We start from the raw sequence: 57671 nt of genomic DNA, 5'->3' as shown, positions 1-57671 counted from the left end.
TTTGTACCAAGTACATTGACGTGCGGAATGTTGCGAGCAGCTAAGTATAAGTTTTCGTCAACTTCTTTGGTGACGATCAATGCACGTGGTGCATCAAGCTCATTTAGCTTTGCAATCAGTTCTTTAGTTTTCGGCCCAGAAACGCTCAACTCTTCTACCAAAATCAGACGCTCTTGACGAATCAATTCTGCTAGGATGCACTGCATCGCACCGCGATACATTTTACGGTTTACTTTCTGTGACCAATCTTGTGGTTTTGCAGCGAATGCACGACCACCTGAACGCCAGATTGGGCTACGAATAGAGCCCGCACGAGCGCGACCAGTACCTTTTTGGCGCCATGGCTTGATACCACCGCCAGAAACTTCGGCACGGGTTTTTTGAGCGCGTGTACCTTGGCGAGCACCAGCTAGATAAGCGGTGACGACTTGGTGCACTAATGCTTCATTGAATTCACGACCAAAAGCCGTATCAGAAAGCTCAACCGCTGCACCTGTAACTGTTTTTAAATCCACGTTAATCCCCTTGCTTAGGCTTTGACTGACGGACGTACGATAACATCGCCACCGGTGGCACCTGGGATAGCACCCTTGATGACAAGTAACCCTTTTTCGGCATCAACCGAAATCACTTCTAGGCCTTGAACAGTAACACGCTTGTTACCCATCTGACCCGCCATCTTTTTGCCTTTGAATACTCTACCTGGTGACTGGTTTTGACCAGTTGAACCATGTGCACGATGAGACACTGAGTTACCATGAGTAGCATCTTGCATACTAAAGTTGTGACGTTTGATTGGACCTTGGAAGCCTTTACCTTTGCTTTGTCCTGTCACATCAACCATCTGACCTTGTTCAAACAAGTCAGCTAGAATCTCACCGCCAACCTCACGACCTTCAAGATCGCTATCGTTGACACGAAATTCCCAAACACCACGACCAGCTTTAACGCCAGCTTTCGCGAAGTGACCTTTTTGTGCAGCAGTTACGCGGCTGTCACGACGGGTACCTGTGGTGACTTGGATGGCTTGGTAACCATCTACATCAGTATTTTTTACTTGAGTAATGCGGTTTGCATCGACCTCAACCACTGTTACAGGAATAGATGCGCCTGTTTCAGTGAAGACACGGGTCATGCCGCATTTTTTACCGACTAAACCGATCGCCATTTTAGACCTCTTTATATCTTATATTAATGGGTTGGGTGTGTAATGTGCATTAACCCAAAGCAATTTGGACGTCAACACCCGCCGCTAAATCTAATTTCATTAGCGCATCCACAGTTTTGTCAGTAGGCTGAACGATATCAACCATACGCTTGTGAGTACGGATTTCGTACTGGTCACGCGCGTCTTTGTTAACGTGTGGTGAGGTTAGAACGTTGAAGCGCTCAATGCGAGTCGGCAACGGTACAGGACCACAAACTTGCGCACCGGTGCGCTTTGCAGTATCAACAATCTCTTGTGCAGATTGATCAATCAGACGATGATCAAAAGACTTAAGACGGATACGGATTCTCTGGTTAGCCATGCCAGCAAGCTCCTAATATGTGCTTTCGTCATTCTTGGTTTGCAAGACTATGATCAAAAGCAGTTTGGTTAAATATTCACTTAAAGCGGCCTTCTGTTCTTAACCAGAATGAGTTCTTTATCCGAACTTATAGCGTGCCAAAAGCAAAATAGTTTAAAGCCCCGCCAACTCTCCTATAATGGATGTCAGCAAAGGCATAATGAAATAGTGCCAGAAACGATGCTCCAGCTGTCATAGCGTCAGCTTTTTTAGTCAGCTGCGCATATATAATTCAGTGGTGTGTATTATACAGAGTATTTTAGGTATTGCAAGGGCAATATCTGACGTAATTAAAGACCTCAATTTTCAGAAAACTGTTTTGTTGGTCAAGATACTTGTAACAAGTCTCTGGCAGTAGGCTCAGTAATCTCAGTCCAAAACAATATCATACTGCTCTTGGGTATATAGATTTTCTACGTCAAATGTAATCACTCGACCCAGTAGATACTCTAAATCTGCTACTGTATCTGACTCTGATGTCAGCAATAAATCAATGACTGCCGCATGAGCCACTACTGTGAATTTCTTAGGAGAATTATAAGTACGGGCGCAGCGCATGATCTCACGGAAAATCTCAAAGCAAACGGTCTCTGCGGTTTTAACGAACCCACGACCTTGGCAAGTTGAGCACGGCTCACAAAGCTGCTGACCCAAGGATTCACGCGTGCGCTTGCGCGTCATCTCCACTAAGCCAAGTTCACTAACCTGCGTAATTTTGGTTTTGGCATAGTCTTGGGTTAGCTGCGCCTGTAAGCTCTCTAGTACATCATCCTTATGCTGCTGCTCTAGCATATCGATAAAATCTAGAATAATAATGCCGCCTAGATTACGCAGGCGCAGCTGACGTGCGATGGCATGTGTGGCTTCTAGATTAGTCTTATAAACGGTGTCTTCTAATGAGCGACCGCCTACAAAAGAGCCTGTATTAACATCAATCGTCGTCATTGCTTCTGTTTGGTCAATAATCAGATAGCCACCAGACTTCAAGTCAACACGACGTTTCAATGCGTCACGTAAATCATCTTCAACCCGATGCACGTCAAACAGTGACTGCTCTGCCGTATAATGCACGATTTTATCGTAAATGAACGGTACAAACTCTTTGGCAAAGTATCTGACTTGTTCATAAACTTGCGTATTATCGATGATGACTTTTTCGGTATCAGCATGTACCAAGTCACGAATAGAGCGCAGTGGTAGCGATAGTTCTTGATAAATCAGCTCTGAGCTTTGGTGATGATTGATCTCTTGGCGACGAGCACAGATGGTACGCCACAGCTGCAACAGGTAATAAATATCCTCTTCTAGCTTGTTTACAGGAACACGCTCGGCGGCAGTACGAGCGATGAGTCCACCTTTTAGATTGACCGTTTGCATTAAGCTACTAAGCTCAGTTTTCAGACGCGTGCGCTCTTCTTCACCATCAATACGCTGTGATATACCGATATGATCGCTTGATGGTAGATAAACCAGATAGCGAGATGGCAACGATATATTGGTCGTTAAGCGAGCACCCTTACTGCCTAATTGGTCTTTGGTGACTTGTACCAAGATACGCTGGCTTTCGTGTAATCGATGCTGAATCAAGGTCTTAGAAACAGGCACGACCTCCGTACTTTGAGCACTGACAACAGGTGGCGTGACTGCTAAGCCATCCGTGGATGTTTCTAAGATGGCGCTATTGTCACTATTATCTTTTTTGTCATTTGTAGCGGCTTTGCTTTTGTCTTCTGCAACTGGGCGAGGCTCACGCTGCATATCATTGACATGTAAAAACGCTGTCCGCGATTGACCGATATCAACGAAGGCTGCCTGCATGCCTGGAAGGACACGTACGACTGTGCCCAGATAAATATTGCCGACCAAACCCAGTTTGTGATGTCGCTCAATATAAATCTCACCCAAGATGCCATTATCTAAAACCGCAACACGGGATTCCATTGGACTAATATTAATCAGCAGCTCTTCGGACATAGTTTTTTCTCTTATCTCTCAGCTTTCTTATCAGACGGTCATCGTCTATTAGATTGACAGTGTAACAAATGCGCCTTGCTCTTGCCCATTGCCCTACCGTGTCATTATGTGCATATATAATTATAACGGGTCAACGATATCCTCACTGCCTTCTGTCATGTCTTTGATTAAGGCCAGCGTTTGCGCCAGTGGCAATCCAACGACATTGGTGTAACTGCCGTTAATACGGCTGACCCAAGCAGCACCTAAACCTTGAATACCATAGCCACCCGCTTTATCAGCAGGCTCTCCACTGTCCCAATAATTGCTCATCATCTCTGTAGTCAATGGTATAAAGGTTACTGCTGTACGCTCAGTAATTTGCTGCTGGTCGATAATTTGAAATGCCTGAGTGCGCTTTGATGCATTGTGTTCTGTTCCTTTAGGTAGCCGCTGTATTTTGGTGGCTTGTACGGCAGTCCATACTTCATGGATATTATCTGACATCTGCTGCCACATGCTATAAGCATGCTCACGATCGGTCGGTTTGACCAGTACTGTCTTGCCATCTGGTAACACTCCGATGGTATCAGAGGTCAAAATGATAATTAATTCGTTGGTACCGTTCTCATCGATTTCTAATGTGCCGTTTAGTTGCTCTATGGCAGCCATGGCTTTGGTAGCGACCATACGCTCAATATAGTCTTTGGGTAATTCATCATCTTGCGGCGTTTCGTCAATATCTACACTCAATACTCTAAAATCTAACTGTGCTCTTGCTAGTAGCTCTCGACGGCGCGGCGAACCAGACGCTAAAATGATATCCATCGCTCTTCTCTTTATTTACAGATTTATGAGGTATGTATTTTTTAGATATTTTGCATATAAGTTAATAAATACCATTAACGCGCAAACTTGCGTAGAGCCAGTAAGACAAGTGGCCAGCTGATGATACTCATCATAAGCGACAAAGCAGATTTTGCGATAAAGGTATTTTGGATAAACATCTGCAGCATCCATAAATTTAGCTGAAAAACAATTAATCCTAAACTGGCTATCAACCATGCGCTGATGGTATTTAGTTGTCTAACATAGATACTAGTAATTTTGATCACTAGTGCCACCACGACAGCGGCAAAGGCTTGCTGTCCTAGATGGGTGTCCATCAGCAAATCTGTAATAAGCCCAATAGTAAATGCGGTAAAGATACCCACATAGCGCGGCTGGAACAGTAGCCAATATATCAGCACCATAATCATAATCATGGGCCGTAATGTTGCCATACTTGGGCTTAACGGATAGACATTGAGCGATGAAGCAATGATAAAGCTTAGAACAATGACCACAATCAACAGTGCCGTTGAATTCTCAGAATCAGGATACGACATGAGTATTTACCTTCGATTGTGTAGCGACCGCTGTTATAGGATGCATTGGGTAATAATGAGATAGTACGATAGGCAAAATTTTGATAAAAAAGGCAGCTGGCATTATTGGTTAAAACGTTATGACATCAGAATTCATTGACTACTGCTCTTACTCTTAGTGAGTATCTTGTCTTGTAATATCAAGACATAAGCGTTGTCAATAAAGTTTGCAGAAGGCGTGACCTCAATGATTCTAAAGTTATCCGCTTGCCCATCTTTGATGTGAGCAATACGGCCAACACGATAGCCCGCTGGAATTCGCCCACCCAAACCAGATGATACCAACTCATCACCCACGCGCACGTCTGAAGTCTTAAAAACATAGTTTAGGCTCAGTGCAGATGGGATACCTTGGCCTGTCACAATAGCCCGCTGACCAGTACGTTTGACAGTGACAGCCACTGACTGCTGGTCATCTGTAATCAATAACAAACGGCTCGTATTAGGATAGACGTTAATGATCTGTCCTAAAATACCATCTTCATCGATAACCGTTTGTCCGACTTGTACACCATCTTGCTTGCCTTTATTGAGCACAACAATCTGTCTGAGTAAGTTGGTATCTGTACCAATGACTTGAGCTAAGTTGAGATCAAACTGCTCAGGCTTCGTGGTGGATAAAATCCCCTGCAAGCGTGCGTTTTGCGCCAAGATATAATCTTGTTGCTGCAGTTTGGCATGTGCATGAATGAGTTGCGATTTTAGCTGCATGTTTTCGCGGCGCAGCGCTTCTTTTGACTGCAAACTACCACTCGCCCAATGCTTGGCATAGCTCGGTAATAAAGACATCTCATAAATAGGCTGCATGGCAGCATGACTGGTACTACGTACTGGATTGAACCATTCCGAATTTTTGCTATCAAACCACATCAGAATTAAGGCTGCTATCAATACAATGGCAGTCTTACGAAGTGATAACGCTTGGCGCGCAAAGATACTTGTAGTCATAAGTCGTCTGATTTAAGAATTCTAAAATGAGCAATAGCACTTATTTAGAGCATAAATGTTTATCGGTGATATTGGGTTCTAGCATGGATTAATGCAATTAAAGGCAGCGCAGTCGGCTACCTTTAATGTTATTTACTTATCATCGCATCGGCTACATCAATGATTGATGCATAAACCATGAGGCATTATAGGTATCCTAACAAGGAAATCATGCTCATGAGCAAAAGCTGTTTAGACAAAAATCATATTCAAGCTTTTGTTATTGATGAAATCAAGGGCGATACCACCACCACGGCTAACGCAGGTTAATGGGTCTTCTGCTACCGTCACTGGTAAGCCCGTCTCTTGTGAGATAAGCTTATCTAAATCGCGTAGCAATGCGCCACCACCCGTCAATACGATACCGCGCTCTGCGATGTCTGATGACAACTCTGGCGGTGTCTGCTCAAGAGCGACTTTGACTGCACTGACAATACCGCTTAGTGGGTCAGTCAATGCTTTTTGTACTTCTTCTGAATTGACGATAAAGGTTTTTGGTACGCCTTCTGCCATACTACGACCACGAACCTCTACTTCTAGCTGGCTATTTTCATTCAATGCAGAGCCAACTTCTTTTTTGATGCGCTCAGCGGTCGTCTCACCGATCACACAACCATGCGTACGGCGCACATGTGTAATAATCGCCTCATCAAACATATCGCCACCGATACGGATAGACTCAGCATAGACGCAGCCAGATAGCGCGATAACAGCAATCTCAGTGGTGCCACCACCGATATCGACGACCATAGAACCACTGGCTTCATGAACAGGCATGCCAGCACCGATAGCCGCAGCCATTGGCTCCTCTAGCAATAATACTTTGCTCGCGCCTGCTGATGATACTGCCTCACGAATCGCCTTACGCTCAACCAAGGTGGACTTACATGGTACACAAACCACCACGTTAGGCTGTGCCATAAAACGCTTGGCTTTTACCTTAGTGATGAAGTGTTTTAGCATTTTTTGCGTCACTTCAAAATCAGCAATCACACCGTCTTTTAGCGGGCGAATCGCTGTGATATTGGCAGGCGTACGACCCAGCATTTGCTTGGCATCGATACCCACAGCAGCGACGGTCGGGTTTTGAGTACGATTGCTTCGTAATGCGACCACCGTAGGCTCGTCAAGTACGACGCCTTTATTAGGAATAAAAATAAGGGTGTTCGCAGTACCGAGGTCGATAGCGATATTATTTGATAAAAATCCAAACAGGTTCATGACTAATATATCCAGCGTCTTACGAATGAGGCGAATGAGATTGACTGAGGTGTTACTCGTCAGTGTTGAGCAGGTCGTCGTTAGACATTAACGGGAGCGAAAGTAAATCATCGCAACCAGTCAAACCTAAGCAATAATGATGAAATGAAAAACTGAGCTAAATTATACCGATTTAGCTCAAAAAAAACATAGGTATTTGCATCAGTAAGCAAGGATTTTTGTCTGAGACGCTAAAAGTTGTTACAAAGTTTGAAATAGTAGTGACTATCATTCAACTCAATGAAACTGCTTTTAATGTGATAACTAACAAGGTTCTACAGGCACATAATTGTTTTGCTTAGTAGTAGGTGCATACTGTAACGTATTTTAGAACCTAATTGGGAAGCAATTGAAAATCAATCATGAATTATGCGGTCAGTTTTGCAAGTATTTGCGTATTGCTATGCCGGCACTCTGCCCTGATTGATACGGATGTTGATTGATATTGTGCATCAATCAAGCCTCATACTCTGTAAACTTGGGTCAGATGCTTTATAATAAGCCAACTTTATAGCCAATTACATTTGAGCGCTTATATATTTGCCTTATCCCTACTCTAACAAAAACTGTCCTTAACTGGAGAAACTATGTCTCAGCAATCAGCAACGTCTGACAACACTGTCAGCCGTGAAGAAATCCTAGAAGTTGCCAACCTTGCACGCTTGGGTGTCGATGAAAGCACGGCCGATAGCTATGCCGCCGATATCAGTAAAGTATTAAAATTGATGCATACCTTATCTAACGTTGATACAACAGACATCAAACCACTAGCCAATATCCATGAGGCTTGCCAAGAGTTACGTGCTGACGTAGCCAAACACGATATCAATCGCGAGCGCAATCAGTCAGTCGCGCCTGCCGTTGAAGATGGCTTATACCTTGTACCTCAGGTGATTGAATAATAGTGGCTGAATAATACAACCACGCATTTGCCATTATCCTATTTTATTTTATGCTATTCACATTTTGACGGAAGACACCTTATGTCTGAACTTCATTTATTAAGTACCGAGCAGCTAATTACTGGCTTGCAAGACAAACAATTTAGCAGCGCAGAATTAACCGAGCATTACATCAAGCGTATCGATGCGCTAGATGGCAAAATCAATAGTTTTATCACGCATACTTCTGAGACAGCACGTGCACAAGCAAAAGCCGCTGACGAGATGCGTGCACAAGGCGATCAGCGTCCACTACTTGGCGTACCGATGGCGCACAAAGATATCTTTTGTACCCAAGGCGTATTAACGACTTGTGGCTCTAAGATGCTGCATAACTTTGTCTCACCATATGACGCGACTATCGTCTCTAACATCGACAAAGCTGGCATGATTAGCTTAGGTAAGCTCAATATGGATGAGTTTGCGATGGGCTCAGACAACAGTAGCTCATACTACGGCACCGTACACAATCCTTGGAACCTAGAGCGCGTCCCTGGTGGCTCATCAGGTGGTAGTGCCGCTGCCGTTGCCGCAGGTTTTGTCCCTGTTGCTACCGGTAGTGACACGGGTGGCTCTATTCGTCAGCCAGCTTCATTCTGTGGCCTAACCGGTATCAAACCGACTTATGGCCGTGTGTCACGCTTTGGTATGATTGCCTATGCCTCAAGCTTGGATCAAGCTGGTAGCATGGGACGCAGCGCTAAAGATTGTGCTTATTTGCTACAGCCAATGATTGGGCACGATCCACGCGATGCCACTTCTATCAAATACGACATACCTAACTACGTACAAGACATCAATGATGCAGAGGCTGCGGCTGGTGATAAGCCATTTGACGGTTTGCGTATTGGTGTGGCTAAAGAATATTTCAGTACAGGGCTTAATAGCGAAGTCGAACAAGCAGCACGTGCCGCTTTAAAGAAATACGAAGAGCTGGGCGCAACGATTGTAGAAGTAAACATCACTGACCCTGAGATCACGCTCGCCACCTATTATATGCTAGCACCTGCCGAAGCGTCTTCGAACCTATCACGCTTCGATGGCGTACGTTTTGGCTATCGCTGTGAAAACCCAACGGATCTGATCGATCTATACACGCGCTCACGTTCTGAAGGCTTTGGCCCTGAAGTACAGCGCCGTATTTTGACGGGGACTTATGCGCTATCTGCTGGCTACTTCGATGCTTACTATACTAAAGCACAAAAAATCCGCCGCTTAATTGTCAAAGACTTTGATGATGCTTTTGCCAATTGTGACGTCATCGCCAGTCCCACCGCGCCGACCGCAGCTTATAAGCTGGCAGAAGACCTCGACCCTGCGACCATGTACTTAGGTGATGTCTATACCATCGCGGTCAACCTAGCGGGTCTACCTGCGCTCAGTCAGCCAGTAGGTTTGACGACAGAAGGCCTACCTATTGGCTTGCAATTAATCGGTAAGCACTGGCAAGAGAGTCAATTGCTTACGACTGCGCATTTGTTCCAGCAGCATACCGACCATCATCTACAACACTCTACCATCGCAAAGGAGACGGTATAATGAGTACAGCTACTACTGATAACAGTGCCGTCCGCGAGCACGCCGTGCGTAAAGAGCTACTTGTCGATGGCTATGAAGTGGTCATCGGTATCGAGATTCACTGCCAGTTGAATACAGAAAGTAAAATATTCTCAAGTGCGCCAACTGACTTCGGTCATGAGCCAAACAGCCAAGCAAGTATCGTTGACTTAGGCTTACCTGGTGTATTGCCAGTATTAAATGCTGGCGTGGTCGATCGCGCGCTAAAATTTGGTATCGGTGTCAATGCTGAGCTGGGTCTGTTTAATACATTTGATCGTAAAAACTACTTCTACCCTGACTTGCCTAAAGGCTATCAAATCACTCAGATGGCCAATCCTATCGTAGGTGAAGGATACATCGATGTTGTGGTCAACGAAGGCGAGAAAAACGAATATCCAAAACGTATGGGTATTACCCGCGCCCATCTAGAAGAAGATGCGGGTAAATCTGTCCATGATGCCGTCGATGGTATGACGGGTGTGGATTTGAACCGTGCGGGCACGCCACTAATAGAAATCGTCTCTGAGCCAGACATGCGCTCTGCTCACGAAGCGCTTGCCTACATCAAAGCCATCCATCAGCTAGTCACTTGGCTAGGTATTTCAGACGCAGTAATGGCTGAAGGCTCATTCCGCTGTGACTGCAACGTCTCTGTACGCAAGCCAGGCGCTGAGCTTGGTACACGTACTGAGCTTAAAAACCTAAACTCGTTCCGCTTTATCGAACGTGCTATCAATCGTGAAATCGAGCGTCAAATCGACATCCTAGAAGATGGCGGCAAAGTCGTACAAGCAACCATGCTATATGATCCAGAGCGTGACGAAACGCGTACCATGCGTACCAAAGAAGACGCCAACGACTATCGCTACTTCCCTGATCCTGACTTGCTACCTGTCCGAATTGAGCAGCATACCGTTGACGCGATCAAAGCAGCCATGCCAGAGCTACCCGTCGCTCGCCGTGCACGCTTTGAAGAAGCGCTTGGTCTGTCAGAATATGATGCTCGTATCTTGACTGGTAGTCGTCAGATTGCTGATTACTTTGAAGCTGTGGTCGCAGAAGTTGGGCAAGCAGATGCCAAAATGGCTGGCAACTGGGTCATGGGCGACTTACTCGGCGCACTGAACAAAGACGATAAAGACATCACCCACTCCCCTATCAGCGCCAAGCAGTTGGCTGGTATGCTTAAGCGTATCAAAGATGACACGCTATCTGGCAAATTGGCTAAGAAAGTCTTTAGTGCGCTATACGAGCGCGAAGGCGGCGACGGCGATGACGCCGCAGACAAAATCATCAAAGACAAAGGCCTCAAGCAAGAGACTGACACGGGCGCTATCAAAGCCATGGTCGAAGACGTCATTGCAAAAAATGAAGCGATGGTCGAAGAATATCGCGGCGGTAAAGAAAAAGCCTTTAACGGTTTGGTCGGTCAAGTCATGAAAGCCAGTCGCGGTAGTGCGAACCCGCAGCAAGTGAACCAAATTCTAAAAGAATTGTTAGGTTAACACGAGCAGCGTAGCAATTAGACTGACTATGCTAGGCAGAATGGTATTGTAGATTTTGACTAATATAAATAGCCCTTGCAATATACATAATTTTGCGTAAAATAGTCAGTCATTCGGGGCGTAGCGCAGTCTGGTAGCGCACCACACTGGGGGTGTGGTGGTCGCAGGTTCAAATCCTGCCGTTCCGACCAAACACAATATTAGGGCATACCGTCATAGACCGTATGCCCTTTACTTTGGGCGTTTTTTGGGTTTTCACTGTCTTATAGGTGTATGGCGTTCCATATAGAATGTTGGTATTATTGTTGGTATTGAGCAGTACCAACATGGACAATACCAACAAAGGATAAACCCATGCCCCTAACCCATACCAGTATCAACAAGCTATCACCTAGCCCCACCTCGATTGATACAAAACGACCTGATAAACACAGTGACGGTAACGGGCTGCAATTATGGGTTCGTTATACGGGTGTGAAGTCATGGATCAGCGCGTACCGCTGGCAAGGTAAGCAACAAACCCTCACTATTGGTACTTACCCAGTCATGAGCCTACAAGATGCACGCAAGCGCAATATTGAGATCAAAAGACTCATAGCTGATGGTATCAACCCAAAAGACGATAAGAAAAAGACACAAGCCGACAATGACGGATCAAGGGCGTTCGATACCATAGCCCAGCGTTGGCATGATGACCGCAAAGCACACATAGCCCCTACCACCTATAGCCGTGATTACTCACAGTACCAGCGCGATATTAAGCCCGTCATTGGTCACATGAACATAGAGGACATAACCGCGCCTGATGTTTTGGCTATCGGTAAAGCTATCGAAGCGAGGGGCGCTAGTGACATGGCAAGGCGTGCAATGCGTCAAACAGGGCAGATATTCAAACAAGCCATACGTGAGGGCTTAACCAACCTCAACCCAGCCACCGACCTAACCGAAGCATTAAAACCGCATAAGGTGAAGCACCACAGCCGTGTGACCAGCCAGCAATTACCAAAGCTACTACAAGATATTAACGCCTACGAGGGTGACCTACTGGTGAAGCTAGGCTTGTGGTTTATGTGCTATACGTTTGTACGTACTCAAGAATTGCGTCTTATGGAGTGGTCAGAAATAGACTACCAAGCCAAAATATGGCGCATACCAGCCGACAAGATGAAAATGGATAGACCACACCTAGTACCACTAGCACCGCAAGTCATGACGATACTGGAGCAGATCAAGGCGCTAGGTTTTTCGGATCAGTACGTTTTCTTTAATCCATCAACCCGTAAGCCATACAGTACAAACGCTTTTATCACTGCCCTATGGCGCATGGGTTATAAAGGACGTATGACGGGGCACGGCTTCCGTGGACTTGCCAGCACTACCCTACATGAACAGGAATACATGCACGAAGCAATAGAGCTACAGCTAGCACATGAAAAAGAAAACAAGATCAGCAAGGCATACAACGGAGCACAGCACCTACCGTACAGAATAGACATGATGAACCAGTGGGCAAACTTCATTGATGATGCCTATGCTGGCAAACTAGATAATGTGATCCGTGCAGACTTTAAAGGACAGAAACAAAAGCTAGGCTAAATAACCGTTGTTAGTATCACTATATGATACTATAATGACCGTAGAGCTAAGGACATAACATGCAGCGCAAGCACCTAAAAACACTTAATATCATCTTTACTAAGCCTATATCAGCAAATATAAAGTGGGCAGACATTGAAGCCTTATTTATAGCATTAGGTGCAGAGGTCAACGAACGGGCAGGATCAAGAATAGCTGTAGTGTTAGATGGTGAGGTACAAGTTTATCACCGACCACACCCCCAACCGACAACAGATAAGGGCGCAGTCGCTAGCGTTCGTAAATGGCTAGATAGTTTAGGGTATAGCCCTATTGATGAAGCCAAAGACACCGCCCCCGTAACTAATAATGAGGAATAATCATGCAAAACATTATGATGATTAATGACCATAAAGCACTTATTCAATATGACCCTGAACTAGGGTTATTCCGTGGAGAATTTGTAGGGCTAAATGGTGGGGCAGACTTTTATGGTGACAGCATTGCCGATTTAGAAAATGAGGGTAAGCAGTCATTGCAAACCTTTTTGGACGTTTGCCAAGAACAAGGCATTGAGCCTTACAAATCCTTTTCAGGTAAGTTTGTAACCCGTGTGCCAAGTGAGCTACACGAGCAAGTAACAACTATTGCCACCAGCCACGGTATGAGCCTTAACCAATGGGTCACTAATACACTTGCCAATGCCATCAAAACCGAAGGCATGGCATAACGACTATGCAAGGCTAGGACTAATTACCCGAACGACAGCTATTTACACACCCTTATGCTGTCACTGCCTTGCACCTACTTTAATTTAAGGGTGTAGGGGTGTGAAATATGGACACAAGCACGGCTATCAGCGTTTACGAGCATTTTTTATATATTGATGAAAGTCTTCAGCTTTCAGTTAATGACTATCCCGATATAGCTACAATATGGCGTAGCGCAGACGATCAAACTGAGTTTACATACTATGACTTTGTGTTTAGAGACCATCTAAATATTAGAACAATTTTAGCTGAAAGCAATATTACTAATCTTGATGCTCACTATATATTAAAAAAGTTTATTGAAACGTTGATTAATTCTAAAAGTGAACGATCAAAAAGTAGGCTCTCAAAACCTTTCACTTACGATGATTATTTATTTCTTGCAGATGAAGAAGAAGATATAGACGGTCATTCTTCATACTTAATTGATATTATTATTAATATTATCGAAGAACCTCAATATTTATTTGAGTTCATAGCTGAGTTTGGCACTTTTAATATTACTCCAAAGTATGCGCCATACCCCTATAAGCATATAGAAAATCATGGAAAGATACCTTATGTACTCGCCGCATATATAAGCCATTTACCATTTAAGATATGGTCGCATAAAATTGATTACGACATTAGACCTCTTGCAAAAGTAGCAGAGGGAATTAAAATAAGAAGAACATTCATCGTTGTCTAAGAACCATGCCAAACATAGATAAGCTACTCAAACAAAGTGACGCTGGTTTTAAACGCTACACTGGCATTCATAAAGCCACCTTTTATGACATGCTTGAGGCCATGCAAGAGCATGAAGCATCTAAGACCAAATCAGGCAGACCAAGTGTGCTCAGTCTTAAGGAGCAGATACTACTAGCCCTGACTTATTGGCGTGAATACCGCACGCTTTATCATATCAGTATGGACTTTGGTATTCATGAGTCTTCTGCTAGCCGTATCATTCGTAAAGTAGAAGACACACTGATTGACTCTGGCAAGTTTGAATTGCCTAAAAAGCTGCCTAGTCGTGTCGATGAGGACATCAATTGGAGCGTCGTCATTGTCGATGCCACCGAAACCCCAATTGAGCGTCCAAAAAAAACCAAAGAGACTACTACAGCGGTAAGAAAAAACAACACACCTTAAAAGCGCAGGTTATCGTTCATTGGCAAACCGGTTTGATACTTGATGTGCAAACCTGTAAAGGGTCAATCCACGATTTTAAGCTGTATAAAGATACTTGTCCTGATTGGTTACCTGAGAACACTAACTATCTAGCAGACAGTGGTTATCAAGGGTTAGCAAAGCTACATAACCAAACTTTCACACCATTTAAGAAACCTCGTGGTGGTCAGTTATTGGAGATATGCAAACAGGCCAATCACTATCTGGCAAAGTTCCGTATTGTGGTTGAGCACAAAATAGGCTTAATCAAGTTGTTTAAAATCGTGGCTCATAAATATCGCAACCGTCGTCAGCGCTATGATCTTAGAATGAAGCTGTTTGCTGGTATCATTAATTCCGAGCTTAAATTATGACTTTTGCAAGAGGTCTAATAAGTAGAAACGAAAATATAACTATATTTCATATTGATAACAGTAAGCAGGTTTTTTCATCTATTGACAGATTTCAAGGATATGACAAAAGCAGTACTTCCCCTGTAGAAAACATTGTTATTACTTTCAATGTGCTTCTGGGTCTTTCTAATGTTGAGAAACCTCAGCCTTATAAAATTTTAATAAATATAACTTCTAAAATTGCTGCTAAACATAAAGCCAAATCGAATAATTCCACAAGGTTGTTATATCGATTATTTAAAGGACAAATCATAACTATTCAAATTGAGCATATAGATTCTATAGTTGCTAAAAACATGCTACTTACAGTAGATAGTTGGATATCCGAGATTGAGCTCAATAAGAAAAATAAATTTATAGTGCTGCTACAAAGTAAATCACACTGGTTTCCAATATTTACAAGCATAGCGATGTTTCTTATATCGGCTTACACTTGCTATTATCTAATTGAAGTAATCAATTTAGATTTCACTGTTAATGTGAACAACCTGAAATACTTGGTATCAACCATTGGTATTATTGGTATGTTCTATTTTTCAGGAGGAATTCTGGGGAAATTTTTAGAAAATTCGATTGATAGAATAGATGAATTAAGTTATATACATTTAAACAATGGTGATAAAAAAATTCTAGCTAAAGCTAAGTCTAAACTAAATTGGAACTACGCTAAATCTATAGCTTGGTTTGCAATACTTACTCTTCAAGCTATTTTCGCATCTACTATTGCGACTTGGATTTTATCTTAGAATCACTCTTAACAAGATTTTTCCCTAAATCCTTATATTACGATATTATCTTATAGGTTGGTTAGCTCGCAGATTAGGTTAACCAGAGAAACCCAACTGTCTCATATTCATCAAAACCATCTCGTTGGGTCTCATCCTTCGACACCAACCTACAATCTAAATACGAAATCACCTACAATCCGTAGGTTGGCGTGGAGCTTGCGACCCCCAACATCATAACTTAAGATAAATCATCAACCCTAACTTGCAGACCGATATTCAATATCGAAGACACTACTAGCAAGGATTGCACTAAATTTTAATCATTTTTCGTTTCTGTTTTTAAATAGTAATGTCCATTAATCATTATTAGTACATTGCCCAATACCATGACAGCATGACTGCCTACCCACAGCCAATATCCTAGAGCATATCTTGTAGTCATACTGCTATGTCCCGCCTCAGTAACAACTACCTCATCAAACATTAAGAATGACACTGCAATTAAAGTAGATAATAAGCTCAATAAAAAAGATGTTTTACGATACTTAATAAGTAACCATGCCAGAATTAATAACGGATTAGCAAACCAAGTAAGTGTTTCATTACCCCCAATGAACATCCCAAATATGCCAAAAATAAAAGCCATCATTGAATGCATGCAACCTTCGGCGGTACAGTATGCTTCTTGAGTTAACGCCAAAAGCATAAGACCAATAGATACACCTAGAGTGATTTTTATCAAAGTTAGAACTTTCATTAAATATTCCGTTAAACACCCTAAGAAAAATCAGACCACACTTAAGCTATAACTTACGATAATAGAAAATATAATAAAATCGCTTTGATTAAATAAACTCTCTCTCAACATTCATCACCCGCGCATCTACCGTCCGTTCTATCTTTTCCTCAATCTGACTACATTGCGACTCCACCTCACGTTTAGACAGCCCAACGATCACAAACGTCCATTCGCTGGCGTTATGCTGATCACGCGCGCCGCTCTCACAGACCGCAACGCTTGGCGTATTGCCAAAACGCGCGTGCAGGCCGCCCATACGTTGGCGCTTTTCTTTGAGTGAGCTACAGCCAGGTAGCGCAAAAGTCAGCGTTAAGATAGCGATATGCATTTTATTCTCCTTGTGACAGTGGTTTACGCTTTATAATAGTAGCAAATAAGCAAGGCAAGTTATGCTATCTTTACCTCTATCCATATCGATATCGCAGCCAATATGCATATTCCTCCAATGACTTCTATCAGCTACGTACAGCAGCAACGCATCACTCGATTATGCGTGCGCTGCGGCTTACTCCTTATGCAGTATGGCGCTGAGTCTGCCGTGGTAGTGGACTTATCGAAGCGTTTGGGGTTTGCATTGGGAATGAGTAGCGTCGAGTGTTCGCTAAATTTCAATGCGATCACTTTGACGACTATCTGTAATGAGCGCTGTATCACCACCACCCGAGACACCATCAACCAAAGCATCAATGTCAATTTATTGGTGCAAATCCAGCAAATCGTCAATAAAACCGAAGCCACTATCAATAATAATGATTTGATTGACCGCACAACCCTTGCGTTTGATGAGTTGGATAAAACCGTGTATCCGACATGGCTAGTCAGTATATTTGTCGGCGCTTCTTGTGCGGCGTTTGCTTATTTGAATGGCGGCAGCTGGTCGATTACGGCGGTGACCTTCATCGCGGGTATGGTAGCGATGTTTACCCGTATTTATCTATCCAAGCACCACTTTAACCCTTTTATCACCGTCATTGCTACCGCTTTTATCGCCTCCTTGATCGGGGCGACGACCTATTACTTTGATATTGGCAATAACGCCGATATCGCCGTTGCCTCTAGCGTGCTGCTGCTGATTCCAAGCTTTCCGCTGATCAACTCCTTATCCGATATCTTAAAGGGCTATGTCAATATCGGCGTTGGGCGGGCGGTGTTTACTTATATGCTCACTTTGTCCGCCTGTGTGGGCATCGTGATGGCGCTGGTGTTACTACGCATACAGCACTGGGGGTTTTAGATGTGGTTTATTGAGACCGTTGTGCTGTCTTGCATCATTACCCTTGGCTGGACGCTGATGTTTAGCGTGCCCAAACGCTATATTTTGCCGTGTTTGCTGATGACCGCTCTGGGATTCGGACTTAAAACAGCGCTTGTCTATCAGCATATACATCTGGTGGTGGCCAGCTTTTTTGGCGCGATGCTCGCCAGCTTTTTGGGGGTGTATTTTTCTAAAAAATACACCCTACCGCCCAAAGCGTTAATCTCCCCAAGTGTCATCTGTATGATGCCAGGTATCGCCGCTTATAAGGCAATGGTCAGTATGGTGCAGATTGGTTACTTTGGCTTTTCAGACGAGTTATTTAGCCAAATGATGGTGTATTTATTCGAAGCCTTGTTTGTGACCTCAGGATTGGTACTGGGCTTGTCCATTCCTGGGCTGTTATTTTATAGACGGCGTGCCATAGTCTAGGCAGGTTTAAGTGGGTTTAAATGAGATTATTATGTGTTAGGCTATTTTTGTTTAAATACTTTTATAAACTGATGCTAGCTGGCACACCCTTATGATAAAAAACTTGTAAGATGGATTATCCATACCCATTACAATAGAGTTCAAAACTGTACCGAAACTTAATGAAGAGACATAACAATGACAAAGCATTATGATTATATTTCCATTGGCGGCGGTAGCGGCGGTATTGCCTCCATTAACCGTGCAGCAAGCTATGGCAAAAAGTGCGCGATTATCGAAGCGGAGCAATTAGGCGGCACTTGCGTCAATTGGGGCTGCGTACCCAAAAAGGTGATGTGGTACGGCGCGCAAGTCGCTGAGGCGATTGAGAAGTACGCGCCAGACTACGGATTCGAGGTTGAGTTAAAGAATTTCGATTTTCAAAAACTCATTCAAAGCCGTCAGCAGTACATCGAGAATATTCATCGCGCTTATGACAATAACTTAGCCAAAAATGGCGTGGAAGTGATTAAAGGCTTTGCTAAATTCATCGATACCAATACGGTTGAGGTCAATGGCGAGCAAATCACTGCTGACCATATTTTGATTGCGACGGGCGGTCATCCTATCAAGCCTAATATCAAAGGCGCAGAGCACGGCATCGATTCTGATGGTTTTTTTAAATTGACTCATTTGCCCAAACGCGTCGCTATCGCAGGCGCAGGCTATATTGCTGTTGAAATCGCAGGCGTGCTGAACAGCTTAGGCGCTGAGGTGCATCTATACGTGCGTCAGCATTCGCCGCTACGCTCGTTTGATCACACTATCGTTGAGACCTTGCTCATAGAGATGGAGCAAGACGGTATTCATCTGCATACCAACACCACCCTTACCGAAGTCAATAAAAACGAAGATGGCTGTTTAGAGCTATGTACTAAAGATGGCACGCTTGATACGGTCGATTGCTTGATTTGGGCAATTGGGCGCGCGCCGTCTACTGACAACATCAACCTACAAGTAACAGGCGTAGAAACCACCGAGTTTGGCAAAATCAAAGTCGATAAATTCCAAAATACCAATGTCGATGGTATTTACGCGGTCGGTGATATTATCGAAAACAGCATTGATCTGACACCAGTTGCCATCGCCGCTGGTAGGCGTCTGTCTGAGCGCTTGTTTAACAACAAGACCGATGAGCATTTGATTTATGATTTGATACCAACGGTTATATTTACTCATCCCGCTATCGGTACTATTGGTTTATCTGAGATTGACGCGGTGAAGCTACATGGCAAAGACAACATTAAGTGCTACACCTCGACCTTTACCTCGATGTATAGCGCGGTGACGCAGCATCGCCAAAAATGCGTGATGAAGCTGGTGTGCTTAGGTGAGGAAGAAAAAATCATCGGCTTACATGGCATCGGTTACGGTGTCGATGAGATGCTGCAAGGGTTTGCCGTAGCAGTGAAGATGGGCGCGACCAAAGCAGACTTTGATAATACCGTTGCTATTCATCCAACCGGTGCAGAAGAGTTTGTGACGATGCGTTAGACAGACTGAATCAGAAGAAAGGCTATTTTTAACAAATGGCCTTTTTTATTGTCTATTTTTGCTTTAGTGTAAAACCACATACAGACAGCACAATCCCGATACTGCTATGATGCGTTTAATAATGACCGTTGCGAGATGACTGTGTGGCAGATTTACCTTTTTATATTACCCGTGGGCTTAGGCATCATGACCTTGGCAGGAAGTTTGCTATTTTTATTCGCTTTTCTCATGTCTGATGATAATGCCACGCGCGTGCCCGCTTTTAACTGGTTCAAGCGCTTAATTATCGTGGCATTTATCTTGCTCAGCATTGGGCTGTTTATGACTTTTGGTCACTTTTGGGGCGCATAAAGTCCGCTATTATGCGTTAACGATTTTCTCAAGCTCCAATAGCACTAAGTCATCGCGCTTAGGCTCGCCATTATTGCCATCATTTGGGAACGGTATTTTATTACCATTTAACTGATAGCCACGGCGCTGATAGTAAGCCAAAAGCTCAGGGCGGTGGCTCAAGATTGACATGGTTAAGCGTGCAGGCTGTTTATCAGTGCCATTTTCAGTTGATAACAGATGTCGTGTGGCAAACGTCTCTGCCGCTTGTAATATCTCATTGCCAACGCCCTGCCCTTGCAGTTCAGGATGCACGGCAAACATACCGATATAGGCTTTTTTGTTTGAGTTGGCATCAGTTTTTATATCGACAGCGATACAACCAAGTATTTCACCTGTCTCTTTTGCATCACGCTCACCTGTCGTGGTTTTTGGATAGACAAACAGATAGTGTGCGGGATTATTAATCGTACTCGCCAGCTCCTCTGGCGTGATACGGATACCGCCGACTAAGTCAGCCTCATTGGTCCAGCCCGCTGTCTCTCGATAGCAGCAGTTCAATAACCGCTCAAGTGCGTCAATATCACTCGCGTCAGCCTGACGTAAAAATACGGCATCTTTGCTCAAATTACTTTTATTCATATTATAGTGTTCCTTTTTTATTTATAAAAAAACTGGCCTAGTTTCCTAAGCCAGCTTAAATACTAATACTTATCTGTCTATAGTACTAGCGCGATAATGCATGCGCCTGATCAACCATATCAAACCCTGCGTTAAGCTGTGCGCGCGTTGGTGCATGACCTCGGCGTAATAGTTCAGAGAAAGCAACCAGCTCTTTATCACGTCCAAGCGTACTTGCCGCACTCGCACGTGTATCCGCGCCTTCGTCATCAAAATAATATTCGATATAGTCGAGCGTATCTGGTGTTCCAAATAGGATATTGTGATCGGGCGTTGGCGCATGACCGCTATAGCGTAGGCTTTTGCCATATTGCATGGTCCAAAAGAAGGGAATGCGCGCCTCTAGCGAATCGACATTGTCATCGTTTAGGATTGCAGCGGCTGTGACCATGCCATGCTGCAACGCCACGCGCCAATGTTCGATACGCATACGACCCATTTGGTTAGTAGGTTTAGCAATATCACCGAGCGCATAGATACCATCGCGCAGTTGTAGATGAGCGTCAACTTGCACACCATCTGGATCATTGACCTCATGCAATATCTCTGTACGTGGTGACACACCTGTACCTAAGACTACAATATCAGCATCAATATGCTCGCCATTCGCCAACGTCACACCGCCTACATTTGAGAAAGCCTGATTATTGCTATCTCCATCCTTGTCCACTTGACGCTCAATCTTAGTGATTTCACTGACGGTTGCATCGAACACAAAGTTAATACCCTTCTCTTCATGTAGCTTAATTAAGGCGTTACTCACCGTTTCTGAGACGATATTGCTCATCACACGGCTGCCTTGTCCAATCACGGTAATAGAAGCAGTCGTGCCTGCTTGTGCCAATGCCGAAGCGGTCTCCATACCGATAAAACCTGTACCAATAATTACCACGCGCTGGTCATGACTAGCCGCTTTGATCAATTTGGCATCTGCCATGCTACGCAAGGTATAGACGCCGTCTATATCTGCTCCTTTGATAGGCGGAGTGATCGGCAACGCCCCTGTTGCCACCACTAAGAAGTCCGCTGTTTGCCGCGTGCTGTCGCCGTTTTCATTTTTTATGACAATGGTCGCCTCATTGGGCAATACTTCGCTGACCGTTTGATTCAGGTGCAGATCAATATCGTTGCTACTCGCCCAATCTGATTCGCCCAATAATAGCTTATCTTCATCCATGCTCCCTGCCAAAAATGCTTTCGATAATAATGGACGGTTATAAGGAGCTTTGTCATCTTTGCTAATCATGGTGATTTTGCCGCCATAGCCACCTTGGCGCAACTGATGCGCGGTCATAAACCCAGCACCGCCGCCACCTACGATAATGGTGTGAGTGTCCGTCAATTTGTCGTTTTCTATCGGCTTGTTTATCGTGGCTGAGGTATCAACCATCACATTGTCACCGTCATTGATAAGCTCATACTGCTTCAAACCTTCTGTCGCTATCGGCTCTAGAAGCGACCCATCGCGGCTATCAAAACTTGCATGGTGCCAAGGACAAACCACTCGATGACCACACCGTAACCCATCGCCCAAATCTGCACCAGCATGCGGGCATTTACCATCGAATGCATGGAACTCATCATCATCACGAGTGATTAAAATGATACTATCGTCGTCTTGCTTGTACGATTTCATACCGCCATTTGGAATATCCGATTTTGTTATCGTGACTGTGTTGATCATCGCCTTGGTCATAATGCTTCCTTAACAGTTATAATGATTTCCTGATGATAGCGTGTTGAAAATAGCCCTAACCATTCAGAGCGACTCAACCTACCTTATTATTTTTGATGTTTTATGCATTGATAGTAGCAAGCGCGCAGCATATACGATGTTTTTTTGTATGCTTGCTGCGTTGCAAAACGTAATTGCGCCGTTTTTATCAGCGTCTTTGCTATCTCCATTTATTATAAATAAACACAATAAAAGACTATTTTATGACTCCTCAAAACACCTCTAACGATATTGAAAACAACTCTGCTCCTCAGTCCGTCTTAGATAGCGACTCAGATAGTGACTCAGATAGCGATACAAATAATCAGGCTGCCGACAGTTTTGATCTCAGTGTTATTGATATTGGCGCTGTCACTGACACCGCAAACTTGCCGCAGCCAAAGCCTCAACCGATAAAGCGAGCCACTTATAAAGCGGATGCTACCGACTTTGTGGTCAACGAAATACTCCCGCTGGAGTTGACAGGTGATGGTGAGCATCTATGGCTGCATATTAAAAAACTAGGCATGAACACCGCGTATCTGGCAAAACTGTTGTCAGAGTGGGCAGACATACCGCTACGTGATGTCGGTTACTCAGGACTGAAGGATCGTCATGCGGTGACGACCCAGTGGTTTAGCCTGCGTATACCCAAAAAGCAGTTGCCGCCTACAGAGTTTGCGCCGATAGATATTGGCGAGCATGAATCTGTCGTTATTCTGGCTCAGCACTGGCATAATAAAAAACTCAATCGCGGTACCCACCGTGCCAATCAATTTATCATTACCTTGCGTGATATTAAGTTTACGAATGATGATGAAAACACTGAATCAACTGAGCAATCGTTATCTACTCAGCAGACGGCTAAGCAACGCGTCGAGGAGCATTTAGCACGCATCGATGAAACAGGTGTGCCTAACTACTTTGGCCCACAGCGTTTTGGTCGTCAGGGTAATAATGTTAGAGAAGCGTTGGCGCTATTTGCCCGTCCAGCGCGCGAGCCAAAGCCGCAACCCAAAAAGAGCAAACGCAAACGTGCGCCGCGCGAGCAAAATACGATGGAGCTATCGGCAGCCCGTAGCTTGATATTCAATGAGATATTGGCAGCGCGAGTTCGTAATGGCAGCTGGGACGCTGGCCTAGCAGGGGAAGTATTTAATCTGGATGGTTCGGGGTCGATATTTACCAGTGAGGAGATAGACGATACGTTACGCGCTCGTATGAGTAGCGGCGATATTCATCCAACTGCCGTATTGTGGGGTACAGGTAACGATAAAGTCAGTGGCAGTGCAGCCGCGTTAGAAAACGAAGTTGTACAACACAGCCCATTACTCATGCAGCTAGCAACGGGATTGGAGCAGCGTGATATCAAAGCACAAAGACGCCCGTTAAGACTGCCTATTGAGCAATTAAGCTGGGAGTGGCGGGATGAGCAGATATTGGTATTGAGCTTTACGTTGACCACTGGTAGCTTTGCCACTAGCGTGCTAGCAAGTTTGGTGCAGCAGATGGATTCATGATTGAGTTATTGATAGCGCAGAGGGGCAGCTAGCGGTTTTTGTAGAGTGAATGGATACTACCATTTTTTTCAGCAAACATATGGTTGGCACTGACGACTTGATTGCGTCCACGGTGCTTGGCTTCATAAAGAGCCTTATCTGCTGCGCTAATCAAACGTTGGCAGATGTCGCTAGGCAGTTTTTGCATGAATGCCATTTGGCTCTCAGCGCGCTGAGTGGCAATCGGCTTGATAAGAGGTGATGCATTTGATTGAGACTGGGCTTTTTTTGCCAAAATAGATTTATAGTTTTTGGCAATGCAAGCTCTTTCTTGATGGGTCAAGGTATACAGCCCAAAACTCGCTGTCACGCTAAAATCAAACACATCACCGACATTGATGATATGCTCAGCAATACTAAGCCGTAATTGCTCCGCAATCACCATTGCACTATCGTGCGACGTATCTGGTAGCACAACCAGAAACTCCTCACCACCGTAACGGCTAATGATTGTTTCATCTGATAACGACTGCAATAGCGTCTGCGATATTTCGATCAACACTTGATCCCCCACATCGTGGCCATAGTTATCGTTGATGCGTTTAAACCAATCCAAATCAAAGAGCATCACGCTCAAATCCTGATTGTCTTGTACCGTTGACAACGCATACTTCATTTTCTTCAGGCCGTAGCGACGGTTTTTTAGCTTCGTGAGCTCATCTTGATTGGCATACTGCAAGGTTTCTTGCCTACTATCATCTAAAACCAATAGCAAAGCACGAAATATATAAACGATAAAAATCGCTTTCGGGAGTGCTAAATATAAATGGGTTGAGCGCCAAAAAAAAGCTGATGAACGCTGTATCTCAGTGATACTATCCCAACTTAATACATTATTTTCAAACGCTGAAGCAGCAACGGCATTTTCAACCGCCATAATCTCGTTGTAAGTCAAATAATTATGAATTTCTAGTAACGGGTGGATAACGGTCAACTGACGCAGATTGGGTAAAGTGATACCAAAATAAGGCGAGGTAATGGCCAATAACATAAGTATGATTTGTAGCCAAAACATGCGCCAAGCATAGCGGCGTTTGATGAGCATCATGCCAAGCATCGCACCGCCAACTAGCGATACTCCAGCAAACAAGCTGCTATAACCTATCACCACGATGACGGTAGCAATATAGAACGTATAAGTCAGCACTAATGCGATTTGCCATCTGTCTAAAATATCCCGCCTACTTCCAGAGTGCGGCAAATATTTGACCATACATAAGAAAAATAAACCCATTACGCTGATTCCCAGCCATAGCGGGTACAGATAGTGCATATTGACATAGGCATGGAGCGCATCTTGTAGCCACCAAACAAACAGACACCACAGCCAATGCAAGGATACTTCCATGACAATAAATAACGCCATCAATGACGTTCTATCAGCCGCTTGCCACTCAAAAATCATTTGAGAGAGCTTTTTGTATCCAAGATGAGAGACCGACACAGCCATAGATGGGCTACCGCAGAAAATATAAATGCACTGACTTTACAGGCATTGTGATCGAGTTAATCGAGTTAAAGGGCGTCATACCTTTTATAAACTTTTCTAGATATCCCTTTAAGTGTTACAAGTTCTGTCTGTATTATCAATCTGTTTTGTACATTTATTTATCAATCAGCAGTTTTTGAATATACAGTTTTGAGCGTCATGATATTCACATAAAAGACTCAGTCATCTTGGCGACGAAACACAAAAGTGACTAACCGCTAAAATGTCCATAAAACATGATAAAACCATCAGACTAAGCAGGCGTGTTAAACAACTCCCAAATACCGCGTTGGTCTTCATTTAAGATAGGCACATCCCCTAAGCAGCGCCACGGCATATTGCTACCATGAAAGTCACTGCCAATCGAGGTGACAAGATTGTGCTCGGCAATACTACGATCAACCATTCTGCGCGTGCTGATTGGTTCACTTGTGGCTGGTAGCTCACAAGCGTCACCGCCAAGCTGAGCAAACTCCCCAATCAGCTTGCGCACTCGTGTGGCCGATAGATGATAACGCGTGGGATGCGCGAGCACCGCTCGACCACCACAAGCATGAATCAGCTCGATACCATGCTGCATCGTCAACGCCTCGATCGCCACATAGGCAGGCTTATTATCTGCCAAATATTTATCAAAGGCTTTTTGGACCGTTTTGACCTCGCCCCGCTCAAACAACACTTGCCCAATATGTGCGCGTCCAACGGCTTGCGGATTACCCCCTGCCTTATCCAGAATGGCTTGCCACAATTCATCAAAATCTATGCTTAGCAGCTCACTGAGCTTTTCGGTGATGCGCTGACCACGTGTGGCCCGACTGTCTTGTAGTTGCTGCAGAGTGGCATGCATCTTTTCGCGATCAGTAAAGTCCAGTCCCAGCACATGAATGATCTTATTAGTAGATTTGTTTTTGCCATAGCCGCCGCTCAACGTATGCTCACAGCTGACTTCCACCCCATTGATCAGCTGTATATCATAAGCATTAGCGGCTTCTCTTGCCTCATCAATGCCCACTAGCGTGTCGTGATCAGTCAATGCCAGTACATTGATGCCCGCTGCGTGCGCGCGCTTTACTACTTCAGTTGGTGCGTAAGTACCATCCGAACAGGTACTGTGACAATGTAAGTCATATTTCATAAGATAAACCTTAATATTTTAAAAAATAAGCGTATAAACAATTTAGTAGTAGATAGTCACTATTCATATTGGTTGCTATTGATTGCTATTATTAATGATAATGTCTGAGCCAACTCTCTGGATTTAGCGACTATTGCTGCTGTATTTGATGGTTATATTTGGTTAGCGCTATGGTCATTGCTCGCAATAAGACCGTATTACTCTGTAGGTGACGTATATCGCAGGATTATCGTGTTGATTGCTTTTTTTTGCGGCAGTAGACGTGTAAACTACCTCATACGTTTTTGTTGGACACAACCTTTGCTATGAAAGCATTATTAGACTTTATCCCTTTGATTGCCTTTTTTATCGCGGCGCGTTATAACGGTATTTTGGCAGCGGCAGGGGCTTTGCTCGTCGCTACTATCATTGTTTATGCCATTCACTTTATTCGCCAAAAAGGCAAGTTTGATAAGCAACAATGGGTCGTCTTACTATTAACCATTTTGTTTTGCGGTGGCACATTGCTGCTGCGTGATGATATCTATCTGCGCTGGAAATCGCCCATTATCAATGGTATTTTTGCGTTGACCTTGTTTGTCAGTGCCGCTATCAATAAGCCATTAATGCAGCTAGCAATGAAAGAAGTATTTACTTTAACACTTAGTGGTTGGAAAAAACTGACCGTTGCTTGGGCACTTTTCTTCGCCCTCATGGCTGTACTCCATTATATTACAGCATTCACCATGTCAGATGAAGCGTGGATTAACTTCAAGACTTATGGCTGGATTCCGATTATGCTGGTATTCGTCGTGGCTCAGTTTGCTGTACTCAAAAAGCATCTCAACCCTGCGCTGACGGACAAAACCACTAAATAACAGTTATGCGCTGATTGCAGCTACTGTCTTATAATTGATAAAACTGCTTTTAGAGCTCAAAGTAATCAGCCGTTAGCGTTATACGATGTATTTCAAATCAATCATTACGTTTTATTATCAACTAAGGAAGTTCCATGTCTTTATTTGTCATTATTGGTCATGATGTGGCTAATAGCAGCGCACAGCGTCTGATTACTCGCGCTGAACATATTGAGCGATTACAGGCGCTAAGTCGTGAAGATCGTCTGGTGATTGCAGGCCCAACGCCGATCGAACATGGCAAGAGCGATATGTCAGGCAGCTTAATCATTGCTGAGTTTGACTCTATCGAGGCGGCACAAGCGTGGGCAAACGATGAGCCTTATTTACGTGATGGCGTTTATAGCCACGTGGATATCAAGCCATTTATCCAAGCATTGCCTGCGCCCACTGATAAAGTAGCTGCATCGTGAGTCAGAAAGTCCTTTATTTGAATACTCGATTCTATAAAAGTAGCTTGGCTAGCCTGCTACTGATGGCAGCAGTATCAGTGCAAGCCGCGCCAACGGCACCCAACGCAGAGGCAGCGAATCCTACAGTAGCCTCTATAAATCAACCTGCTGTAGGCGATGCAGCAACAAGTTCAGCACTAGATATCAATGATACTCTGGCAGCACAGTTGCAACCGTCTACTAAAGCACTGTCCGAGGCCAATCAAGAACTACTCAGCCGTAATGCACAATTGCAACGCCAAGTGAACGACTTGCAGACCCAAGCAAACGTCTTAGTCTATGAGAGCAAAGGTCAGCTGTTTTTGTATGGTGCATTTACCGTTTTGATCAGTTTATTGGTGGGTATTTTTATCTCGTGGCTGGTGTTCGTTCGCCGTGATCGCTGGTAAGCGATGCGCTCTTTATAGATTTAGCCTTTGACCTGCTCTATTCTACGACGTCTCATTGTATTTTGATGAACTTGATTCTGTCATCAACAACATTTTTATTATAGTAAATCATCCTACTAAGAAGTTTCCATGTCTATCGCTCATCACACAAACGCTGAACCATTAAACATTATCACACCTGCCAAGGTTGAGTGGCAAATGGATGATACTGGAAATATGGTGCCAGTGTCTGGTGAGTTCGGCGATGTGTATTTTTCGCATGCGGATGGTCTGGCAGAGACACGTCATGTATTTTTAGCGCACAATCAGCTGCCTGATCGCTTGGTACGTCTCGCACCAAAGCAGTGCTTTACGATTGCTGAATTGGGTTTTGGTACTGGGCTTAACTTCTTAGCGACTTGGCAGTTATGGCGACAGCTGCGCGATACCTACCCACAACTGGCAGATGCCCGCCTACATTTCATTACCACTGAAAAATTCCCGATACCGCTTGCAGATCTGACGCACATACTTGCCCTATGGGGTGAGCGTGCACCCGAGCTTGGTCCATTGATTGAGCCACTTTTGGCGGCATACCCGCCTCTTATCGCAGGCTGTCACCGTTTGGACTTTTCTTATGATAATCTGACGGTCGATATATGGCTTGGGGATGCAGCCCAGAGCCTTAGCAAACTGGCAATAGAGCGCTCTCAGCAGTCTGCGCCTCAGCCTCATATCGATGCGTGGTTTTTGGATGGCTTTGCGCCTTCTTGCAACAGTACCTTGTGGGCTGACAGTATCTTTACACAGATGCAGCGCCTATCGCGTCCGCATACCACCGCCGCTACTTATAGCTGCGCAGGCATCGTAAAGCGCGGGCTCAAGGAACATGGCTTTGCCATCAAAAAGGTAAAAGGTTTTGGTCGAAAGCGAGAAATGCTCACCGCCATCATGACCGATACAAACCATATTGACGTTACTAGTGATAATAAAAGTTGTGATAACGAAAGCCACGATGCGGAGCAGATAACAACAGATAGCACCTTTAATCACACTGCCATCATTGGTGCAGGCGTTTCAGGGTTGCTAACGGCTTGGTCGCTTGCCAATCGCGGCATTGCGGTCACTTTATTAGACAAAACGGCGCCTCTGGCTGGCGCTTCAGGCAACCCTCGAGCATTGCTTGCCCCAAAAATGACGCCAATTCACCACGTTGATGAACATTTGCATACCATCGGTTATCTTTATAGCAGCAGGCTATATCGAGACCTTAATCAGAAAGCCACACAGCTCAATACAGCGCCAGTACTGGAGCCGACTGGAGCGCTTGATTTACTGGTGAAAGCCAATATTGGCACCGAGCAAATCGCAGATTATCCTGATGAGATGGCAACCACCCTACCCCATGAGCAAGCACAGAATATTAGTGGAATAAAAGAGCAAGACTTATCAGAGAACTTATACTTACCACAGTCTGGTTTGGTCAATCCGCAAGCATTGAAAACTATTATATTGACACATCCGCTCATTCGCTTTCAGCAATTAGAAGTGAGTGAGATTAACGAAACTGAACAGCAAGTGTGTATTGAAGGCAGTGATCAAAATCAGGAGACTGTCTCTATTCTTGCTGATCATGTCGTTATTTGCGCCGCCTTTGAGAGTCATCAATTAGATAAGCGTATTTTTGATTGCCGTAAAATTCGTGGTCAGCTGTCTTGGTTTCATCCTAGCCTAGAGCAACTGATAAATTTGCCAAAAATCCCGCTTAAATATAGTGGTTACTGTGCGCTGTTCAATGCACAGACTGGCGATGATAACCTAAACACTGTCACCGCTGGCAAGCCATATCTATTACTAGGGGCAAGTTTTATCCGCAATGATATAGGTACTGACATTCGAGATGAAGAACATCAGATTAGCCGGGACAAGCTCGTTGCTGCCATTCCTGAGATGGAATCTATCATGCCAGCCGATACTAGCCTGTGGCAAGGGCGCGCTGGCATTCGCACTCAGACACCTGATTATCATCCAATCGTTGGGCAACTAACCAACAGTCAGCGAATTTGGACGATGAGTGCAATGGGTGCAAAAGGTTATGCGTTGGCACCCATCTGCGCTGAAGCGTTAGCGGGTATGCTGCTAGGGTCATTTGCGCCACTATCTAATGCAATGCTCGCACGTCTATCGCCCAATCGTACCCGTTTGCAAACACCGCTCACTTAATATCATTTAGGATGATATTCATGTACATCAAAACAACGCTTTCGACGATTCATATTATCTTGTGATATCTTTATTTAATGTTCATTCCGACAATGAGATAAGCATCATGAGCTATCACCAAACCACCATTACTCTACCTGCCTACGCGCGTGGCATCCATGTCATCACGCCTATCATCGAGGAAGCCATTGCTCAGCTCATACCGTCCAGCGCCAAAGCAGGGCTGGTTCATTTGTTTTTGCAACACACGTCAGCCAGTCTCGCCATTAATGAAAATGCTGACCCAGACGTAAGATTGGACACAGAGGATTGGCTCAATAAAATCGCCCCAGCCGATCAGCCAGAGTACCGCCATACCTTAGAAGGTTCGGATGATCTACCAGCGCATCTTAAAAGCATGATGCTTGGGGTAAGTTTGACCATTCCTCTGATAGATGGTGTCTTGGGTCTAGGTATGTGGCAAGGGGTTTACTTATGTGAGCATAGAGACGTGACTGGATATAGCGGACAGCGCAAGCTGGTTATTACGGTCAATACGTAATAATATAGATTCAACCTGCCACATTGATATAGCGCGCTATTAACGGATAAACCTGATTATGACCACTTTTGTCTTAAAATTACTAAGCTCAACAAACGCTAAGGTTCACTGTCTCAAAGCTTCTGCTCTTTTTTTGAGTTTATTTCTGCTGACTGCCTGTCAAGAAACGCCAGAACCTGAAGCACCTACCGAAACACCATCTGAAACGTCAACGCAGACAACGCCTGTCACCACAAATATCAATGTCAATGAAGCGGCGGATGACAGTATAGAGAATGCTCAGAACCCATCACAGACTGAAGCTAATTCAGAGCGCGATGTGAGCTTGACTGAGTTAGAGCAAGACCTTGGAGGCACTGTCGCTGCACCAAGTAATACTGCTACATCGCCCAATCCAGAACAGGCCATTAAAGGCGCACAAATCACTGATGTCCGTTACAAAAGTGAAGCAGGCGACACCTTATCGGTCGTTTTTGAAACGTCAGCTTCAGGGTTGCTCAATGCCATCGTCACTCGCCCCAACCAGCCAAAAATGACGCTCAGCGCGCCAGAAGGACAAGGTAACAATCCCACTTATCGCTCAGTCGATGGTAGCATCCAACTGGTGAGTCATGCAGGTGGCGGCACCATTGATCTTATCCAAAACAATACCGTCACTAGCTTTGATGCAGTCAGTGCTGAAGCAGAAGTCGTCACTGAATAAGTGCTAATTGCATCCTTTTTGAAAGTCTTATCTTAAATAATTAAAAAGCGGCAAACGTTACTATCGTTGCCGCTTTTTTATCTCTATTTACTGGTCTCTACTCACTCGTATTTACTTAACTTTCTGGTAGATGATTTTATTTATCCAAACCCAGTCGATTGCCCAAAAAGTCCGACCAACCAGCTTATCGCCGTCCAAATTCCCCAGCCAACAAATACAATCACGATGAGTCCCAACATGTCAGGGATATGCAAGTATAGCCAAGCTACTATTGGATTTCGCCAAAATGCACCAAAGCGGCCTTGCTGCTTGTCTTCTAATGACTGATGTAAAAAAGGCCGATCCATATGCATGGTTTCAGTGATGCCATACTCCTGATGTAAATGCTCGTGTACGATACCCAATGTCTTGCGGCTAGGGCGAATAAAAATATCTAGCAATGTCCCAATGCCGGGCACAATACCGACCACCATATCAATCAGCGCCAGTCTGACCGCAGGTGTCATTTTATCGGCAGGAACACCCAGCTGACGACCCAGTATAAAAGCATAGCTGGTCAGTATCAGTCCTGCGACATCCCCTGCGAGAGGAATGGTAGAGAGCGCCGCATCCGCACCTATGCCTTGCTTGGTAAAAGGCACGCGGACAAGAGAATCCATTGTATTAGCAAACTTTGCCAGTTTACGCTCGGTGGCAATGACTTGCTCGCGTGTCAGTCCCTGCTCAGCAAGTTTTGCCTGATAATCGACGACTGAGCCATTTGTATTAGAGGATTTCTTTGCTTTAAATCTCGACAACTTCTTAAATTTATCCATTTAGAGTCGTCCATATACAAGCAATTGCAACGAGGGCAAAAACATAGCGTCCCACCCAGATATTGGCTAAGAATGCCTGAAAGCAAGCCTGCGCATTGCGACTGGCACAAACGCTGTTTTGTTTGGCAAACATCATCGCCACCAATGCTAATCCGAATACGGGTGTCACGCCTAGCGTTGTTGGGGCAAAGTAATGCCACATAGCCGCGCCCATCATCAGCAAAAATAGCATTTGCAGGATTGAGATAATAATCACATCATAGCGGCCAAATAATATCGCCGTTGATTTGACCCCAATCTTGAGATCATCCTCGCGGTCAGCCATTGCGTACTGCGTGTCATAGGCCACCGTCCAGCACATATAAGCAAAGAATAATAGCCAGCACCAAATATCGGGAGCGCCCTGCACCGCCACATAAGACATCGGTATGGCCCACCCAAACGCCGCCGCCAAAAATACTTGTGGCAGATGGGTATAGCGTTTCATAAAGGGGTAAATAAACGCCAATACAACAGCACCCAGCGACCAATAAAAAACGGCAACGGGTAAGAAAAACAGCAAAATGCCGCTGAGTAATACCAGTACCAAAAATGCAGCAATGGCTTCTTTGCCAGATAGACGTCCATCTGCTAATGGACGACCTTTGGTGCGAGTCACATGACCATCTACTTTACGATCCGCAAAATCATTAATCGCACAACCAGCGGCGCGCATAAATATCGCACCGAGGGCAAATATTACAAATATCTTGAGCGTTGGCAGACCTGCTGTAACTCCTTGCTGCTGGGCTTGGCCCATGGCAGCTAACAGTACGCCCCATAATGTCGGCCATAGTAGCAGCTCAATACCCACTGGTTTATCAAAACGCGTGAGCTGGATATAGGCTTGTAGTTTGTCTTTGAATGTCATGGCTTCTTATTATCGTCAATAAAGAGTGTTATATGCTTTTTTGCTAGGGCGTGTCGCTATTTTAAAAATGGTGATAAACATTTGAATTAGGGACACGCCCTAATCGTTAGATTTGTTTCCATAAGTTATTCGCCTCAATTAGAGAAAATTCAGGATACTGTTTACGTAACGCTTTAATCGCAGGGATTTTATCTTTATGTGCTGCTTGTTCGCAAAAATGCCAATTGCTCTTGTGGACTGCTCAATTCCTTTAAACGTGCTTCAAGCCGAAGAATCTGAGTGCGCAGCATGATATTGACCAACAATAACAATAAGCCTGCACCCATGACCCAAATGATTAGCGTTGACATTTCCTGCTCCTGAATACATGTATTCTAAATACTCAAGCTAATGAATGACGTATGTTTATGCTGATACACTTATTTATCACAAACAGTGGCTATGAAATAATCCTCGAAAAACCGATGTCAGGCAAAATACCCATCAAAGCGCACGGCTTCATTATGCCAGCTTTCACTAACCGGCTCATCGGCAAATAATGGCGCAAATTGTGGCCGCTTGACGATCACGCGACCTTGTCCTTGCGCGCTTCGACTCACAATTGCCTTAGCACTATTTAGCAGTTGGCGCTCTTCCTCTAGCGTTGGTGGACGCGCCAATTGATGCAGCGCTTGCATGTGCTTGCCGACTTTGGCACCTTTACCTGTCTTACTGTCTTGGTAGCTATCCTCTGGAAACATGGGATCTAAATACACCACATCGACTGCATTGCCGTCATTCGATATATCGTCAGCTTTTAGGCTCGCAAAATAACTCAGTGCATCAGTATTGATAATATGTAGACGGCTCATGAGCTTTTGCCAATTAGGCTGCGCGCTCATACGCTCTTGTTCTACAAGTAACAGCAACGCCATTAGCGGCTGCTGCTCAAGCATAATGACGTGTGCGCCAGTACTGGCCAATATCAAACTATCATGGCCAAAGCCGGCCGTGGCATCGATAACATGGCTATCTGCGGTAATCTTTGCTGCTTGCAGTAATAGCTCCGACTTACGACCAGCACTCACCACGCGGCGTTGCAATTTATCCCACTCTGGTGACACGCTCAGTCCATCACTAAGCCACGATAGCTTATCTTTTTCATCAAGCAGCAAAATAAGTTGAGAGGATGTTTGGCTCAGTTGCTGGCGACGTTTTTGTGTTAATTTCTCCGTGGAGAGCTTAGTCTTTAGGACGATTGGTAATTTGTGCTCAGCTATCAATGCCTGTAAGCGCTCAATCTGTGCTTGTTGACTGTCATTCACATAGAACAATTGGCACTGTACAAGGTCACCTGACTTATTATCTGTGTGATGCAGCGCTGTCATAACCATCATCCTTTTTACTTATAACTGCTTACTTTTTACCCATAGCATTACAAGCCATCGTACAAATCTAGCCCGCCATTTGGTAACCAAAGCCCCAAGCCGCAACCAACACGATAACACCCGTGATAATGCGTAACCAAGCAAAAATAGTAAAGTCACGGCGACTCACCCATGCTACAAGCAAGCGAATACAGAGTAGCGCCACGACAAACGACACGATGGTTCCAACACCTAATACCAACCAGTCTTCACGATTGCTCAGTACATCGCCGTGTTTGAGCAGATCTAATAATGCCGCGCCTACAATGACAGGAATACCCAAAAAGAAAGAAAACTCAGCGGAGGCTTTACGCGAGACTCCAAGCCATAGCGACCCAATGATCGTCGATCCTGAGCGTGACGTGCCTGGTATCAGAGCCAGACACTGAAATAGGCCAATCATCAGCGCCGTTTTTATACTGACATCTTCTGCCTCTTTTGCAATGATGGTTTTAGGGCGCTTTTCCACATAGAATATGAGCAGACCACCGATGATGAGCATAATGGCAACGACAATAGGATTAAACAAATAAGCTTTGATTTCATCAGCAAAGGTAAAGCCAACAATCATCACAGGAATGGTCGCGACAATGAGACTGAGTCCCAGTTGCCTAGGATTGGTCATGCCTTCTGCTTTACCTGTTATGAGACCCATCAATGCTTGCCACAGTCTGCCCCAATAGTCATATATCACTGCCAAGATAGCACCAAGCTGTACCACGACCACAAACAAATCAACTTTTTCTTTGGTCCAAAATCCCATCACATCGGCTGATAAAATCAAATACCCCGTGCTGGAGATGGGCAAAAACTCTGTGATACCTTCCACGATACCCATGATGACAGCTTGAACGAATAACAGTATATCCACAATGACTTTCCTAAAAACAGGCCGATTGGCTGTCCTATGTTGACGTTGGTTTTATATTGATTAATGCTTAAAAAATACTCAAAAGCTACGCTTTGCCTTGCTCTTTAAGTGTTTTCCAAGCTTGGTTACGTAGATATTTTGGTAGTGCTTGCGCTGCCTCCGTACCACCATCGTTTGCAAACTGAGCAACACCAAGCTGCCCGATGATAACAGCGTCTGGCCAGACGTCTTCATGGCACACTTGCTGATCATGCAATGCTAGTAGTACTGATCCATTCCCCGCGATAGGGAGATTCAGTGCTGTTTGGCTATCATAATCTAATAGCTGCTCAGTACTATCACTGCCATAAGCCCATACTGGCTGCATGATATGGCGTCCTGCCTGATTGTCTGATATTAGCTCGTACTGTCCAAAATAAACTTGCTGCATACGAGCATCAAGGGCGCTGTATAGGTGTGTCAGGCCGTACTGCTGATACGCAGATTGTGCAATCGCTTGTAGGCTAGAAACACCAACACAAGGCAAGTCATGCGCGACAGACAACGCTTGCACCACTGCCGTGTTGATACGAATACCGCTAAACGCACCCGGCCCGCGATTAAATATTAAAGCCTGTATATCAGCAAGACGTAACTGCGCCTCAGATAGTGCAGCATCAATCATCGGTAAGATTTGCTGGGTTTGCTGACGTTTGCCGCTCTCTGTATGAGCGGACAATACCTGTCCACTGGCATCTAAAATCGCGATCGAACACTGATCGAACACGGTATCCATTGCTAAAAACATCACAACCTCGGCTTTTACTTTTGGCGTTCTAAATGGGTTTGTCAGATTTTAATAATTTTTAATAGCTATTCATCATTTATGTACTATCAAAATTTAGACAGAATGAAACAGCGCCTATCATAGCATTTAGGCTAAATGAATTTTATCAATTTCTACGCTTTTCCACACTTTATTCATCTATACTTATTCATAGCTAACCATAAAAAACCCTAAAGCTTAGGTAGCTTTAGGGCATATATAAAATACTTTCAGTATGCATCACGATGGCTTAGAAACGTGTTTTAAACTTCTTGGGCGCTTGGTTTTGCATTTCTTGCATTTGCTTTTGTATCTCTTCGGTGCTTGGCATATTGTTCGGATCCAGTCCCATTTGCTTGGCCATTTGTTCTGGATTCACGTTTTTAGTGCCTGATTGACCGCCGCCAAACAATGGGCCACCACCGCCTGCGCTGCCACCACCCATGAGGCCTTGCATAGACTTCATCATTTTACTGATGCCTTCAGGCTTTGAGATCATTTTCATCATTTTTGCCATTTGCTTGTGCTGCTTGAGCAAACGGTTAACATCTTGAATCTCACGGCCTGAGCCTGCAGCGATACGGCGCTTACGACTTGGATTAATCTTATCAGGGTTTTTGCGCTCAAACGGCGTCATTGAATTAATCAACGCCTCCATCTCACGTACTTTTTCTTCTGGCTTGGCATCTTCGACGGCTTTTTGCATGTCTGAGCCGCTCATACCTGGCATCTTATCTAAGAAACCTGCCATACCGCCCATGCTCTTCATCTGCTGGAACTGGGTCAATAGATCCTCAAGGTCGAAATCACCGCCTTTTTGCATCTTTTTCGCCATTTTTTCGGCTTTATCACGGTCGATTTTTTGCTCAACCTCTTCGACCAAACTCAGTACGTCGCCCATACCAAGGATACGCTGGGCAATACGCTCAGGGTGGAATAGCTCTAACTCGCCTAGTTTCTCACCGCGACCCAAGAACTTAATTGGCTTGCCGGTGATAGCACGTACAGACAGCGCTGCACCGCCTCGTGCATCGCCGTCAGTCTTAGTTAAGATAACACCCGTCAATGGCAACGCATCATTAAAAGCTTTTGCGGTATTGGCGGCATCTTGACCCGTCATTGCATCGACGACGAATAGTGTCTCAGATGGGTTAACCGCCGCCGTTAGCGCCTTAATCTCATCCATCATGGTATCGTCGATATGTAGACGACCTGCCGTATCAATGATAAGGATATCTTGATATTGGATTTTGGCCTCTTCAATCGCACGCTTTGCGATATCGATTGGATTTTCATCCGTGCTTGAGTTCACAAACTTAGCATTGACCTGACCGGCAACTTGCTCAAGCTGTTTGATCGCCGCTGGACGGTAGACGTCGGCCGATACCAGCATGACTTTTTTCTTTTGACGCTCTTGTAGATATTTGGCCAATTTACCAGCTGTGGTCGTTTTACCCGCACCTTGCAAACCTGCTAGCAAATAGACCACAGGCGGTTTGCCTGTCATCTCTAACTGCTGATTGGCACTGCCCATCATTTCGGTCAGCTCGTCGTGTACGATTTTGACAAAGGCTTGACCTGGCGCTAGCTCTTTTAGCACTTCAGCACCAAGCGCTTGCTCTTTGACGCGTTTGACGAAATCACGAGTGACAGGTAGCGCCACGTCAGCTTCTAACAATGCCATACGTACTTCACGCAGGGTGTCTTTGATATTGTCTTCAGTCAGTTGTCCAGATCCTACGATATTACGTAGGCTGGACGATAAGCGTTCTGTTAAGGTATCAAACATAAATAACTCTCAATTAAAATGGTTTTCAATTAAATAATACGCAATTAAAATAACTTTCAATAAAATGGTGGCGAATCAAACGATTCAAATGGTTCATCAATACTATTAGGATGGACTATCAAATACTGGGACATTCTCTTATAAAAAATCATATTATCAATACTATAGCATCAACACGGCTCAAAACTTATAGTGGTTTTGCAAAACTTGGCTCTGATATTTATAAGTGACTTACGATATATTTTGCGGATTGCTGCTTTGTCAATCATATTTATAAGCAATAAGTAAGATGATGCTCAACTGGCACCCATTTTATGATAAATTGGACGATTATTCTAATCATTCCGATAATACCACTTTGGTGATACATTGAGCGGCAGTTTATGCTCAGTATAAGATGAGGCTTTTTATCTGTGCACCTTGCATTCTTACTTGCTAGCATGGCTTATGTCTTAGTCAGCCTCCATATTGGTTGGGCGCTGATTCAGGACAAACCTATTCATAAAGGCGTCAGTTTGGGGCTTTTATTGGTAGGGATGGCCGCACATGCGACCTTACTTTATCCATATGTAGTGACGCTTTATGGTCTGAATTTCAATTTGTTCAATATCATTAGCCTGACCAGTTTATTCTTCTTATTCTTTTACCTGCTGTTTTGTCTGTACCGCCCTATTCTGAGCCTTGGTATTTTGGCTGCGCCTACTGCACTAATAGGTATAACCGTCGGCTATATTTGCCGCGCACCCTATCAACCGCTTACTGACGTCAGTGTCGGTCTTGAAGCTCATATCCTATTATCGTTAGCGGCCTATTGTGTGCTGTTGATGGCGGCAGTACAAGCGCTATTTTTGCGTCTACAAATTCGCGAGCTCAAGCATCATACCATTCACCGATTTTGGGTCAATAAATTACCCTCATTACAAAGTATGGAGAGTCTATTATTCGATATGCTCTTGGTAGGCTTTGTGCTGCTTAGTATCGCACTGGGCATCGGGTTTATCTATGTCGAAGATTTGATGGCACAGCATATCGTGCACAAAACAGTATTTAGTCTGCTCTCGTGGTTATTATTTGGTACGTTGCTGCTTGGCAATTGGCGCGCAGGATGGCGAGGCAAACGTGCGGCGAATATCACTATTTATGCCTTTATTCTGTTAGCGATTGGCTTTGTGGGTAGTAAGTTTGTTTTGGAAATGCTGATATAAAATATCACATTATAAAAAAGGCGATCAGTAACTGTTGCTACTGACCGCCTTTCTTACTCAATTTTCTACTGATTTTTTAGTTAAAAACTACGGTCTTGTTGCCTGCTACAATCACACGGTTTTGCACATGCCAATTGACAGCACGTGCCAATACATTACGCTCGATATCACGGCCAATAGCGCGCAACTCTGTTACCCCTTGGCGATGGGTCACACGGTGTACGTCTTGCTCAATAATAGGCCCTTGATCCAGCTCAGCAGTCACATAGTGCGCTGTTGCGCCAATCAGCTTGACGCCTTTATCATAAGCCTGACGATAAGGATCTGCACCCACAAACGCAGGCAAGAACGAATGATGGATATTAATCACTTGCATCGGCCAACGCTTCACGAAATCAGCTGACAATATCTGCATATAACGCGCCAACACTAGTAAGTCATTACCTGCCATCAGCTTATGGATTTGCTCCTCCGCTTCTACCTTATTCTCTTTGGTCACGGGCACATGGTGAAAGGTAATGCCAAAGTTTTCGACCGCTTGTTGTAAATCAGGATGGTTACTCACCACGCAAGTAATCTCGCAATCCAGCAAGCCACGCTGGTGTCGCCATAATAAGTCCAATAATGCGTGATCAAACTTTGACACCAAAATACCCACTTTGGTCTTGGTAGCATTGTTATGCAGACGCCAGTCCATGTTATGGCGTTTAGCCACAGTATGTGCAAAGCTGGCTTCAAAGTTCTCAATGATATCGCTCAAGCCTGCCAACGCAAATTCCAAACGCATAAAATATTGACCACCTTCATGAGCTGTTGAATACTGATCTAAGGTGATGATATTCGCGCCATAGCGATGAATAAATTCAGAGACTGCCTGTACGATACCCGCCTGATCTTTGCATTTGATGAGCAATGTCGCTGTATCAGTAAAGCTAGGAATCTGTTTGCTCTGAGAAGCGATGTTTGTTGTACGTGATGATGAAGCCGTTTTGGTGTTGTCTGACATAATACGCCCAATATAAGAAGTGATGACTGTTCGCTGAAAAATTGCTGGCAGCGGAGTAAACCGGTTATTTTAATCTTTTTTGCGATGCTTTGCTGAGCGAGTTGGTTGTTTTTGGTTATTTAGCTATTTGAAGATGCAATGCAAAAACCCCTGACATGTGGTCAAGGGTCTTGAAATATCAACTTTCAATGTTTACCAATATTATTCAACCTTTATAGTTCTAGTAAAACCTGCTCCGTTGCTAACGATTCCTAACGTGGCCCCTAATTCAAAGGCTTGATTGAAGTCTACAATATAACTGTTATAACCTTGCGATTGTGTATTTGGTCCGACACCATTAATCGATACTGCATAGCTTGGCTGATATGGTGAAAGTATCACTTTCGTAGTATCTTTTTCAGCATCGATATTCACGCTCAAGCTATTCACACAGGTTGCATTACCTGGACCAAACGGGCTAGCATCTGCGATCCAAGGGCTGAATAAGGTATCACCAACGATATCCAAGTCACCATCCAAGTATGGTAGCGAATAGTTCAGGCTTTGGGTATTTTCACTACCATTTAAGAAGGTTGATGCATCGAATCTGACTTTTACCCAGTTTGAATAGCGGATAGGATAGCGAACTTGGAAATCAGCACGTCCTTCTGCGTCAGTGATAAAAGAATAGCCGTCATCAGCAAATGTTCCACCAATAATAGCAACTGGGTTAATGGTATCCAGTACACCATTGTTATTTACATCATCGTCGTTATCCAAGATGTAATTATACTCTGGACTGTCTTCACTCGTAATCCAGTTAGACCGTAACAAAATGGCAGATTTTTCAGAGAATGTTTTAGGTTCTGGCGTACTGATGTTACCTTCTCCATCTACTGTATTAGCCCCTTGATACGAAGTGCTACTATCTAGCAGACACACGCGACCTTGTGCGTACTCCACTGCATAAGACTTGATGGATACCTCTTTGTTAGCAACGGCCTGTCCTGAGCCATCCATAACCGATATCGAGCCACGAACTGTGTAGTAGATGTCGTCAGAAGATATTTTATTAGCAAACGTCAATGTCGTATAAACAGCATCTTTTGACACGGTAATAGTAGTGGACTTGCTACCAATATTGTTAGGGTCATTCAATAGTCGAGCGTTGAGAGTCACACCATTGATCGGTGAGCTAGCATTTGCCAAATACACTACACGTGCTTGACCTTTACTATCAGTGATAGCAGTTGCAGCAGACAATCGTCCTGCTGAAGAATCAGAAGCACGGCTAAAGACGACTGTCTGGCCTTCGACTGGTACATCATTTTTATCTTTGACAGTTGCTACAAGCTCGGTACTGCTACCTGGCGTAATCACTGATCTTACCGCTTGGAACAGTATCTTAGCTGGTGTAGTGGCTCTAAAACGCGTGTCTACGGTTGTTTGATACTTGAGCTGACCGTTATTCATCTCACCAAGTACCGTCGCCTGCAATACTGCTGTGCCAGCAAGTGCAGAGTTCAGTACGACTGGGACTGTAATAATATTACCTTGAATATTGGCAGCCGTTATCGCTTGGGTCGAGATGACATCATTGTTCGCAAACGTTCCAATCGTTGTTTGTACTTCTAAGAGCTTACCAATAAGTGCATTCGCCTCAGCTACAGAGTTAGTGCGAATCTGTATATTAATATTCTGAGCCATATTAACATCGTAAACATCTTCAATATCGATGAAGCTAATACCCGCTTGCGACACCTTAACCAAATCAATGCTACTGGTACTACGCTGCGTGGTCAGCTCTCGCTCACCCACTGCTCTCACAAAAACACGTAAGTTACCATTGCTATCAAAGCTCAAATCACTTTCGTTAACTGTAAAGCTAGCTTTACCCTCTGAATCGGTGGTCGCGGTTGCATCACTAGCGATAAGGTTGCCGTCAGTATCAATAAGCTCTACTTTAGCATTTGCAATCGCAAGTCCCGTCCCATCAGTTAAAGTAGAAGACAGGGAGGTTGTACTATTATCTTTGAGATTTTTTTCAGATGCTGTAAGGGTGAGTGTTGTGCCAATTGCAGATAAGCTCAGAGACTTTTGTTCACGCACCTGCATATTGACAGTACCATCTATATCATATTGCGGCGTGACGATTTTGGCATTAATCACTACACTATGATTAAGGCGAGCATTGATACTATTAGCTGCTAACAATACACCCACATCAACCCGACCACTACTATCGCTTACAACTGTGCTCGATGTGGTCAATGCTGCTCCGCTTGACTCTAGGTTTTCGATGCTTAACTGTACTGGCACACCTGTGAGAATCCCACCGTTATTATCTGTTACGATGAATGAAGCTTGGGTCTGGTCGCCACCTGTAGTCAATGTTGGCTTATCAGATGACGCGATTAGCTGGTAGCTCTCAATTGTAGACGTATCCACTGCTACAATGTAGTTTTGCTCCAATTTAACATTTTCAGCTGTAGTAGTAGTCGCAGTTAATCGAATACCTGACTCTAGCGTCGCTTGGTTAACATTGGCACCATTTTCAAGAGTCAAATCAAAAGTCGCTACACCATCGCTGTTAGTGACGGCTGTGCCTTGGCTGACTGTCACGCCTGTACCAATAGGGTCGTTGACATTTAGAGTGACGGAACGACCTGCAATACTCTTGTCGTCTTTAGCAACGCGTACGAATACTTTGAAGGTATCCCCTTTGGTGTCAACAACTTTATTTGCGCCAACAGTGAGACTTTCAGTTGTACCTGTTGGTATATTGGTACGGACAGTACTCGTCTGCGTCACAATATTCCCACTACTATCAGCTGCAGATAATGCCACAATAAAACTTGTACCTAATGCAGTCTTTTGGTCTTCGGTTAAGTTGTTTGGTACTGCTAGAGTAAATACAGCCTTACCTGAATCATCAGTAGTCTGACTGCCACCTGTAGCCAGTGTAACGCCCTTACTTGCAATAGAGGCTGGCAGTGCGAGGAATACTTTTTGTCCGCTAATCACATTGCCTTTGTTATCTTTTGCTATCACTTCAACCTGTGTTTCACCACCATTTAGGTTTAAAGCACTTACTGAATTACCCAGTAAAGAGATGGCTGCTGTCATAGACTGAACTTTGACATTGACTTGTTGTTGCTTGCCAGTCAATGTCTCTGTCAAAGTGGCGGTCAATACTTGCTTGCTAAGCGCTTCTTTTTGCTCATCATTCAAGTTATTTGGAACTACAACATTGAAGCTAACCAAACCATTAGCATTTGTACTAGCAGTGATATTTGATGACCCAAGCTGACCATTTACTGTGAGCAGGCTTGCTAATTGTGGATTATCAAATACCAACTTCACTGTCTGATTAGCGACTTGCTCGCCAGATGACTGATTATTTAGCTGTGCTTGGATAATGGCAGTACTACCCACATTGTTTAGGATATATCCTGCTTGATTATCAATATTATTGGTGGCGTTCAAGATATTTAAACTAACGCTAGGCGTAGTGATTTTTACTTTCTGTATTTCTGAATTATAAGAAACGTTGTTTTCAGCATACGTTAGCTGATAGTTGATACCAGTGTTCTTTAAATCCGCTCGCTGTACAGCTGTTAAACCTTTAGGTACGTTAACAGCAAAAATCGCCTCACCATTAAAATCTGTAGTCGCTGTAGTTTGAGTGACTGTAACACCGTACTCTAGTGCTTTTGCACCTAGCTGGATAGTGACTGTTTTGTCTCTGACCGGCTGAGCAGTATTCTCTTTAGAGGTCAATCTCACACCAATATTACCGCTACCGCCCAACTCACTAATTTCTGGCGTTGTGATAGAAGCGAACTGTATACTGGTTGCTGGCTGCTCAACGTTTACTTTCTGAATAATTTTGGACTGAGTACCATCTTCATCAGTCAGTACTGCAGTGTAGGCAATACCTGTTTTAATTAATTGATCACGCTGTGCTTGGGTTAGGTTTTGACTAATACGAACGGTAAACTCTGCCACGCCATTGCTATTTGTGGTTTGTTCGTTACCTTGAATGGTAATACCTGTCGTAAAGCCTTCGTTAATAACAAGCTTGACTGTGCGTCCTACAGCAGCGCTGCCATCTTTACGCTTACCTAGAATTTGCAACTTAAACTGCTCATCTAGTATATTCGCAATTGCAGGTACGCTTTGCGCAGTCAATGTAATATCGCTTTGTCCGATATCTGCCCCTATACGGATACTTTCACTGCTGGCAGTACTTGGTACTCCCGACGCTTCTGTTATATTTGCAGACAATACAAAACTACCTGCCTTTTCAAGCTGGGCTTTTTGTGACACAGTCAAGTTATTAGGCACCCGTACCGTATAGCTAACTTCACCTTTAGCATTGGTTGTCTGTTCTGAGTTGTTCTCTAGAGTTAGTAGACCTGCATCAGCTAGGATTTTTGGTAAACTTGCTATTACTTTTTGCCCTTCAACTACACCACCGCGGCTATCATTGACACGGAAGCTGATCACTGCACTGCCACCTGAACTCGATAGCTCTTTTTTGCTGCTTTCGTTAAAGTTAATTTTGTATTTCGCAGTTGGAACAATAACTACGCTAGAAGAGCTTACTGTTGCTGTCGAACGGTTTGGTTCTGTGAGCACGACAGTGTAGCTAATACCCTTTTCTGCAAGCTCTTGACGTTCATCGGCACTCAACGCCGATGATATGGTTAATGCTACTGTCGCTTGACCATTGGCATCTAATACTAACTGTTCATTTGCTAGGCTGACACCTTCAAAGGCATCATTTAGCTTGATTGTTGCCTTTGCACCATTAATTTGAGTCGACACATTTGTATTTTTAGGTGAGGCAGTGATAGTAAGCTGCTGTGTATCACCATAAGCGCTAAGCTGCGTTGAATTTCCTGAAACTTTTAAATCATAGTCTGAAACAGGTAATGCAACAGGGAGCTTGCCAGATATGAGCTTAGTGGCCCCACTATTTTCTTTGATATTGATAGCATATACGATACCTTGAAGCAGTTTATTACGAGTCGCTGCAGGCAAATTGCTATCGATCTTAAGATTAAAAGTAGCAACACCTTTGGCATCAGTCATTTGGCTAGCAGTATCGACAGAGACACCCTCTATCTGAGCGAGTCCGAGACCAACCTCAACATCAGGAGCCAGCGCTCCTTTTTCATTTTTCAGCTGCACACTGATTACTGCTGTGTCGCCATAAGGGTTCAGCTTATTATTAGAGACAGAGCTGGTATCAAGACTTTGAGTAACACTCAGTTTACTTTCAGTGACCTGAGTACCATCTCCACTTCCCTCTCTACTAACAGAAACTTTTAACTCCTGCGGTGCAACAGCTGTGCCATCGGCTTTATTAGCAGTAGCTATTAATGTAAAGCCGTTTGCAATTAACATCTCTTTATCTAAGACTGCCTGCGGATTCAGCTTTAGTGTATATACAGCATTACCATTGCTATCAGTCACTTGAGTACTTTGACCTTCAATAGTGATACCATTAGTTTCAGAATTCACTACTTTCAATGTAACTGCTTTGCCGATCATTGCACCACCTGAGCCCACCTCAGCAGCTTTTACTGTTACATTAAAAATAGCCTGCTCATCAGATAGCTCGATGATAGTAGGCGATGTGCTAAGCTTCTGTAAAAAGAAATCAGGTTCAACTTCTGGTGTCTGCTCACCGCCACTATCACTACCATTATTTTCGTCAGGCTGCTCAGGGCCCAAATCAGGCTCTGGCGCAACCGTATCCGTGCCCCCACCACCACAACCCGCCAAGGCCAATGATAAGGTTAGCGCTGTCAGTTGAAACAATTTAGAAGTAGGTAGCAAATGATATGACATGTTTTTGACTCCGCATGAGCAGTAATTTATTCGAGCAAAAAGGCAGAAAACCATTACACAGAATTAAATAAGATTGGTAATGATACTTAGATTTACAGTGATACCGATGTATTAACAGATTGTATTAAATATATAACAGCAACTTTACTGACTTTTGTTATAACTTACAACTAAAAATTAATCTTTACTATTAAACAATCAACAACATAGCACGCTCATTTCAGGGTATAATATCTCTCCTTTAAACCAACAACTATCATAAAAATATTTGAGTATTCGTCTGTTTTATGGTATAAATGTCGGCTTTAAAATTTTCTGAATTGGTCAGCCTGTTATTTGCCTTTAGATAACAGTAAAACCAGCTCAACCTTCATATAGTTTTGTTTGGTGCAAAGCTGCCGCTTGCTGTGTCCATGCCGCATAAACGTGCAACTTGCCCAGACTGGTATGAGAAAAACTCATGCCTCATAGATTAGGAGTTCGCCATGTCTCGAGTTTGCCAAGTGACTGGAAAGCGCCCTATGGTGGGTAATAATGTTTCGCATGCAAACAACAAAACCCGTCGTCGCTTTCTACCAAACCTTCACAACCATCGTTTTTGGGTAGAGTCTGAAAACCGCTTTGTACGTCTACGTGTGTCTACTAAAGGTATGCGCATCATTGACAAACTTGGTATCGATAAAGTGTTAGCGGATCTACGCGCACAAGGTCAAAAAGTTTAAGTTAAAAATAGCAGCTGAGTGATGACTCTCATTATTTAGCTGCTGTTTTGCTACATTAGCTGTGGCAACTTGCTCTTTGAGACACGTACCTATCGTTTGAAGACCCCTCATTTACAGGAAAGCTATCATGAGAGATAAAATTAAATTAGTATCAACAGCTGGTACTGGGTATTACTACACCACTACTAAAAACAAGCGCACTATGCCTGGCAAAATGGAAATCAAAAAGTTTGATCCAAAAGTACGCCAGCACGTGATCTTTAAAGAAGCTAAAATCAAATAATCTTCATTTTATCAATGGTATTATTTGAACAAAAAAAGGGTTTATCAATGGATAAACCCTTTTTTTATGTTTGTATATTTAGCTATCTTCAGCTCACTAATAACTAGATCAACTGTAGTGCGTTGGTTCTTTATCATATACATGCGCATGCCACTTACTCATTTGCTTTTGCATAATGACCTGAATCGCAGCATGAATCATGTGTTGACCAATCACTTGAGTGTCACTACCAAGTAGCTCTTTTAGCTTGTCAGAAAAGTCGATAGTCATCAGCGGCGCTTCATCTTGCTCGGCATCACGCAACAACAATCTACCATCATCTGCTTCCACTAACTCTAAGGTGGTTTCTTTGGCAAACCCTGCAAACTGATCGCTACTTTCGTTGTCTACTTCTATATCATTATCGATATCATATGGCATTAATATGTTCCTTATTATCCCGTTTAGTACTGGTAGAGAAACTAGTGATTGCAAAGCCGTTATTTATTGAAAACAAACGCATTCGGCAAATCTATCATCTTACAGTAACGCGGGTAAATCTGTCTTACTCATACAATGGACGCTTTAACACTAGAATTCAAGGGCTATCACATCAGTCTTCACTATAAAAAACTTGGATGCCTTGCAATAAGGACACATTAGCGCCAATAGCGCAGTTTCGCTAACGTAAATAAGAAAGCAACGAACATCCCAAGGTAATAGACCAGTTTTAGCTCAAGGGTGGGATCGCGGTATTTAAAAGGCAGAGCAACAGTCGCCGTTGCAGTCGGAAGTATCAATAGCATCAGCAGCCAGTTCTCAATCACATTGAGCCAACCCTGTAAATCCGTCCCGTTACGCAGTGAAGCGAGCCCCATCAAAAGACAAGCTATGATTAAGCTGGTAAATAAGCCATTTGGTAAATCTTTTGGATAGATAATTTTGGCAATACTGGCCGGTACAATTCGCATATAAAATTCCAGCCATGCACATAGAACATGGCTTAATGATTAAAAAGTATAAAATAGCACGTCACAATGCAAGCATAAAAAAGCACTATATTTATAGCAAAACCCTTTAACTATAAGTGCCCATCAGCCATAACATCGATACACAAGAAGTCAAATAGCCCAAACTAATGGCATTCCAGCTCTCGATATGCAGTCCTTTAACCTTGTTGACTATACGAGAACCTACCCAAAAAAACAGCGGAATACCTAACATGAACGCAGGCACAATGACCGCAGCATGGCGCAACACTGTTCCGACATCATCACCCACCATCAAACGAAAGCCATAACCTGCCAAGCTCAGTACCAGCGCAAATATAGCCATGCCAATGGTAATACCTTTGGGCACCAAGCTACGTTGTGTCTCACTTTTCGGTGTCTGATCAGTATGTTTCATCGTCTCAGAAGGTTTCAATGAGTTGGTAGAATGTTTGTTGTCCATGATTCACCTTTACATGACTGGCCACTGCGCACAATTGCAAATGATATGGCCTACTTCAATACTGTTTTTTGGTCGCCAACACCGTTTATCGATCATGTCACAATATGCAGATTAGCTATTATTGGCTAAAGCCAACTCTGCGCGCATCTCATCAATAGCCGCTTTATAGTCTTTTTGGTTGAATATCGCAGACCCAGCGACAAACATGTCAGCCCCTGCTTCAGCAATCGCACGAATGTTGCTGGCTTTGACACCGCCATCTACTTCTAATCTGATATCTCGACCACTGGTGATGATACGCTGACGTACCTGACGTATTTTGTCTAATGTGTTATCGATAAACGACTGACCGCCAAAACCAGGGTTAACACTCATCAATAAAATTTGATCCACTTTATCCATCACACAATCTAGATGGTGTAACGATGTGGCAGGATTGAGTACCAAACCGCACTCTGCCCCACCATCTTTGATAAGCTGAAGAGAGCGATCAACGTGATGACTGGCTTCTGGATGAAAGGTGATGATACTTGCCCCCGCTTCCAAAAACTGCTCAATCATACTATCGACAGGTGATACCATCAAATGGACATCAATTGGCGCCTCCACACCATAGTCACGCAGCGCCTTACAAATCATGCTACCAAACGTCAAATTGGGTACGTAATGGTTGTCCATGACATCAAAATGAATCACATCAGCACCCGACTCTATTACCTTCTCCACTTCTTCGCCCAACCGCGCAAAGTCAGCTGAGAGTATCGATGGGGCAATAAGATAAGGTCTAGCAGGACTGTTCATAATTGGGCTACCTAATTCATGTTTATATAAGATATGGATAGATTAAAAGAAAATTCTAATTGGCTCACATATGCTGCGAGCCTTTGACATATTGATACTAAATACTTAGTTGTTTAGCGCTGCTTGTATTGGGTCTTACAATAAGCACGACCAACTTCGAAAGAGCGCTTTGCCTCATGCTTGGTAGCACGATTACTCACGCGCTTGCGGCATAAACGAAAAGATGATGGCTTTAGCTCTTGGCGCATGAGCTTGATAACCGCAGTCTCATCGAGACCATAGCTATGCTCTATCGCACCGAATGGCGTTCTGTCTTCCCATGCCATCTCTATCACGCGAGATATTTGCGTCTCATCAAGTACTCTCTCACCTGCATCGTTGACGGTTTTTGCGATATACTCTTTTGCTTTCGCTTCGGATACGTGGTCACTATCGACATCATGTTGCTTTTTTGCCAAAGCAGCGTCCATATCCGCTTGCATCGTTGCCCTTGTAGAGCGTGCATCTACTGATTTATCTTTCACGTTGGAAGCTGTCAAAACTTGATAACCTGCCATAAAAATCACCTTTTGAGCAGGAATGAGATAGCGAAAAACATATCACGGTCATCTGAATGACCTCTTAGCTCATTTGAGCCATATGCCAATGATGTTCGATATGATCATTAATCACCGTTTGGATAAAATAATAGCTGTGGTCATGCCCCGCTTGATAGCGTAATGTTAAGGGCTGTTCGGCTTTTGCACAAGCGTCTTGTAGTTTAGAAGTCTGTAGCTGACCTTCTGCTAAGAAATTATCAGCCGCGCCTTGATCAACCAAAATGCTCGCATACTGCTGACCCACTTTTTCGATCATCTGCGCCGCATCGGCTTGTACCCATAGAGACTTATCATCACCGAAGTACTCTGTATAGGCAGCTTGTCCCCAAGCAGACTCACTGGCGGCACACACTGGCGATAACGCCGATACGCTGACAAACTTACTTGGGAACTTAAATCCTAGCAATAACGCGCCGTGCCCACCCATCGAGTGCCCTGTAATACCGATGCTATCGATAGGAAACTCTGAGCGTAATAAGTCATATAGCTCATCAACGATGTAACTTTGCATATTGAAGTTGTCTGACCACGGTGCTTGAGTGGCATCAACATAATAGCTTGCACCTTGACCAACAAAATAGCGCTCATCATTTGGTACATCGCTGTCTTCACTACTTCTAGGCGAAGTATCAGGTGCGATAAGTATCATACCAAGCTCGCTACATTTTTGTTGAAAATGACCTTTATGCGTCACATTGTCCGCGTTACACGTCAGACCCGATAGATATAATATCGCAGGACAACGTCGTCCAGCCAAGGCCTCATCAGGTAGATAAATACTAAACGTCATAGAGGTTTTGGTAGACGTCGATTCGTGACTATAATAATGCTGCTCACCATTAAAACAGCGATTTACACTTTTTTGGGTAAGCTGTTTATGGTTAGACAAACTATGACTATAAGAATTCTGCATGAGTGATATCCTTTTTATTCAAAAAACCAACGATGGCGTTTAATAAGTACTCGTTATTTGATACTAGCATTTGCCAGTTACTAGATCATTTCTCATATTTATTCGGCAGCTGCATCTACTTCGCCTACCGATAGATTAGCAGTAGTTTCAGGTAAAGCATTGACGGTCGTAGAAGCAGTATTATTCGTAAGACTTGCAACTGAAGGTCGCGCTTTATCAAACAGCACTTGCTCAAATGCAGGTAAGGCGGTTTCCATCAAACTGCCGATTACCATCTGCGGCTCTGATGGCTCAAACCCCATTGCGCTCTCACGCTCATTGACACGTATACGAGCATCCTTAAAAGCCGACTCAAAACTGGTATTTCCTCTCAAGCTTTCAGCAAAAAATGCTTGACCAAAATACGTCATCTCAGCCGTATTGGTACAACCAAAAGATGCTTTGTCAGCGGCTGATGCCGTTATCACCACTGTAGTCGGAGACGCTAGTTCATCGATGAATGAACCCGAATAACAAGAAGATACCACAATCACACGCCAGCGAATACCCGAGGCATCCAGTGCTTCACGAAGCCATGCAGCATCTAGATTGTCCATCGCGATTGGCGGATTCGCTAACTGAACGATATCCTCGTTACCATGTGAAGATAGCGTCAAAAACAACACATCTTCGTCAGCATTCATCTGCTGACCGATTTTTTTCAAGCCGCGTAGGATGCTGGTTTTGGTCGCAATTGGCTCGTCCATCCAACTATACGTATTATTAATCAAAGACAACGAGTGCCCGCTGGTCCCAAAACGCACATCAAACAGCTCACGCACTTTATTGATCTCAGAACGAAAGACGTTTTGACCAGAGAACCCTGCCACACCCATAAAGTACCAGTCGGTTTTGCCATCGATACTTGGGTCTATACTATTTAATGCTTGCTGTAATAAACGGGGCTGCTCATATAGTGCCGCCTCTTCCAACACAGGCTCTACTGGAATTTGCTTAAATATAGGCTGATCAGCGACATTGCGCTGCCAGATCGTCAACAATGCCACCGCCCCAACCAATATGATGATTCGCTCCCACCATGGTATACGCAGGCGACGAGAAAAAATCCATAGCAAAGAAAGCGTCTGCCATAAAAACAATACCAAAAATAGTATGGGTAAAAACGAGTAACTCCACTCAGGTAACCAGCCATAGCTACCAAAAAACTGTACCAAGCTCTGCAATAATGCAGATAAGGTATCAGCAACCAACCAAAGAACGACGGGCACAAAAACCAGTGTCTGATTGCTGGCTCGCCGTGCCAAAATAATACCGCTTAATAAAATAATCATCGGCCAGATCAAATAACTGACCAGCCCCTGCTCATTGAATATACTACCACTTTCAGCCGCCAACCACGAAAATAGGACGTTACTACCAAGTGCCAATAAGGCAAATACAGCAAACTGCATAAAGGTGGGCTTTACCCAAGAAAACGCCCGAGTTGAACCCACCAACATCCACAAAGTTGCGATAATATTGGCAGCGAAATTAAGCGAAAAACGCTGGAGCGATACGGTTTTTAACGACGTAAGTGACAAAGACTTAGACCTCTAGCCAGTCGAGAAAAATAAAATGACCCAATGATAACTATCATGATGTCGTCGCCGCTTGATGTAATCGACTTACGATTTTTTCACGGCTGTAGACATCTATTTATATTGAATTCACGATGGAATGTTTATCGAAGATGACTAGCATTAACCAATAGTTTAGCTCGCTAATCTATCGCGATTGTAACGGATTGTCGGTCAAGAGGATAAGGATGATTTGTAAAATTCATTCAAATATGACCATAAACCTCAATAAAAAAGGAGGCCTTGCAGACAAGACCTCCTTTTACATCAATTACCAGACATTATCTCATCAATAGCTCATTAACGCGCTTTAGATAAGCGGCTGGATCCTCTAACTGCCCGCCATCTGCTAACAACGCTTGATCAAAAATGACTTGCGCCAAATCATCAAACTGCTCGCTGCTCTCAAGCTTCTTAATGAGTGGATGATCAGGATTGACCTCTAGCGTTGGCTTACTTGCTGGTACATCCTGACCCATTTGCTGTAGCATCTGAATCATTTGCGGTGATAGCTCACCTTCACCAACGACTAAGCAAGCAGGGCTATCAACCAAACGTGTTGAAACCTTAACATCTTTAGCACGCTCGCCTAACGCAGTTTTAAGCTTATCAACGACAGGCTTTAGGGTTTCTTCGGCTTTCTCGGCTTCGGCTTTTTCTGCTTCATCCTGCAAATCGCCTAGATCTACGGCACCTTTGGCAATGTTTTGCAGCGGTGTGTCATCGAATGAGGTTAAGAAGTTCATTGCCCATTCGTCAACACGGCTGGTCATCAAAATAACTTCGATGCCTTTTTTCTTAAACAGCTCAAGTTGCGGACTGTTTTTTGCTGCAGCTAGATTATCAGCCGTTAAATAATAGATGGCTTTTTGCCCATCTTTCATACGGCCTTTATAGTCTTCAAAGCTGGTCTCAAGGCCATCTTGGGTGCTGGTGGCATAACGCAATAGCTTAGCAATACGTTCTTTATTACCGGCGTCTTCACCCAAGCCCTCTTTGATGACATCGCCGAACTCTGCATAGAACTGGGCAAATTTTTCTTGCTTGTCACTGTCTTCGCTATTGGCAAGGCTGGCCAGCAAAGTCAAGATACGGCGGGCGTTACCATCACGAATAGATTTTACATCGCGCGACTCTTGTAATAGCTCACGGCTCACGTTCAGTGGCAAGTCTGCTGAATCGATCACCCCTTTCACAAAACGCAAATACATCGGTAATAGCTGCTCAGCATCATCCATAATAAAGACGCGCTTCACATAAAGCTTTAGACCGTGCTGCTGCTCGCGAGTGTATAGATCCATCGGGGCTTTTTTAGGGATATATAAAAGCTGCGTGTACTGTACGCGGCCCTCGACACGGTTGTGCGTCCACGTAAGCGGCGCGTCCATGTCATAAGTGATGTTTTTGTAAAAATCAACATACTCATCATCGTCGATTTCAGAGCTTGAGCGTGTCCATAGCGCACTGGCTTTATTGATGGTTTCCCACTCATCCGTCAGTACCATCTCGCCACCAGTAGGCGTGTCATCATTTTCGTCATCGACGACATCTTCTTGCCAGATCTCTTTACGCATCTGAATGGGCAGACTGATATGGTCAGAGTATTTATTGACCAAGCGCTTGATCTTGCTGCGGTCTAGGTAGTTATCTTCGCCCTCGCTATATTCTTCTTTTAGGTGCAAAGTGATCGCGGTACCGCGCGTGTCTTTGGTAATAGGCTCAACCGTAAAGCTACCAGTACCATCTGATACCCAGCGCACGCCTTTATCAGCAGGCTCACCCGCTTTACGTGATTCAACACTGATGGTGTCAGCCACGATAAAACCTGAGTAAAAACCAACACCGAATTGACCAATTAATTGTCCGTCTTGTTTTTGTGATTCAGACAATTTGTCTAAAAACGCTTTGGTGCCTGATTTGGCGATGGTACCTAAGTTTTCGATGGCATCGGTTTCATTCATCCCAATACCGTTATCAGTAAAGGTAATAGTTTTGGCGTCTTCATCGACGGCGATACGGATTTTTAATTCGCCATCGTCTTCATAAAGGCTATCATCATTGGTGGCTTCAAAGCGCAGCTTATCGCAAGCATCCGACGCGTTAGAGACGAGCTCACGGACAAAAATATCAGCGTTAGAATATAGTGAATGCGTGACCAAGTGCAGTAGCTGGGCGACTTCTGCTTCAAACGTATGTTTTTTTAATTCTGGATTCAGACCTTCAGCTTGAGTTGCTTCACTCATAAAAACTCCTTTAAATTCTATGAAAGACCTATTATCAGATAACGATATACTCACTAAGACCGCTCTCATAATGTTAGAGACCCTGCCGTATGTGATACCGTTAAACTGTCTATACTAATAGGGTCATTGAGAAAAAATTCAAGCTCAAAAGCCCTATTCAATAAAAAACACCGCGCTTGTTTATCAAGGCGGCGTTCTGGTATCAGTCATTTTTTAGCGCAAGAACAAAAGCTAACCACTATTCTGAATAAGCCTCTATTAATAACTCCCAAATAGTCGTCAGTTTTTTGGAAAATTGAGTATATGCTTTCATAGTCACCTCTATGTCGATTGATATCGTCTGGTTGGTAATATCGTCTTATTAGCTACTATTAAAACCATTTCTCCAATATTTGTATAATTAATTGATTACAACATATCGTTTCGTTTTCCAAAATTACTAGACAGTTGATTCTTTCTCTTTTAACGTGGCATCGGGCGGATGGTCAGTATTTGCTCGCTACGACCAAAGGGACCATGCACATCGTGGAGCACAGCACTGGTCAGCCCGATACCATCAGCGCCATACTGCTGTACCGCCTCGATACCGAGCCAGCGACCTTTAGGGACACGGTGCATATGGATTTGCAGGTCTGTATTGGGAAACATCCACTCTAGTTTTGACAGACCTAAACCCAGTCTTGGTACCACGCCATTGGCCGTATCGACCATGCCCAGCAGATGCACCATATCATCAGTGGGTACGCCCTCTACCATCTCGACATCGTTGGTTATCCAAACCATGCCGCGACCTTCTCGGCGATCTGGAGCGGCCACCAAGCGCACACTTTCGATAAAGCCGCCCGGCCAGCCTTTCATGTCTTCCCAAACGGGCAACTCTTCAGGTTTGTATTTTGCTGGTTGATCTTCAAGTCCAGCAATCTCACTAGTATCTTGCGTAATCAGTCGCCATGCTCTTGCAATAATGGCATCTCGACCACGGCTACTCATAACCGCTTCAATCAATTCAATGGTTTTACCTGGTCGGATGCAGCGAGTAGTAATGGTAAAGTCATCGAGCGGTATCAGGCCTAAAATATCAAGACTGACACGAGCAATACGGGTATTGGCTTGCGGCGCAAAGTTATTAATCTCAGCTGTCAGAAGACCTGTCGCTGGTGCCATATGCTGCTCATGCTCATTCCAAGCGCCTTGTGCATGCTTGGTTGGCTGGTAATGCGCCAGACTAACTCCGTCTTCTGGCTGTTCGCGTTTAATAAATTTGTAATAAGCAGTCATAACTATTCTCTATTTCCTATATTTGGCATTTTCACCTATATTTTTTATTTATGCTTGTATTTTCTATTTATGGGTAAGCTCTTGTTTTCTTAGTATGAGAATACCGCGAGCTTTTTGTATGAAGAACAGTAAGCAAATCATTATGACTGCGAGAACAGCGTAAAGAACGCTTTTTTCTGCCATAAACTTCATGATATTCATAAACAGTACAAAGACCACTGCCACCATGACAAGCATATTGAGTTTCAGTTGCTTATTCACTTCAGCGAGCGTGGCTTCTGCCAATACAAATCTGGCTTTTGGTTCTTTCATGCGAGCTTATCCATATAAATGATGATTCATACAAATACGAGGGCGTGTCCTAATTACTTACCAACTTGGGTGACAGGAATCCGCAAGGCTTTCGGCAGACTAAACGTTACGTTTTCTTCAATACCAGATAGCTCACTAGGCAGATCGCCCCCCCAGTCCTGCAACTGTTGTAACACTTCTTGGATCAGCACTTCAGGCGCGGATGCGCCAGCGGTCACGCCGATACTCTGCACACCATCCAACCAACGCTTATCCATCTCACTAGCGTTATCAATTAAATATGCACGGCAATTCATACGCTCAGCAAGCTCGCGCAGACGATTAGAGTTTGAAGAGTTTGGCGAGCCGACGACTAAAACGACTTCGCAGCGACTGGCCAAATCTTTTACCGCATCTTGGCGGTTTTGGGTGGCATAACAGATGTCGTCTTTACGGGGACCTTGAATACTAGGGAACTTTTCACGCAGTGCATCGATAACACGAGCCGTATCATCCATCGACAGGGTTGTTTGAGTCACAAAAGCCAAGCGTTCGGCATTTTCCACAGTGAGAGCAGCAACATCAGCTTCGTCTTCCACTAAATGGATTTGCCCACCGTTTTTTGCATTGAATCGACCCATCGTGCCTTCTACTTCTGGATGTCCGGCATGTCCTATCAACACGGCATCCATACCGTCTTGTGCAAATTTTGCCACTTCAATGTGTACTTTAGTGACCAAAGGGCAAGTGGCATCAAATACGGTAATATCACGGCGACCAGCTTCATCTTCGACTGCTTTAGAGACGCCGTGAGCAGAGAAAATCACCACAGACCCATCCGGTACTTCGTGAAGCTCTTCGACGAATACCGCGCCCCGATTGGCCAAATCCGACACCACA

57 protein-coding genes, 1 tRNA gene and 1 pseudogene (2 of these 59 only partly in view) are annotated in these 57671 nt (G+C 44.1%); 25 read left to right on the top strand and 34 right to left on the bottom strand.

What is annotated here, in order from left to right; genetic code table 11:
• From rplD to AOT82_RS11610, 8 genes are all read right to left on the bottom strand, one after another.
• Positions 1 to 515 carry the 5' portion of a 50S ribosomal protein L4 gene (gene rplD, locus AOT82_RS11645; RefSeq protein ID WP_058025577.1) on the bottom strand. It extends 88 nt beyond the left edge of the window, so 515 of the gene's 603 nt are visible here — the first part of the coding sequence; it begins with the start codon at positions 513 to 515; its stop codon lies beyond the left edge, outside the window.
• Positions 516 to 529: 14 nt separating this feature from the next.
• The gene (gene rplC, locus AOT82_RS11640) at positions 530 to 1168 is read right to left on the bottom strand and encodes a 50S ribosomal protein L3 (protein WP_071003147.1); all 639 of its coding nucleotides are present in this window, start codon (positions 1166 to 1168) and stop codon (positions 530 to 532) included.
• A gap of 49 nt (positions 1169 to 1217) precedes the next feature.
• Positions 1218 to 1529 carry a 30S ribosomal protein S10 gene (gene rpsJ / locus AOT82_RS11635; RefSeq protein WP_010196670.1) on the bottom strand — a complete coding sequence of 104 codons (312 nt, stop codon included), beginning with the start codon at positions 1527 to 1529 and terminating at the stop codon, positions 1218 to 1220.
• A 408-nt stretch (positions 1530 to 1937) separates the two neighbouring features.
• On the bottom strand, positions 1938 to 3542 hold the full coding sequence (locus tag AOT82_RS11630) for an Rne/Rng family ribonuclease (protein WP_071003145.1): 1605 nt from the start codon (positions 3540 to 3542) through the stop codon (positions 1938 to 1940).
• A gap of 120 nt (positions 3543 to 3662) precedes the next feature.
• On the bottom strand, positions 3663 to 4349 hold the full coding sequence (locus tag AOT82_RS11625) for a Maf family protein (RefSeq protein ID WP_071003143.1): 687 nt from the start codon (positions 4347 to 4349) through the stop codon (positions 3663 to 3665).
• Between the two features lie 74 nt (positions 4350 to 4423).
• On the bottom strand, positions 4424 to 4909 hold the full coding sequence (gene mreD / locus AOT82_RS11620; protein ID WP_071003141.1) for a rod shape-determining protein MreD: 486 nt from the start codon (positions 4907 to 4909) through the stop codon (positions 4424 to 4426).
• Between the two features lie 132 nt (positions 4910 to 5041).
• Positions 5042 to 5896, bottom strand: coding sequence for a rod shape-determining protein MreC (gene mreC / locus AOT82_RS11615; RefSeq protein WP_071003139.1), 855 nt, complete (start codon positions 5894 to 5896; stop codon positions 5042 to 5044).
• 231 nt (positions 5897 to 6127) lie between these two features.
• Positions 6128 to 7165, bottom strand: a complete 1038-nt coding sequence (locus tag AOT82_RS11610; RefSeq protein WP_071003137.1) for a rod shape-determining protein — start codon at positions 7163 to 7165, stop codon at positions 6128 to 6130.
• 617 nt (positions 7166 to 7782) lie between these two features.
• Here AOT82_RS11610 and gatC point away from each other — a divergent pair.
• The 11 genes and pseudogenes from gatC (at position 7783) to AOT82_RS11555 (ending at position 15857) form a co-directional block, all read left to right on the top strand.
• Positions 7783 to 8097 (top strand): Asp-tRNA(Asn)/Glu-tRNA(Gln) amidotransferase subunit GatC, encoded by a 315-nt coding sequence (gatC, locus tag AOT82_RS11605; protein WP_071003135.1) that lies wholly within the window; start codon positions 7783 to 7785, stop codon positions 8095 to 8097.
• An 81-nt stretch (positions 8098 to 8178) separates the two neighbouring features.
• Positions 8179 to 9675: an Asp-tRNA(Asn)/Glu-tRNA(Gln) amidotransferase subunit GatA gene (gene gatA, locus AOT82_RS11600; protein ID WP_071003134.1), complete on the top strand. Its 1497-nt coding sequence runs from the start codon at positions 8179 to 8181 to the stop codon at positions 9673 to 9675.
• Complete coding sequence (gene gatB, locus AOT82_RS11595; protein WP_071003132.1) at positions 9675 to 11201, top strand: Asp-tRNA(Asn)/Glu-tRNA(Gln) amidotransferase subunit GatB; 1527 nt, start codon at positions 9675 to 9677, stop codon at positions 11199 to 11201. Before gatA ends, gatB begins: the two co-directional genes overlap by 1 nt.
• Positions 11202 to 11315: 114 nt before the next feature.
• Positions 11316 to 11392 (top strand) — tRNA-Pro (locus tag AOT82_RS11590).
• A gap of 163 nt (positions 11393 to 11555) precedes the next feature.
• The gene (locus AOT82_RS11585; RefSeq protein WP_071003131.1) at positions 11556 to 12797 is read left to right on the top strand and encodes a tyrosine-type recombinase/integrase; all 1242 of its coding nucleotides are present in this window, start codon (positions 11556 to 11558) and stop codon (positions 12795 to 12797) included.
• Between the two features lie 59 nt (positions 12798 to 12856).
• Complete coding sequence (locus tag AOT82_RS11580; protein WP_071003130.1) at positions 12857 to 13156, top strand: type II toxin-antitoxin system HicA family toxin; 300 nt, start codon at positions 12857 to 12859, stop codon at positions 13154 to 13156.
• Between the two features lie 2 nt (positions 13157 to 13158).
• Positions 13159 to 13506, top strand: coding sequence for a type II toxin-antitoxin system HicB family antitoxin (locus AOT82_RS11575; protein ID WP_071003129.1), 348 nt, complete (start codon positions 13159 to 13161; stop codon positions 13504 to 13506).
• A gap of 107 nt (positions 13507 to 13613) precedes the next feature.
• The gene (locus tag AOT82_RS11570; RefSeq protein WP_071003128.1) at positions 13614 to 14234 is read left to right on the top strand and encodes a hypothetical protein; all 621 of its coding nucleotides are present in this window, start codon (positions 13614 to 13616) and stop codon (positions 14232 to 14234) included.
• A 5-nt stretch (positions 14235 to 14239) separates the two neighbouring features.
• On the top strand, positions 14240 to 14680 hold the full coding sequence (locus tag AOT82_RS11565) for an IS5/IS1182 family transposase (protein ID WP_071002207.1): 441 nt from the start codon (positions 14240 to 14242) through the stop codon (positions 14678 to 14680).
• An 8-nt stretch (positions 14681 to 14688) separates the two neighbouring features.
• Positions 14689 to 15072, top strand: a pseudogene (locus tag AOT82_RS11560) (transposase family protein); the annotation flags it as partial.
• Positions 15069 to 15857: a hypothetical protein gene (locus tag AOT82_RS11555; protein ID WP_071003126.1), complete on the top strand. Its 789-nt coding sequence runs from the start codon at positions 15069 to 15071 to the stop codon at positions 15855 to 15857. The pseudogene AOT82_RS11560 and the gene AOT82_RS11555, both read left to right, overlap by 4 nt.
• A 298-nt stretch (positions 15858 to 16155) precedes the next feature.
• Here AOT82_RS11555 and AOT82_RS11550 read toward each other — a convergent pair whose 3' ends face one another.
• A complete protein-coding gene (locus tag AOT82_RS11550) occupies positions 16156 to 16596 on the bottom strand; it encodes a hypothetical protein (RefSeq protein ID WP_071003125.1) in 441 nt (146 codons plus the stop codon).
• An 88-nt stretch (positions 16597 to 16684) separates the two neighbouring features.
• Positions 16685 to 16966: a DUF503 domain-containing protein gene (locus tag AOT82_RS11545; RefSeq protein WP_071003121.1), complete on the bottom strand. Its 282-nt coding sequence runs from the start codon at positions 16964 to 16966 to the stop codon at positions 16685 to 16687.
• A gap of 117 nt (positions 16967 to 17083) precedes the next feature.
• Between AOT82_RS11545 and AOT82_RS11540 the strand changes: the two genes are divergently transcribed.
• The 4 genes from AOT82_RS11540 (at position 17084) to AOT82_RS14265 (ending at position 20209) form a co-directional block, all read left to right on the top strand.
• Positions 17084 to 17872 (top strand): threonine/serine ThrE exporter family protein, encoded by a 789-nt coding sequence (locus AOT82_RS11540; RefSeq protein WP_025645975.1) that lies wholly within the window; start codon positions 17084 to 17086, stop codon positions 17870 to 17872.
• Positions 17873 to 18325, top strand: coding sequence for a threonine/serine exporter family protein (locus AOT82_RS11535; RefSeq protein ID WP_025645976.1), 453 nt, complete (start codon positions 17873 to 17875; stop codon positions 18323 to 18325).
• A 177-nt stretch (positions 18326 to 18502) separates the two neighbouring features.
• The gene (gorA, locus tag AOT82_RS11530) at positions 18503 to 19858 is read left to right on the top strand and encodes a glutathione-disulfide reductase (protein ID WP_071003119.1); all 1356 of its coding nucleotides are present in this window, start codon (positions 18503 to 18505) and stop codon (positions 19856 to 19858) included.
• A gap of 228 nt (positions 19859 to 20086) precedes the next feature.
• Positions 20087 to 20209 (top strand): hypothetical protein, encoded by a 123-nt coding sequence (locus tag AOT82_RS14265; protein WP_257785219.1) that lies wholly within the window; start codon positions 20087 to 20089, stop codon positions 20207 to 20209.
• Positions 20210 to 20218: 9 nt separating this feature from the next.
• Here the strand turns inward: AOT82_RS14265 and AOT82_RS11520 are convergent, their stop codons facing one another.
• Both AOT82_RS11520 and AOT82_RS11515 read right to left on the bottom strand, forming a co-directional pair.
• On the bottom strand, positions 20219 to 20830 hold the full coding sequence (locus tag AOT82_RS11520; RefSeq protein WP_071003115.1) for a GNAT family N-acetyltransferase: 612 nt from the start codon (positions 20828 to 20830) through the stop codon (positions 20219 to 20221).
• Positions 20831 to 20915: 85 nt separating this feature from the next.
• Positions 20916 to 22565, bottom strand: a complete 1650-nt coding sequence (locus AOT82_RS11515) for an FAD-dependent oxidoreductase (protein ID WP_071003113.1) — start codon at positions 22563 to 22565, stop codon at positions 20916 to 20918.
• A gap of 242 nt (positions 22566 to 22807) precedes the next feature.
• On the opposite strand from AOT82_RS11515, the gene truD reads away from it, so the two are divergent.
• A complete protein-coding gene (gene truD, locus AOT82_RS11510; protein WP_083328937.1) occupies positions 22808 to 24103 on the top strand; it encodes a tRNA pseudouridine(13) synthase TruD in 1296 nt (431 codons plus the stop codon).
• Positions 24104 to 24131: 28 nt separating this feature from the next.
• Here the strand turns inward: truD and AOT82_RS11505 are convergent, their stop codons facing one another.
• The gene (locus AOT82_RS11505; protein ID WP_083328936.1) at positions 24132 to 25592 is read right to left on the bottom strand and encodes a GGDEF domain-containing protein; all 1461 of its coding nucleotides are present in this window, start codon (positions 25590 to 25592) and stop codon (positions 24132 to 24134) included.
• Between the two features lie 292 nt (positions 25593 to 25884).
• Positions 25885 to 26766, bottom strand: coding sequence for a PHP domain-containing protein (locus AOT82_RS11500; RefSeq protein ID WP_071003111.1), 882 nt, complete (start codon positions 26764 to 26766; stop codon positions 25885 to 25887).
• A 305-nt stretch (positions 26767 to 27071) separates the two neighbouring features.
• Between AOT82_RS11500 and ispZ the strand changes: the two genes are divergently transcribed.
• The 6 genes from ispZ to AOT82_RS11470 all read left to right on the top strand — a co-directional run bounded on the left by ispZ (position 27072) and on the right by AOT82_RS11470 (position 31949).
• Positions 27072 to 27623 carry a septation protein IspZ gene (gene ispZ / locus AOT82_RS11495; protein ID WP_071003109.1) on the top strand — a complete coding sequence of 184 codons (552 nt, stop codon included), beginning with the start codon at positions 27072 to 27074 and terminating at the stop codon, positions 27621 to 27623.
• Positions 27624 to 27757: 134 nt separating this feature from the next.
• Complete coding sequence (locus AOT82_RS11490; RefSeq protein WP_071003108.1) at positions 27758 to 28075, top strand: YciI family protein; 318 nt, start codon at positions 27758 to 27760, stop codon at positions 28073 to 28075.
• A complete protein-coding gene (locus AOT82_RS11485; RefSeq protein ID WP_071003106.1) occupies positions 28072 to 28503 on the top strand; it encodes a hypothetical protein in 432 nt (143 codons plus the stop codon). The genes AOT82_RS11490 and AOT82_RS11485 overlap by 4 nt, the downstream gene beginning before the upstream one ends.
• A gap of 129 nt (positions 28504 to 28632) precedes the next feature.
• Positions 28633 to 30705, top strand: coding sequence for a tRNA (5-methylaminomethyl-2-thiouridine)(34)-methyltransferase MnmD (gene mnmD, locus AOT82_RS11480; protein ID WP_071003104.1), 2073 nt, complete (start codon positions 28633 to 28635; stop codon positions 30703 to 30705).
• 106 nt (positions 30706 to 30811) lie between these two features.
• On the top strand, positions 30812 to 31246 hold the full coding sequence (locus tag AOT82_RS11475) for a secondary thiamine-phosphate synthase enzyme YjbQ (protein ID WP_071003102.1): 435 nt from the start codon (positions 30812 to 30814) through the stop codon (positions 31244 to 31246).
• Positions 31247 to 31379: 133 nt separating this feature from the next.
• Complete coding sequence (locus AOT82_RS11470) at positions 31380 to 31949, top strand: hypothetical protein (protein WP_197496675.1); 570 nt, start codon at positions 31380 to 31382, stop codon at positions 31947 to 31949.
• A gap of 140 nt (positions 31950 to 32089) precedes the next feature.
• Here AOT82_RS11470 and AOT82_RS11465 read toward each other — a convergent pair whose 3' ends face one another.
• The 7 genes from AOT82_RS11465 to ffh form a co-directional block, all read right to left on the bottom strand.
• A complete protein-coding gene (locus tag AOT82_RS11465) occupies positions 32090 to 32764 on the bottom strand; it encodes a DUF4112 domain-containing protein (protein ID WP_071003099.1) in 675 nt (224 codons plus the stop codon).
• On the bottom strand, positions 32757 to 33674 hold the full coding sequence (gene ubiA, locus AOT82_RS11460; protein WP_071003097.1) for a 4-hydroxybenzoate octaprenyltransferase: 918 nt from the start codon (positions 33672 to 33674) through the stop codon (positions 32757 to 32759). The genes AOT82_RS11465 and ubiA overlap by 8 nt, the downstream gene beginning before the upstream one ends.
• 194 nt (positions 33675 to 33868) lie before the next feature.
• Positions 33869 to 34024: a hypothetical protein gene (locus AOT82_RS14120; RefSeq protein WP_227517146.1), complete on the bottom strand. Its 156-nt coding sequence runs from the start codon at positions 34022 to 34024 to the stop codon at positions 33869 to 33871.
• A gap of 117 nt (positions 34025 to 34141) precedes the next feature.
• Positions 34142 to 35041, bottom strand: coding sequence for a class I SAM-dependent methyltransferase (locus AOT82_RS11450; protein WP_071003095.1), 900 nt, complete (start codon positions 35039 to 35041; stop codon positions 34142 to 34144).
• 67 nt (positions 35042 to 35108) lie between these two features.
• Entirely contained in the window at positions 35109 to 35951 is an 843-nt protein-coding gene (locus AOT82_RS11445; protein WP_071003092.1) for an undecaprenyl-diphosphate phosphatase, read from the bottom strand.
• A gap of 85 nt (positions 35952 to 36036) precedes the next feature.
• On the bottom strand, positions 36037 to 36738 hold the full coding sequence (gene tsaB, locus AOT82_RS11440; protein ID WP_071003090.1) for a tRNA (adenosine(37)-N6)-threonylcarbamoyltransferase complex dimerization subunit type 1 TsaB: 702 nt from the start codon (positions 36736 to 36738) through the stop codon (positions 36037 to 36039).
• 268 nt (positions 36739 to 37006) lie between these two features.
• A complete protein-coding gene (gene ffh, locus AOT82_RS11435; protein ID WP_071003088.1) occupies positions 37007 to 38545 on the bottom strand; it encodes a signal recognition particle protein in 1539 nt (512 codons plus the stop codon).
• Positions 38546 to 38958: 413 nt separating this feature from the next.
• On the opposite strand from ffh, the gene AOT82_RS11430 reads away from it, so the two are divergent.
• Positions 38959 to 39750 carry a cytochrome C assembly family protein gene (locus AOT82_RS11430; RefSeq protein ID WP_197496673.1) on the top strand — a complete coding sequence of 264 codons (792 nt, stop codon included), beginning with the start codon at positions 38959 to 38961 and terminating at the stop codon, positions 39748 to 39750.
• A 76-nt stretch (positions 39751 to 39826) separates the two neighbouring features.
• Here the strand turns inward: AOT82_RS11430 and purU are convergent, their stop codons facing one another.
• Entirely contained in the window at positions 39827 to 40756 is a 930-nt protein-coding gene (gene purU / locus AOT82_RS11425) for a formyltetrahydrofolate deformylase (protein ID WP_083328935.1), read from the bottom strand.
• A 201-nt stretch (positions 40757 to 40957) separates the two neighbouring features.
• A complete protein-coding gene (locus AOT82_RS11420) occupies positions 40958 to 46594 on the bottom strand; it encodes a beta strand repeat-containing protein (protein WP_071003086.1) in 5637 nt (1878 codons plus the stop codon).
• Positions 46595 to 47079: 485 nt separating this feature from the next.
• Between AOT82_RS11420 and rpmB the strand changes: the two genes are divergently transcribed.
• Entirely contained in the window at positions 47080 to 47316 is a 237-nt protein-coding gene (gene rpmB, locus AOT82_RS11415) for a 50S ribosomal protein L28 (RefSeq protein ID WP_057761372.1), read from the top strand.
• Positions 47317 to 47443: 127 nt separating this feature from the next.
• Positions 47444 to 47599, top strand: coding sequence for a 50S ribosomal protein L33 (rpmG, locus tag AOT82_RS11410; protein WP_010201403.1), 156 nt, complete (start codon positions 47444 to 47446; stop codon positions 47597 to 47599).
• Between the two features lie 108 nt (positions 47600 to 47707).
• On the opposite strand, the gene AOT82_RS11405 is transcribed toward rpmG, so the two are convergent.
• The 11 genes from AOT82_RS11405 to ispH all read right to left on the bottom strand — a co-directional run.
• Positions 47708 to 48019 carry a hypothetical protein gene (locus tag AOT82_RS11405; RefSeq protein ID WP_071003085.1) on the bottom strand — a complete coding sequence of 104 codons (312 nt, stop codon included), beginning with the start codon at positions 48017 to 48019 and terminating at the stop codon, positions 47708 to 47710.
• A gap of 218 nt (positions 48020 to 48237) precedes the next feature.
• Positions 48238 to 48549, bottom strand: coding sequence for a hypothetical protein (locus AOT82_RS11400; RefSeq protein ID WP_058024609.1), 312 nt, complete (start codon positions 48547 to 48549; stop codon positions 48238 to 48240).
• Between the two features lie 106 nt (positions 48550 to 48655).
• Positions 48656 to 48985 (bottom strand): hypothetical protein, encoded by a 330-nt coding sequence (locus AOT82_RS11395; protein ID WP_071003769.1) that lies wholly within the window; start codon positions 48983 to 48985, stop codon positions 48656 to 48658.
• Between the two features lie 156 nt (positions 48986 to 49141).
• Positions 49142 to 49831, bottom strand: a complete 690-nt coding sequence (gene rpe, locus AOT82_RS11390) for a ribulose-phosphate 3-epimerase (protein ID WP_071003083.1) — start codon at positions 49829 to 49831, stop codon at positions 49142 to 49144.
• Between the two features lie 113 nt (positions 49832 to 49944).
• Positions 49945 to 50226: a TIGR03643 family protein gene (locus AOT82_RS14280; protein WP_313907114.1), complete on the bottom strand. Its 282-nt coding sequence runs from the start codon at positions 50224 to 50226 to the stop codon at positions 49945 to 49947.
• Positions 50227 to 50452: 226 nt separating this feature from the next.
• Entirely contained in the window at positions 50453 to 51343 is an 891-nt protein-coding gene (gene fghA / locus AOT82_RS11380; RefSeq protein ID WP_071003079.1) for an S-formylglutathione hydrolase, read from the bottom strand.
• 98 nt (positions 51344 to 51441) lie between these two features.
• On the bottom strand, positions 51442 to 52923 hold the full coding sequence (locus tag AOT82_RS11375) for a C13 family peptidase (protein ID WP_071003078.1): 1482 nt from the start codon (positions 52921 to 52923) through the stop codon (positions 51442 to 51444).
• Positions 52924 to 53240: 317 nt separating this feature from the next.
• Complete coding sequence (htpG, locus tag AOT82_RS11370) at positions 53241 to 55202, bottom strand: molecular chaperone HtpG (protein WP_071003076.1); 1962 nt, start codon at positions 55200 to 55202, stop codon at positions 53241 to 53243.
• 462 nt (positions 55203 to 55664) lie between these two features.
• Entirely contained in the window at positions 55665 to 56480 is an 816-nt protein-coding gene (locus AOT82_RS11365; RefSeq protein ID WP_071003074.1) for a thioesterase family protein, read from the bottom strand.
• A gap of 63 nt (positions 56481 to 56543) precedes the next feature.
• Positions 56544 to 56792, bottom strand: coding sequence for a hypothetical protein (locus AOT82_RS11360; RefSeq protein WP_058024603.1), 249 nt, complete (start codon positions 56790 to 56792; stop codon positions 56544 to 56546).
• Positions 56793 to 56845: 53 nt separating this feature from the next.
• Positions 56846 to 57671, bottom strand: partial view of a 4-hydroxy-3-methylbut-2-enyl diphosphate reductase gene (gene ispH / locus AOT82_RS11355; RefSeq protein WP_058024602.1) — the 3' portion only. Its footprint extends 131 nt past the window's final position; only the last 826 of its 957 coding nucleotides appear in the window; the start codon falls outside the window, past its right edge; it ends in the stop codon at positions 56846 to 56848.

It is taken from the genome of Psychrobacter sp. AntiMn-1 (genome assembly GCF_001854065.1).
Lineage (GTDB): Bacteria > Pseudomonadota > Gammaproteobacteria > Pseudomonadales > Moraxellaceae > Psychrobacter > Psychrobacter pacificensis.
This window is presented reverse-complemented; position numbering and strand designations above follow the sequence as displayed.

Bases quoted from the DNA above. Each gene is read 5' to 3' on its own strand.
- AOT82_RS11400 (WP_058024609.1), bottom strand. From the start codon at position 48,549: ATGCGAATTGTACCGGCCAGTATTGCCAAAATTATCTATCCAAAAGAT.
- AOT82_RS11490 (WP_071003108.1), top strand. From the start codon at position 27,758: ATGTCTTTATTTGTCATTATTGGTCATGATGTGGCTAATAGCAGCGCA.
- AOT82_RS11465 (WP_071003099.1), bottom strand. From the start codon at position 32,764: ATGGATAAATTTAAGAAGTTGTCGAGATTTAAAGCAAAGAAATCCTCT.
- htpG (WP_071003076.1), bottom strand. From the start codon at position 55,202: ATGAGTGAAGCAACTCAAGCTGAAGGTCTGAATCCAGAATTAAAAAAA.
- AOT82_RS11565 (WP_071002207.1), top strand. From the start codon at position 14,240: ATGCCAAACATAGATAAGCTACTCAAACAAAGTGACGCTGGTTTTAAA.
- AOT82_RS11570 (WP_071003128.1), top strand. From the start codon at position 13,614: ATGGACACAAGCACGGCTATCAGCGTTTACGAGCATTTTTTATATATT.
- AOT82_RS11365 (WP_071003074.1), bottom strand. From the start codon at position 56,480: ATGACTGCTTATTACAAATTTATTAAACGCGAACAGCCAGAAGACGGA.
- AOT82_RS11405 (WP_071003085.1), bottom strand. From the start codon at position 48,019: ATGCCATATGATATCGATAATGATATAGAAGTAGACAACGAAAGTAGC.
- AOT82_RS11360 (WP_058024603.1), bottom strand. From the start codon at position 56,792: ATGAAAGAACCAAAAGCCAGATTTGTATTGGCAGAAGCCACGCTCGCT.
- AOT82_RS11450 (WP_071003095.1), bottom strand. From the start codon at position 35,041: ATGACAGCGCTGCATCACACAGATAATAAGTCAGGTGACCTTGTACAG.
- AOT82_RS11420 (WP_071003086.1), bottom strand. From the start codon at position 46,594: ATGTCATATCATTTGCTACCTACTTCTAAATTGTTTCAACTGACAGCG.
- AOT82_RS14120 (WP_227517146.1), bottom strand. From the start codon at position 34,024: ATGTCAACGCTAATCATTTGGGTCATGGGTGCAGGCTTATTGTTATTG.
- AOT82_RS11515 (WP_071003113.1), bottom strand. From the start codon at position 22,565: ATGACCAAGGCGATGATCAACACAGTCACGATAACAAAATCGGATATT.
- AOT82_RS11535 (WP_025645976.1), top strand. From the start codon at position 17,873: ATGTGGTTTATTGAGACCGTTGTGCTGTCTTGCATCATTACCCTTGGC.
- mreC (WP_071003139.1), bottom strand. From the start codon at position 5,896: ATGACTACAAGTATCTTTGCGCGCCAAGCGTTATCACTTCGTAAGACT.
- rpsJ (WP_010196670.1), bottom strand. From the start codon at position 1,529: ATGGCTAACCAGAGAATCCGTATCCGTCTTAAGTCTTTTGATCATCGT.
- truD (WP_083328937.1), top strand. From the start codon at position 22,808: ATGACTCCTCAAAACACCTCTAACGATATTGAAAACAACTCTGCTCCT.
- AOT82_RS11625 (WP_071003143.1), bottom strand. From the start codon at position 4,349: ATGGATATCATTTTAGCGTCTGGTTCGCCGCGCCGTCGAGAGCTACTA.
- gorA (WP_071003119.1), top strand. From the start codon at position 18,503: ATGACAAAGCATTATGATTATATTTCCATTGGCGGCGGTAGCGGCGGT.
- ffh (WP_071003088.1), bottom strand. From the start codon at position 38,545: ATGTTTGATACCTTAACAGAACGCTTATCGTCCAGCCTACGTAATATC.
- AOT82_RS11545 (WP_071003121.1), bottom strand. From the start codon at position 16,966: ATGCATATCGCTATCTTAACGCTGACTTTTGCGCTACCTGGCTGTAGC.
- rplC (WP_071003147.1), bottom strand. From the start codon at position 1,168: ATGGCGATCGGTTTAGTCGGTAAAAAATGCGGCATGACCCGTGTCTTC.
- AOT82_RS11500 (WP_071003111.1), bottom strand. From the start codon at position 26,766: ATGAAATATGACTTACATTGTCACAGTACCTGTTCGGATGGTACTTAC.
- fghA (WP_071003079.1), bottom strand. From the start codon at position 51,343: ATGCAGAATTCTTATAGTCATAGTTTGTCTAACCATAAACAGCTTACC.
- AOT82_RS14265 (WP_257785219.1), top strand. From the start codon at position 20,087: ATGTCTGATGATAATGCCACGCGCGTGCCCGCTTTTAACTGGTTCAAG.
- AOT82_RS11520 (WP_071003115.1), bottom strand. From the start codon at position 20,830: ATGAATAAAAGTAATTTGAGCAAAGATGCCGTATTTTTACGTCAGGCT.
- gatC (WP_071003135.1), top strand. From the start codon at position 7,783: ATGTCTCAGCAATCAGCAACGTCTGACAACACTGTCAGCCGTGAAGAA.
- AOT82_RS11585 (WP_071003131.1), top strand. From the start codon at position 11,556: ATGCCCCTAACCCATACCAGTATCAACAAGCTATCACCTAGCCCCACC.
- rpmB (WP_057761372.1), top strand. From the start codon at position 47,080: ATGTCTCGAGTTTGCCAAGTGACTGGAAAGCGCCCTATGGTGGGTAAT.
- ispZ (WP_071003109.1), top strand. From the start codon at position 27,072: ATGAAAGCATTATTAGACTTTATCCCTTTGATTGCCTTTTTTATCGCG.
- AOT82_RS11630 (WP_071003145.1), bottom strand. From the start codon at position 3,542: ATGTCCGAAGAGCTGCTGATTAATATTAGTCCAATGGAATCCCGTGTT.
- ubiA (WP_071003097.1), bottom strand. From the start codon at position 33,674: ATGACATTCAAAGACAAACTACAAGCCTATATCCAGCTCACGCGTTTT.
- AOT82_RS11550 (WP_071003125.1), bottom strand. From the start codon at position 16,596: ATGAAAGTTCTAACTTTGATAAAAATCACTCTAGGTGTATCTATTGGT.
- AOT82_RS11505 (WP_083328936.1), bottom strand. From the start codon at position 25,592: ATGGCTGTGTCGGTCTCTCATCTTGGATACAAAAAGCTCTCTCAAATG.
- gatB (WP_071003132.1), top strand. From the start codon at position 9,675: ATGAGTACAGCTACTACTGATAACAGTGCCGTCCGCGAGCACGCCGTG.
- rpmG (WP_010201403.1), top strand. From the start codon at position 47,444: ATGAGAGATAAAATTAAATTAGTATCAACAGCTGGTACTGGGTATTAC.
- rpe (WP_071003083.1), bottom strand. From the start codon at position 49,831: ATGAACAGTCCTGCTAGACCTTATCTTATTGCCCCATCGATACTCTCA.
- mreD (WP_071003141.1), bottom strand. From the start codon at position 4,909: ATGTCGTATCCTGATTCTGAGAATTCAACGGCACTGTTGATTGTGGTC.
- AOT82_RS11555 (WP_071003126.1), top strand. From the start codon at position 15,069: ATGACTTTTGCAAGAGGTCTAATAAGTAGAAACGAAAATATAACTATA.
- purU (WP_083328935.1), bottom strand. From the start codon at position 40,756: ATGTCAGACAACACCAAAACGGCTTCATCATCACGTACAACAAACATC.
- AOT82_RS11580 (WP_071003130.1), top strand. From the start codon at position 12,857: ATGCAGCGCAAGCACCTAAAAACACTTAATATCATCTTTACTAAGCCT.
- tsaB (WP_071003090.1), bottom strand. From the start codon at position 36,738: ATGTTTTTAGCAATGGATACCGTGTTCGATCAGTGTTCGATCGCGATT.
- AOT82_RS11395 (WP_071003769.1), bottom strand. From the start codon at position 48,985: ATGAAACATACTGATCAGACACCGAAAAGTGAGACACAACGTAGCTTG.
- gatA (WP_071003134.1), top strand. From the start codon at position 8,179: ATGTCTGAACTTCATTTATTAAGTACCGAGCAGCTAATTACTGGCTTG.
- mnmD (WP_071003104.1), top strand. From the start codon at position 28,633: ATGTCTATCGCTCATCACACAAACGCTGAACCATTAAACATTATCACA.
- AOT82_RS11540 (WP_025645975.1), top strand. From the start codon at position 17,084: ATGACTTCTATCAGCTACGTACAGCAGCAACGCATCACTCGATTATGC.
- AOT82_RS11575 (WP_071003129.1), top strand. From the start codon at position 13,159: ATGCAAAACATTATGATGATTAATGACCATAAAGCACTTATTCAATAT.
- AOT82_RS11475 (WP_071003102.1), top strand. From the start codon at position 30,812: ATGAGCTATCACCAAACCACCATTACTCTACCTGCCTACGCGCGTGGC.